Source organism: Caenibacillus caldisaponilyticus (assembly GCF_002003465.1).
In the GTDB taxonomy this organism is placed as follows: domain Bacteria; phylum Bacillota; class Bacilli; order Bacillales; family Sporolactobacillaceae; genus Caenibacillus; species Caenibacillus caldisaponilyticus.
On sequence record NZ_BDDQ01000008.1, the window covers coordinates 1 to 49116 of the forward strand.

General features: G+C 52.8%; 52 protein-coding genes and 3 rRNA genes. 54 read left to right on the top strand and 1 reads right to left on the bottom strand.

The features are described from left to right. The 13 genes from CCB157_RS03445 to rsmI all read left to right on the top strand — a co-directional run. Positions 1-176, top strand: a 23S ribosomal RNA gene (locus CCB157_RS03445); the annotation flags it as partial. Between the two features lie 58 nt (positions 177-234). Beyond that, positions 235-351: ribosomal RNA gene (gene rrf, locus CCB157_RS03450) — 5S ribosomal RNA — on the top strand. Between the two features lie 252 nt (positions 352-603). Next, positions 604-939, top strand: coding sequence for a sigma factor G inhibitor Gin (locus CCB157_RS03455; RefSeq protein ID WP_077614539.1), 336 nt, complete (start codon positions 604-606; stop codon positions 937-939). A 109-nt stretch (positions 940-1048) separates the two neighbouring features. Continuing rightward, positions 1049-2488: an aminotransferase class I/II-fold pyridoxal phosphate-dependent enzyme gene (locus tag CCB157_RS03460; RefSeq protein WP_077614590.1), complete on the top strand. Its 1440-nt coding sequence runs from the start codon at positions 1049-1051 to the stop codon at positions 2486-2488. 42 nt (positions 2489-2530) lie between these two features. Continuing rightward, positions 2531-3181, top strand: coding sequence for a dTMP kinase (gene tmk, locus CCB157_RS03465; RefSeq protein WP_077614540.1), 651 nt, complete (start codon positions 2531-2533; stop codon positions 3179-3181). Between the two features lie 132 nt (positions 3182-3313). After that, positions 3314-3643: a cyclic di-AMP receptor DarA gene (darA, locus tag CCB157_RS03470; protein ID WP_077614541.1), complete on the top strand. Its 330-nt coding sequence runs from the start codon at positions 3314-3316 to the stop codon at positions 3641-3643. An 88-nt stretch (positions 3644-3731) separates the two neighbouring features. Then, positions 3732-4172 (top strand): YaaR family protein, encoded by a 441-nt coding sequence (locus tag CCB157_RS03475; protein WP_077614542.1) that lies wholly within the window; start codon positions 3732-3734, stop codon positions 4170-4172. 18 nt (positions 4173-4190) lie between these two features. Beyond that, on the top strand, positions 4191-5192 hold the full coding sequence (gene holB, locus CCB157_RS03480) for a DNA polymerase III subunit delta' (protein ID WP_077614543.1): 1002 nt from the start codon (positions 4191-4193) through the stop codon (positions 5190-5192). Next, entirely contained in the window at positions 5185-6012 is an 828-nt protein-coding gene (locus tag CCB157_RS03485) for a PSP1 domain-containing protein (RefSeq protein WP_077614544.1), read from the top strand. Before holB ends, CCB157_RS03485 begins: the two co-directional genes overlap by 8 nt. Positions 6013-6027: 15 nt before the next feature. Next, complete coding sequence (yabA, locus tag CCB157_RS03490) at positions 6028-6372, top strand: DNA replication initiation control protein YabA (RefSeq protein ID WP_077614545.1); 345 nt, start codon at positions 6028-6030, stop codon at positions 6370-6372. 46 nt (positions 6373-6418) lie between these two features. Next, positions 6419-7156, top strand: coding sequence for a tRNA1(Val) (adenine(37)-N6)-methyltransferase (locus tag CCB157_RS03495; RefSeq protein ID WP_077614546.1), 738 nt, complete (start codon positions 6419-6421; stop codon positions 7154-7156). Then, positions 7149-7427, top strand: a complete 279-nt coding sequence (locus CCB157_RS03500) for a GIY-YIG nuclease family protein (RefSeq protein ID WP_077614547.1) — start codon at positions 7149-7151, stop codon at positions 7425-7427. Before CCB157_RS03495 ends, CCB157_RS03500 begins: the two co-directional genes overlap by 8 nt. Beyond that, complete coding sequence (gene rsmI / locus CCB157_RS03505; protein ID WP_077614548.1) at positions 7405-8310, top strand: 16S rRNA (cytidine(1402)-2'-O)-methyltransferase; 906 nt, start codon at positions 7405-7407, stop codon at positions 8308-8310. The genes CCB157_RS03500 and rsmI overlap by 23 nt, the downstream gene beginning before the upstream one ends. Positions 8311-8474: 164 nt before the next feature. On the opposite strand, the gene abrB is transcribed toward rsmI, so the two are convergent. Beyond that, a complete protein-coding gene (gene abrB / locus CCB157_RS03510) occupies positions 8475-8759 on the bottom strand; it encodes a transition state genes transcriptional regulator AbrB (protein ID WP_077614549.1) in 285 nt (94 codons plus the stop codon). A gap of 461 nt (positions 8760-9220) precedes the next feature. Here abrB and metG point away from each other — a divergent pair, with 461 nt between their 5' ends. The 41 genes from metG to CCB157_RS03730 all read left to right on the top strand — a co-directional run. Beyond that, entirely contained in the window at positions 9221-11206 is a 1986-nt protein-coding gene (gene metG, locus CCB157_RS03515) for a methionine--tRNA ligase (protein ID WP_077614550.1), read from the top strand. A 287-nt stretch (positions 11207-11493) separates the two neighbouring features. Beyond that, positions 11494-12288 (top strand): TatD family hydrolase, encoded by a 795-nt coding sequence (locus tag CCB157_RS03520; protein ID WP_077614551.1) that lies wholly within the window; start codon positions 11494-11496, stop codon positions 12286-12288. A gap of 96 nt (positions 12289-12384) precedes the next feature. Continuing rightward, entirely contained in the window at positions 12385-13551 is a 1167-nt protein-coding gene (locus CCB157_RS03525; RefSeq protein ID WP_077614552.1) for a resuscitation-promoting factor, read from the top strand. Positions 13552-13659: 108 nt separating this feature from the next. Next, on the top strand, positions 13660-14256 hold the full coding sequence (gene rnmV, locus CCB157_RS03530) for a ribonuclease M5 (RefSeq protein WP_077614553.1): 597 nt from the start codon (positions 13660-13662) through the stop codon (positions 14254-14256). Continuing rightward, entirely contained in the window at positions 14213-15082 is an 870-nt protein-coding gene (rsmA, locus tag CCB157_RS03535; RefSeq protein WP_077614554.1) for a 16S rRNA (adenine(1518)-N(6)/adenine(1519)-N(6))-dimethyltransferase RsmA, read from the top strand. Before rnmV ends, rsmA begins: the two co-directional genes overlap by 44 nt. 111 nt (positions 15083-15193) lie before the next feature. Then, positions 15194-16057 carry a sporulation peptidase YabG gene (gene yabG, locus CCB157_RS03540; RefSeq protein WP_077614555.1) on the top strand — a complete coding sequence of 288 codons (864 nt, stop codon included), beginning with the start codon at positions 15194-15196 and terminating at the stop codon, positions 16055-16057. 173 nt (positions 16058-16230) lie between these two features. Further along, the gene (gene veg / locus CCB157_RS03545) at positions 16231-16488 is read left to right on the top strand and encodes a biofilm formation stimulator Veg (protein WP_077614556.1); all 258 of its coding nucleotides are present in this window, start codon (positions 16231-16233) and stop codon (positions 16486-16488) included. A 187-nt stretch (positions 16489-16675) separates the two neighbouring features. Continuing rightward, positions 16676-16855, top strand: coding sequence for a small, acid-soluble spore protein, alpha/beta type (locus CCB157_RS03550; RefSeq protein ID WP_077614557.1), 180 nt, complete (start codon positions 16676-16678; stop codon positions 16853-16855). Positions 16856-16965: 110 nt separating this feature from the next. Further along, the gene (gene ispE, locus CCB157_RS03555; protein ID WP_077614591.1) at positions 16966-17829 is read left to right on the top strand and encodes a 4-(cytidine 5'-diphospho)-2-C-methyl-D-erythritol kinase; all 864 of its coding nucleotides are present in this window, start codon (positions 16966-16968) and stop codon (positions 17827-17829) included. A gap of 56 nt (positions 17830-17885) precedes the next feature. Beyond that, positions 17886-18722, top strand: a complete 837-nt coding sequence (gene purR / locus CCB157_RS03560) for a pur operon repressor (RefSeq protein ID WP_077614558.1) — start codon at positions 17886-17888, stop codon at positions 18720-18722. Next, a complete protein-coding gene (locus tag CCB157_RS03565; RefSeq protein ID WP_077614559.1) occupies positions 18719-19105 on the top strand; it encodes a RidA family protein in 387 nt (128 codons plus the stop codon). Before purR ends, CCB157_RS03565 begins: the two co-directional genes overlap by 4 nt. A 154-nt stretch (positions 19106-19259) precedes the next feature. Continuing rightward, positions 19260-19553: a septation regulator SpoVG gene (gene spoVG, locus CCB157_RS03570; RefSeq protein ID WP_077614560.1), complete on the top strand. Its 294-nt coding sequence runs from the start codon at positions 19260-19262 to the stop codon at positions 19551-19553. A gap of 154 nt (positions 19554-19707) precedes the next feature. Next, entirely contained in the window at positions 19708-21084 is a 1377-nt protein-coding gene (gene glmU / locus CCB157_RS03575; protein ID WP_077614561.1) for a bifunctional UDP-N-acetylglucosamine diphosphorylase/glucosamine-1-phosphate N-acetyltransferase GlmU, read from the top strand. A gap of 14 nt (positions 21085-21098) precedes the next feature. Continuing rightward, positions 21099-22049, top strand: coding sequence for a ribose-phosphate diphosphokinase (locus tag CCB157_RS03580; protein ID WP_077614562.1), 951 nt, complete (start codon positions 21099-21101; stop codon positions 22047-22049). A 100-nt stretch (positions 22050-22149) separates the two neighbouring features. Continuing rightward, the gene (locus CCB157_RS03585) at positions 22150-22773 is read left to right on the top strand and encodes a 50S ribosomal protein L25/general stress protein Ctc (RefSeq protein WP_077614563.1); all 624 of its coding nucleotides are present in this window, start codon (positions 22150-22152) and stop codon (positions 22771-22773) included. Positions 22774-22851: 78 nt separating this feature from the next. Then, the gene (gene pth / locus CCB157_RS03590; protein ID WP_077614564.1) at positions 22852-23409 is read left to right on the top strand and encodes an aminoacyl-tRNA hydrolase; all 558 of its coding nucleotides are present in this window, start codon (positions 22852-22854) and stop codon (positions 23407-23409) included. Between the two features lie 258 nt (positions 23410-23667). Next, a complete protein-coding gene (gene fin, locus CCB157_RS03595) occupies positions 23668-23898 on the top strand; it encodes an anti-sigma-F factor Fin (protein WP_077614565.1) in 231 nt (76 codons plus the stop codon). Between the two features lie 57 nt (positions 23899-23955). Further along, positions 23956-27492, top strand: coding sequence for a transcription-repair coupling factor (mfd, locus tag CCB157_RS03600; protein ID WP_143286912.1), 3537 nt, complete (start codon positions 23956-23958; stop codon positions 27490-27492). A 113-nt stretch (positions 27493-27605) separates the two neighbouring features. After that, entirely contained in the window at positions 27606-28142 is a 537-nt protein-coding gene (spoVT, locus tag CCB157_RS03605; protein ID WP_077614566.1) for a stage V sporulation protein T, read from the top strand. A 270-nt stretch (positions 28143-28412) separates the two neighbouring features. Then, positions 28413-29894, top strand: coding sequence for a bifunctional methyltransferase/pyrophosphohydrolase YabN (yabN, locus tag CCB157_RS03610; RefSeq protein WP_077614567.1), 1482 nt, complete (start codon positions 28413-28415; stop codon positions 29892-29894). Between the two features lie 78 nt (positions 29895-29972). After that, positions 29973-30245, top strand: coding sequence for a non-specific DNA-binding protein Hbs (gene hbs / locus CCB157_RS03615; RefSeq protein ID WP_077614568.1), 273 nt, complete (start codon positions 29973-29975; stop codon positions 30243-30245). A gap of 2 nt (positions 30246-30247) precedes the next feature. Continuing rightward, positions 30248-30508 (top strand): RNA-binding S4 domain-containing protein, encoded by a 261-nt coding sequence (locus CCB157_RS03620; protein ID WP_077614569.1) that lies wholly within the window; start codon positions 30248-30250, stop codon positions 30506-30508. A 131-nt stretch (positions 30509-30639) separates the two neighbouring features. Next, positions 30640-30951 (top strand): sporulation protein YabP, encoded by a 312-nt coding sequence (gene yabP, locus CCB157_RS03625; protein WP_077614570.1) that lies wholly within the window; start codon positions 30640-30642, stop codon positions 30949-30951. After that, a complete protein-coding gene (gene yabQ, locus CCB157_RS03630; RefSeq protein WP_077614571.1) occupies positions 30948-31517 on the top strand; it encodes a spore cortex biosynthesis protein YabQ in 570 nt (189 codons plus the stop codon). Before yabP ends, yabQ begins: the two co-directional genes overlap by 4 nt. 8 nt (positions 31518-31525) lie before the next feature. Continuing rightward, entirely contained in the window at positions 31526-31903 is a 378-nt protein-coding gene (locus tag CCB157_RS03635) for an FtsB family cell division protein (protein ID WP_158077188.1), read from the top strand. Between the two features lie 68 nt (positions 31904-31971). Next, entirely contained in the window at positions 31972-32361 is a 390-nt protein-coding gene (locus CCB157_RS03640) for a S1 domain-containing RNA-binding protein (RefSeq protein ID WP_077614573.1), read from the top strand. A gap of 564 nt (positions 32362-32925) precedes the next feature. Further along, on the top strand, positions 32926-35406 hold the full coding sequence (spoIIE, locus tag CCB157_RS03650; protein WP_077614575.1) for a stage II sporulation protein E: 2481 nt from the start codon (positions 32926-32928) through the stop codon (positions 35404-35406). Positions 35407-35462: 56 nt separating this feature from the next. Next, positions 35463-36197, top strand: a complete 735-nt coding sequence (locus CCB157_RS03655; protein WP_077614576.1) for a vWA domain-containing protein — start codon at positions 35463-35465, stop codon at positions 36195-36197. Next, positions 36163-37101 (top strand): serine/threonine protein kinase PrkT, encoded by a 939-nt coding sequence (gene prkT, locus CCB157_RS03660; RefSeq protein WP_077614577.1) that lies wholly within the window; start codon positions 36163-36165, stop codon positions 37099-37101. The genes CCB157_RS03655 and prkT overlap by 35 nt, the downstream gene beginning before the upstream one ends. Before the next feature lie 106 nt (positions 37102-37207). Continuing rightward, positions 37208-38680 (top strand): tRNA lysidine(34) synthetase TilS, encoded by a 1473-nt coding sequence (gene tilS, locus CCB157_RS03665; protein WP_077614578.1) that lies wholly within the window; start codon positions 37208-37210, stop codon positions 38678-38680. Next, complete coding sequence (gene hpt / locus CCB157_RS03670) at positions 38622-39161, top strand: hypoxanthine phosphoribosyltransferase (RefSeq protein ID WP_077614579.1); 540 nt, start codon at positions 38622-38624, stop codon at positions 39159-39161. The genes tilS and hpt overlap by 59 nt, the downstream gene beginning before the upstream one ends. A gap of 69 nt (positions 39162-39230) precedes the next feature. Further along, positions 39231-41264 (top strand): ATP-dependent zinc metalloprotease FtsH, encoded by a 2034-nt coding sequence (ftsH, locus tag CCB157_RS03675; RefSeq protein ID WP_077614580.1) that lies wholly within the window; start codon positions 39231-39233, stop codon positions 41262-41264. A 261-nt stretch (positions 41265-41525) separates the two neighbouring features. Next, a complete protein-coding gene (locus CCB157_RS03685; protein ID WP_077614593.1) occupies positions 41526-42302 on the top strand; it encodes a type III pantothenate kinase in 777 nt (258 codons plus the stop codon). Between the two features lie 4 nt (positions 42303-42306). Next, the gene (gene hslO / locus CCB157_RS03690; protein WP_077614582.1) at positions 42307-43182 is read left to right on the top strand and encodes an Hsp33 family molecular chaperone HslO; all 876 of its coding nucleotides are present in this window, start codon (positions 42307-42309) and stop codon (positions 43180-43182) included. Between the two features lie 58 nt (positions 43183-43240). Next, the gene (gene folP, locus CCB157_RS03695; RefSeq protein ID WP_077614583.1) at positions 43241-44092 is read left to right on the top strand and encodes a dihydropteroate synthase; all 852 of its coding nucleotides are present in this window, start codon (positions 43241-43243) and stop codon (positions 44090-44092) included. Then, positions 44093-44461 carry a dihydroneopterin aldolase gene (gene folB, locus CCB157_RS03700; RefSeq protein WP_077614584.1) on the top strand — a complete coding sequence of 123 codons (369 nt, stop codon included), beginning with the start codon at positions 44093-44095 and terminating at the stop codon, positions 44459-44461. Next, complete coding sequence (gene folK / locus CCB157_RS03705; protein WP_077614585.1) at positions 44454-44978, top strand: 2-amino-4-hydroxy-6-hydroxymethyldihydropteridine diphosphokinase; 525 nt, start codon at positions 44454-44456, stop codon at positions 44976-44978. The genes folB and folK overlap by 8 nt, the downstream gene beginning before the upstream one ends. Beyond that, complete coding sequence (locus CCB157_RS03710) at positions 44930-45145, top strand: helix-turn-helix domain-containing protein (protein ID WP_077614586.1); 216 nt, start codon at positions 44930-44932, stop codon at positions 45143-45145. Before folK ends, CCB157_RS03710 begins: the two co-directional genes overlap by 49 nt. A 15-nt stretch (positions 45146-45160) precedes the next feature. Then, on the top strand, positions 45161-46147 hold the full coding sequence (gene dusB, locus CCB157_RS03715; protein WP_077614587.1) for a tRNA dihydrouridine synthase DusB: 987 nt from the start codon (positions 45161-45163) through the stop codon (positions 46145-46147). A 153-nt stretch (positions 46148-46300) separates the two neighbouring features. Beyond that, positions 46301-47797: a lysine--tRNA ligase gene (gene lysS / locus CCB157_RS03720; protein ID WP_077614588.1), complete on the top strand. Its 1497-nt coding sequence runs from the start codon at positions 46301-46303 to the stop codon at positions 47795-47797. A gap of 522 nt (positions 47798-48319) precedes the next feature. After that, positions 48320-49116: ribosomal RNA gene (locus CCB157_RS03730) — 16S ribosomal RNA — on the top strand; the annotation flags it as partial.

Below are 49116 nucleotides of genomic sequence, written 5' to 3' on the forward strand. Positions count from 1 at the left end.
TATGTGTGGACGGGATAAGTGCTGAAAGCATCTAAGCACGAAGCCCCCCTCAAGATGAGATTTCCCATGACGCGAGTCAGTAAGACCCCTCAGAGATGATGAGGTCGATAGGTCCGAGGTGGAAGCGTGGCGACACGTGGAGCTGACGGATACTAATCGGTCGAGGACTTAACCAAGCGATGCAGGACCTTCGTTATCAGTTTTGAAGGTGCAACCTTCACAAGTGAAAAAAGGTCCGGTGACGATGGCGAAGAGGTCACACCCGTTCCCATCCCGAACACGGCCGTTAAGCTCTTCAGCGCCGATGGTAATGGGGGGGCGACCCCCTGTGAGAGTAGGACGTTGCCGGGCAAAAGTTCCAATGCAGCCAATGCGGCTGCATTTTTATTTTTTGTCCGTATTTTGACAAGTTGCTTCGGTGAAAGCCCGGCGTATTATAAAAATAAATCGCAGAGCCGTCCGCCCAGCCGTTGTTTCTGGCATTGTTTGCAATCCCTATGATGGGCATGCCTCGCGGACCGTATGAAACGTCCATCGCTGCGGGTGTGGTTTTTGCTCCGCTCGCATGCGGGTACGGATGACAGGTGCCGGGTGGTGGGGACGATGTCTCTGGTCAAAAATGGCACTATCGCGAGAATCGATTATGAATTTTCATTTTCATTGATTAATTTTTATAAAGTTGGGCAAGGCTGTGTACCGGAGGTGGATGCATTGGAAACGGCGCTTCATTCGAATGGCTGGGATACCTGCATTATATGCGATAAACCTAACGCGAAAGGCATTCGTATTTGCAATCAATTAATTTGCGACACTTGTCAAAAGGAAATGATAGACACCGGTGTCGATGAGGAACGCTACAAGTTTTTTATTAAAAAGCTCGGAAAGATCAGCGTCAGGCTGATCGAGGAAAACGAAAGGCAAGCGACAAAGGGCAAATGATCTCCATTTGCTTCTTTTTTTGTGCCGAGACGGATCGGCCGAGCCGCTCAATCCTTCAACCACTTGTGATAAAATAAAAGTTAAAGTCATGAAAGCTTAAGGGATGAAAATGAATCAGAAGCAGACGCCGTTATATGATGCATTATTGCAATATACCGACAGACAAATCTATTCGCTTCACGTTCCCGGCCATAAAGACGGCCTAACTTTTTTTCACCGCGCACAGCCGCGATTTCAATCGCTTCTTCAAATCGATGCCACTGAGATTGAAGGACTTGATGACTATTATCACGCCACGGGCGTGATTGCGGAAGCCCAAGCGTTGCTCGCCGATTTGTACGGAACGGTCAAAAGTTATTTTTTGGTCAACGGCACGACGGTCGGCAATTTGGCGATGGTCAAAGCCGCTTTGCGCCCGGGAGACCGCGTGCTCGTTCAACGCGATAGCCACAAATCCATTTTTAACGCTTTAAAATTAATGGATTTACGACCGGTTTTTCTCGCTTCGGAAATCGATCCGGATACGGGGCTGGCGCCCGGACCGAGCAAGGAAACGGTCGCGGCGGCCATTCGTCGTTACCCGGATGCGAAAGCGTTGATTTTGACGTATCCGAATTATTACGGCATGGCCAATAAAGACATGGCCGAGATTATAAAGTTCGCGAAACAAAAGGGCTTGATCGTGTTGGTCGATGAGGCGCACGGCGCGCATTTCATTGCCGGCAAACCGTTTCCGGAGAGCACTTTAAAAATGGGAGCCGATCTCGTCGTTCAATCGGCCCATAAAACTCTGCCGGCGATGACCATGGGCTCCTATTTGCATATCAATACGGAACGCGTGTTGCCGGAAGCCGTCGAAGCGGCCTTGGAAATGTTACAGACATCCAGTCCGTCCTATCCCATCATGGCTTCGCTCGATTTGGCACGGGCGTATCTCGCTGCCATGGATGATGAAGCGGTGTCGGCCATCGCGGACCGGATCGCGGCGTTTAAAGAACAGCTTTCAGATATACCGGGAATCGCGATCGCTTCAAGCCGCGTGCACGGCCAAGATCCTTTAAAAATTGTCCTCCGTGGACCGGAGCCGGGCTTTTCGTTGCAGGAGAGGCTGATCAAAGCCGGTTTATATCCGGAAATGGCTGATCCCTTCTATGTCTTGTTCATTCTTCCCCTCGACGACCGCGCCCCGTTTGAACGGATTCTACAAGCGATGCGACAGGCTTTTGCCGGGATGAGCGGAGAGAAAACGGCGGCGTTTAAGGCGAACGGCCTTTCGCTCCGTTCCGATGCGCCGATCGGAGAATTGGCGGTCGGTTTCCGCGAAATGGACGTTCTGGATAAGGAAACGGTTCCGCTTTCCGCGGCACTGGACAGAGTGGCGGCGGAGACGATTATTCCATATCCGCCCGGCGTTCCCGTGTTGTTGAACGGGGAGAGGGTCACCGCGCAGCATTTGGAAGCCATCGCGCGCTGGCGGACGGCCGGAGCGAAATTCCACGGCTTGGATGCGGAAGCCGCCGAAGCGACGCTCACCGTATATAAACTCTAACGGTCTTGAAAAAATAAAGAAATCGGATAAAGGGGTATCGGCGTGAGAGGCATCTTCATTACCTTCGAAGGCCCGGATGGGGCCGGAAAATCGACGCAAATTCGCAATCTTGCTGAATATATAGATAAGAAAGGTCTTCCATACGTGTTGACGCGCGAGCCGGGCGGCACCAAGATCAGCGATGCGGTCCGTTCGATTTTGCTCGATCCCGATCATGGTGAATTGGAAAACGAAACCGAGGTATTGCTTTATGCGGCATCGCGCGCCCAGCACGTGAGAGAGGTGATCCGCCCGGCGCTTGCGGAAGGAAAAATCGTCCTGTGCGACCGATTTGTGGACGCGTCGATCGCCTATCAAGGACATGGGCTCGGCGTGTCGATTGAAGATGTCGTCCGCGTCAACCGGTTTGCCACCGGCGGTCTCGTCCCTGACCGTACGTATCTCATCGACATCCCGCCCGAAGTGGCTCGCGAGCGATTGCTGCAAAGGACGGACGGAACGGGGAAGCCGCTATTGGATCGCATCGAGCGGAAAGGTTTGGACTATCACCGCCGCGTTCGGGCAGGATTTCAAGCGATTTATAGAGAAAATAAACAACGAATTCTTTGGATCGACGGCAACCAGCCGGAAGCCGTTGTTTTTCGCGATATCGTCGCCGATTTTCAAAAACGTTTTGAATCCGTTGAACGTTAAATCGTCGCTTTTAACGGCTTTAGCCATTCGCTTTGAGACTCGGAAGCCGCTGCATCACAGGTGTTTTCCATTCTCATCGGCGGGTGAGGCAGCATCCGCTATCCGCCAAATTTTATGGAAGGGGTGGTAATAATGAAGTTGATTTTGGCGGTTGTTCAGGACAAAGACAGCAATCGTTTGTCGGAGGCGCTCGTCAAGGCAAATTTCAAAGCGACCAAGCTGGCGAGTACCGGAGGATTTTTGCGTTCAGGGAACACGACCTTTTTGATCGGAACGGAAAACAACCGCGTCTTGGAGCTGCTCAATCTCATTAAAGAAAACTGCCAAAGCCGTCAGCAAATGGTCGCGCCGATCTCGCCGATGGGCGGAAACGCCGATTCCTACATCCCGCACCCCGTCGAGGTGGAAGTCGGCGGCGCCACGGTCTTCGTTTTGTCGGTCGATGCGTTCAAGCAATTTTAAGGCGCATGTTCCGTTTCAGCCACATGTCAAGGCCGAAAAGCGATGCGCTTTGATTGATGTGAGTCAATGACGCCAAGGGGATTTGCCCATGAGCATTAAGATTGAACAGGACTGGAAAAGACTTTCGGGTGAAAAACGGACGGGACCGAGCCGGGAAAAGCCGACGGTCGCCTTTAAAAGCTTTGTTCAAAGCCAATGGCATGAAAAAGAATCGGAAAGAATGGAAGGATTGCTTGCGGAGATCGAAGAACAGGGCAAGCGGCTGTCGCGTTCCCGCACCGTTCGGGATTTGCAGCTGTATAAAAAATTGATCCAAGAGTTTTTGCAAAAGGCCGTGTCTTTCGGATTGGCGCTCAGCCAATCCCATTCATGGCACAGCCCCGAACCATCCGTGCAGACGATCGTCAAAAAGATTGACGAACGTTTGATGGCGCTCACCGATCAAGTGTTGCGGGAAGGCGCGGAACCGATACAAATTTTAGGCATGCTCGACGAGATCAAGGGCTTGCTCATCAATTTATACCGATGACGGAAAGCGTGATGACCGGTGAAATGGACGCAATGGTTGGAAGAACAAAAAACGGTGGCCACGATATTAATAAACAGCCTTGAACAAAGCCGCCTTGGACATGCCTATCTGTTCACCGGGCAAAAGGGGACGGGAAAAAGAGAAGTCGCGCGCCATTTAGCCCGCAGTTTTTTTTGCCGCAATAAAAACGGCATCGAACCGTGCGGCACGTGCAGGGATTGCCGACGCATCGATTCGGGCAACCATCCCGATGTCGTCGTCATCCGTCCCGACGGCCGTTCGATCAAAAAGCAACAGATCGCCGATTTGATCAAAGCGTTTTCGTATCGGGGCGTCGAGTCCGAGCGCAAATTTTTCATCGTTGAACAGGTCGATCTGATGACGGCGCAGGCGGCCAACAGCTTGTTAAAGTTTATGGAGGAACCCGACGGGCAAACGGTTTGCGTGTTGATCACGGAAAACGTGCACGCCGTCTTGGAAACGATCGTTTCGCGTTGTCAAGTTCTCACGTTTAAACCGTTGCCTCCGGAAAAAATGAAACGACGTCTCATCGGGGAAGGCGTCGCCCCGGCCATGGCGGCCACGGTGACGGCATTGACCGCCGACTATGAGGAAGCCAAGGCGCTCGCCGGGGATGAGTGGTTTGCGAAAGCTCGTTCCGTCGTGATAAACTATATGGAAGAGCTGTTTGCTCAACCTCAACGCGCAATGATGACGATGTACGAACAATGCGCGACCCATTTCACCGATTCCAATCGTTTACACATCGGATTGGATCTCATGTTGATTTGGTTCAGGGATGTTTTATCGCTTCAAACGGGACGTCCCGAAGCGGTCGTCTTTACGGATCGGCTGGAGCGGTTAAACGCCATTGCGGACATGATTTTCATGGAGCGGACGGCAAGCGGTTTGGCTGCCGTTTTGGCGGCGAAGCGCCGTTTGAACGCCAACGGCCATCCGTTGTCGGTGTTGGAACAGCTCGCACTCAGACTGGAAGAGGGGGCCGTTTCCCATGTATGAAGTCGTTGGTGTCCGCTTTAAAAAAGCGGGTAAAATATATTATTTTGATCCGGGAGATTGGGATCTTTCATATAATGATGCCGTCATCGTGGAAACGACGCGCGGCGTGGAGTACGGGAAAGTCGTCATCGGCAAAAAAACCGTCGATGACAACGACGTCGTGCAGCCGCTGAGGAAGGTGCTGCGCGCGGCGACGCCCGAAGACAAAATTCAGGTGGAAAAAAACCGGGCGGACGCGCGCAAGGCGTTGAAGATATGCGAGAAGAAGGTGGAGGAGCACGGGCTGGAAATGAAGCTCGTCGACGTGGAATACACCTTCGATCGCAACAAGATCATCTTTTATTTTACGGCGGACGGCCGCGTCGATTTCCGCGAGCTGGTTAAAGACTTGGCTGCCGTGTTCAGAACGCGCATCGAGTTGCGGCAGATCGGTGTCCGTGATGAGGCGAAAATGCTCGGCGGCATCGGGCCGTGCGGGCGCATGCTTTGCTGTTCGACTTTTTTGGGTGATTTTGAACCCGTTTCAATAAAAATGGCCAAAGACCAAAATTTGTCGCTTAATCCGGCCAAAATTTCGGGCGTATGCGGGCGTTTGATGTGCTGTTTGAAGTATGAGAATGAAATGTACGAAACGGCGAAACAAAATTTGCCGGATATCGGCGAAATCATCAACGTCCATTACGGCACTGGTCGGGTCGTCGGATTGAACATTCTCGAAAAGCTCGTTCAGATCGAGTTAATTGAAGAAGGAAAAGTCATCGAGTACACCTTGGACGAGCTCATTGAGGAAGGAGCCGTTACTTCGCAAGCCACTAAATAAAAGGTGGTGGATGACTTGAGCAAAAAAGACATTTTATCGCTGGTGACCGGGCTTGAGGAACAACTCGGCGATCTCTACGAGCGGCTCGGCGACCTGAAGTCGCAACTTGCGAAGGTGCTGGAGGAAAATCAACATTTGACGGTGGAAAACCGGCATCTGCGCCGCCGTCTCGAAGGGTTGGACAAAGCGGAAACGGACGGCAAGAAGGAGTCAAGCAAGGCGGCGCCGAAAATCGGGGAAGGTTACGATAATCTCGCCCGCCTGTATCAAGAAGGCTTTCACATCTGCAATCTCCATTACGGGAGCATCCGGAAAGACGGGGATTGTTTGTTTTGCCTATCCTTTTTAAATAAAAAGTAAGCTCTTCTCAAGAGATGTTTTTTTTCAATGAAGACGAGGGATTCGAGTGATTGAAACGAAACCGGGCGAACGCATCGACGATTTGCTGAACACCGGGTTAAAGATCATCCAAAGCAAAGAAGTGTTTTCGTTTTCGCTAGACGCCGTCCTGTTGGCGCATTTTGTTTATGTGCCGATTTTAAAGGGCGGCATCTTGGATTTGTGCACAGGGAACGGGGTCATCCCCCTTTTGTTGTCGAAACGGACGAAGGGCGACATCACGGGGGTCGACATACAGGCGCGGCTGTGCGACATGGCTGAGCGCAGCGTCCGTTTGAATCGTTTAGATGACCGCATCCGCATTCTTTGCGAAGACGTCAAGCGCTTGCCGGAGGTGCTCGGGCACGGCGTTTTCAACGTCGTCACATGCAATCCCCCTTATTTTTCCAGTCGGGAAGCGCACATCAAAAATCCCAATCCTTTTTACGCGATTGCCCGCCACGAGATCTGTTTGACGCTTGACGAGGCCGTTGACGCGGCGTCGCGGCTTGTTCGTCAGAAGGGAAAGGTCGCTTTTATCCACCGGCCAGACCGCCTGGAAGAAATGCTAGCGTCCATGCGGGCTCACCGGCTTGCGCCGAAACGCCTTCAATTCGTTCATCCGCGCAAGGATGGGGCGGCCAATATGGTCTTAGTCGAGGCCATTAAAGATGGCCAGACGGGCATTAAGGTATTGCCGCCGCTGACGGTTTATGACGAGCACGGCGCGTATACGAAGGAGCTCTTGAGTATCATCAATGGATAAACCCTATATCGTTTACATTTTGGAATGCCGGGACGGCACTTATTACACCGGGACAACGAACGACCTGGAGCGACGCCTTATCGAGCACCAAAGCGGGAAGGGCGCCAAGTACACGCGGGGGAGAACGCCGGTGCGCCTCGTTTATCAGGAAGTGTGCGGCACCAAGGGACAAGCGCTCAGCCGGGAATACCGGATCAAAAAGATGTCCAGATTGCATAAAAAGCGGCTCATCGCGGAAGGTGGTCCGGATGCGGGAACAGAGAAGTTTTGAAGGCGGTGGAGACAACGGCGCGTTATATATCGTCCCGACGCCCATCGGCAATTTGGATGACATCACCTTTCGGGCGATCGATACGCTCAAGTCGGCTGATCTCATCGCCGCTGAGGATACGCGCCGGACGCTACAATTATGCCGCCATTTCGGCATTGAGACGCCGGTCGTCAGCTATCATGAACACAATAAAAAGTCGAGCGGCCTCAAGCTGCTCGCCGCGATGCAGCAAGGCAAAGCCGTCGCCTTGGTCACCGATGCCGGGACGCCCGGCATATCGGATCCGGGGGAAGACCTCGTCAAAGCGGCAACCGAACACGACATCCGGGTGATTCCGCTGCCGGGAGCGAACGCCGCACTTACCGCCTTGGTCGCCTCCGGGCTTTCAACCGAACATTTCCTGTTCATGGGGTTTTTGCCGCGAAAACAATCGGACAAGCAAGCCGCGCTGGAAGCGGTCAAAACGTTGCCCTATACGCTTATCTTTTATGAGTCCCCCCATCGCGTCATCGATACGCTGGCCTCGATGGAAACCGTGCTCGGCGATCGCCGCATCGCGCTGGCGCGGGAGCTGACGAAACGATTTGAAACGTTTTTGCGCGGAACGATTGGAGAAATTCGGGCGTTCTTGGAAGGCGAGGACATTAAAGGCGAGTGCTGCATTGTCGTCGAGGGTGGAACCTCCGAAGCGGACGATGGCGGGATAAAAGCGGCCTGGTGGTCGGAACTCGGCATTTCCGAACACGTCGATTATTACGTTCGCGAACAACATCTGACGACAAAAGAAGCGATTAAACGGGTGGCTGCTGACCGACAACGCCCGAAACGCGACATTTATAACGCCTATCACGGCCTTTCGGGCGGTAGGGATGGAGGAGATTAAGACATCGGGGCAAAAGGAGCCGGATCGGGCGGGCGCCGCCGCTTTGCCATTTTCGGTTGGTAAAACCGGGCGGCCCCCGATTTTCCGGCTCGTCGGGTGGAGAGGAAGCGATGCCCGGAATCGAAAAAAAAAACCCATCCGGTCGGTGGGTTTGAAGGAGTTTTTTATTTACTTTCGGCCAGATACTTTTGAATTTCCTGAAGGACGATTTCGGCGCCTTCCCGGCTTAAGATCAGCTTGCCGCCGGCAACGGACAGATTGTCATCCGACACTTCGCCCGTGATTTGACAAGTCATGCTCGGCTTGTACTTCTTTAAGATGATTTTTTCATCATCCACGTAAATCTCTAATGCGTCTTTTTCATTGATTCCGAGCGTCCGGCGCAGCTCAATGGGAATGACGACGCGTCCGAGCTCATCGACTTTTCTCACAATGCCGGTGGATTTCATGTCGCGGATCTCCTCCCCAAATCAAGATTAACAGCCATTATTCGACAATTCTCTCTTTTGCTAATCGTACCAGTGTTTCCCAAACACGTCAATGCTTTTCTTAACCCGTTGGACCGACCGGTACTCCTAGCGGATATCCCTTTGAACATCCCGCAATGCACAGCGAAGAACGGGGGCTATCGGAGCGTTCCGGATCGCGTAAGTTGTCGAATTTTGACGAGCAAAAAATTCGGCGATACCGCGTTTTTCTCCGATATGTCCTGTGCTGGGTTTACCGTATATTTGTCAGAAAATCCTCTGTTATTCTATAATAGCAAAAAAAGACGGATTGGAAAGTGCTTTATGGGTAAATTTAAAAATTTTTATACATTTTATGGAGCAAGGAATTTCTTGACAGCGGGCGCCGCGATGCGTATAGTTTTTTTAATTGGATCAACGCAGCATAAGGAGGTCAATCGGCGATGACCGAGAGCAAAAAGACATTTTATATCACAACGCCGATCTATTATCCGAGCGATCGCCTTCATATCGGGCATGCGTATACGACCGTGGCCGGCGATGCGCTGGCGCGTTATAAACGGTTGCGCGGTTACGATGTCCGCTATTTGACGGGCACCGATGAACATGGGCAAAAGATTGAAAGAAAGGCGAAAGAAGCCGGCGTGACCCCGCAGGAGTACGTCGACGGCATCGTCGCGGGGATCAAAACCCTTTGGGATAAATTAGATATCAGTTATGATGATTTTATCCGGACGACCCAGGAACGCCACAAAAAAGCGGTCCAAAAGATTTTCAAGCGGCTCGTCGATCAAGGCGACATTTATCTCGGGGAATACGAAGGCTGGTATTGTACGCCGTGCGAATCGTTTTATACCGAACACCAGCTCGTTGACGGCAAATGTCCGGACTGCGGACGCCCGGTTGAAAAAGTGAAGGAAGAATCGTATTTCTTCAAGATGAGCAAATACGTCGACCGTTTGCTCGATTTTTATGAAAAAAATCCCGGATTCATTCAGCCGGAATCCCGCAAGAATGAAATGATCAACAACTTCATCAAGCCGGGACTCGAGGATTTGGCGGTGTCGCGCACCGCATTTGAATGGGGGATAAAGGTTCCCGACGATCCCAAACACGTCGTTTACGTATGGATTGACGCTTTGACAAACTATATCACCGCCCTCGGATACGGTTCGGATGACGAATCCCTCTTTAACAAATACTGGCCGGCGGACGTCCATCTGGTCGGCAAAGAAATCGTTCGCTTCCATACCATTTACTGGCCGATCATGTTGATGGCTTTGGGGCTGCCCTTGCCGAAAAAGGTGTTCGGTCACGGCTGGCTGTTGATGAAAGACGGAAAAATGTCCAAGTCGAAAGGGAACGTCGTCGATCCGGAACCGATTATCGACCGGTACGGACTCGATGCGCTTCGTTACTATTTGTTGCGGGAAGTGCCTTTCGGCGCCGACGGGGTGTTCACGCCGGAGGGCTTCGTCGAGCGGATCAATTATGACTTGGCCAACGATTTGGGCAATCTGCTGCACCGAACCGTCGCGATGATCGAAAAATACTTCGACGGCAACGTGCCGGCGTACACCGGTCGGGTGACCGATTATGACGCCGATCTGGAAGAACAAGTTCAGGCCACTGTGCGCGAAGTGGAAGAGCAGATGGAAAACCTCCAGTTTTCGGTGGCGCTGACAGCGATTTGGCAATTAATCGGCAGAACCAATAAATATATCGACGAAACGACGCCATGGGTGTTGGCGAAAGATGAAGGGAAACGCGAAGCCCTCGCCAGCGTCATGGTTCACCTCGCGGAAGCTTTGCGCGCGGTCGCCGTCCTCCTTCGGCCGTTTTTGACGACGACGCCGCAGAAAATATTTGAGCAGCTCGGCATCAAGGATCCCTACGCCCAATCGTGGGACGGCCTCAGCCGGTTCGGGCTGAGCGACGGCAGCTGGCGCGTCAAAAAAGATCAGCCGCTTTTCCCGCGCCTGGACATGGAGAAAGAAATCGAATATATTCTCAGCCAGATGAAAGGCGGAGTGGCGCAACAAGAAAAGAAAGAGGAAAAACAGGCCGAAAAAACGCAAGCGGAGCCAGAAAAAACGGCGCAACCGGATGAAATCACGATCGACGATTTTGATAAGGTCGATCTAAGAGTGGCGGAAGTCGTCCGGGCGGAAAAGGTCAAAAATGCGGATAAACTGCTGAAGCTCGAACTGGATCTCGGCTATGAAAAACGGCAAGTCGTCTCGGGCATCGCCAAATATTACACGCCGGAAGAATTGATCGGCCAAAAGGTGATCGTCGTCAGCAACCTTAAACCGGTCACGCTTCGCGGCGAACGGTCGGAAGGCATGATCTTGGCCGGTGAGTCGGACGGCGTTCTCAAAGTCGCGACCATCGATCGATCGATCCCGAACGGAACCAAAATCAGTTAAATCGCATAAACATACGACGGGCAAACCGCCCGTCTTTTTTTTTGTTCCCTATCCCGGTACTTTCTTTAGAGAAAAAATCGGAGGCGAAAGCGCCGAATCAAAGAGGTGCAATCGCTTGAAGTTCGCCGTTGAGAATCATTCGTTCTTTTTATGTAACATAATCTTAATCTTACTGAAACGGTGTTGTCGTATGTTTAACGTTTTTCCGTGGTAAACTATCAAGAGACTTAAAGTGAAAAAAGGGTAAAAACTTAACAAATAGAATGTTTGGATCGAAGTGATGGATCATGGCAACGAACAAGCGAAACGGCGCGCTTTTTGATACGCATACGCACATCAACGCGGAACAGTTTGATGAGGATCGTGAAGCCGTCATCGAAAGGGCCCGGGAAGCGGGCGTTGAAGAAATGGTCGTCGTCGGTTTCGATCGCGGGACGATCGAGCGGGCTTTGGAAATCGTTGATCGCCATGACGGGATCTATGCCGCCGTCGGTTGGCATCCGGTCGATGCCGTCGACATGACCGAAGAAGATTTGCGCTGGATTGAAGAGGTGGCCGGGCATCCGAAAGTGGTCGCCCTCGGCGAAATGGGGTTGGACTATCACTGGGACAAGTCGCCGGCCGACGTTCAAAAAGACGTTTTCCGGCGGCAAATCGACTTGGCAAAGCGGCTCGGCTTGCCCATCATCATCCATAACCGCGAGGCCACCGAAGATATTTTGCGCATCTTGGAAGAAGAGCGCGCTTCCGAAGTCGGCGGCATCATGCATTGTTTCAGTGCGGATTGGGAGGCGGCCGAGCGCTGTTTGGCCATGAATTTTTACATTTCCATCGGCGGGCCGGTGACGTTTAAAAACGCGCCGCTCCCGAAAGAAGTGGCGAAAAAGGTTCCGTTGGACAAGCTGTTGATCGAGACGGATTGCCCGTATCTCAGCCCGCATCCGTTCAGGGGGAAGCGGAACGAACCGGCCCGGGTGAAGCTCGTCGCCGAACAAATCGCCGAGCTCCGCGGCATGACCTTTGAAGAGCTCGCGGAAGCGACGACGCAAAACGCCCGCAGGCTCTTCGGCATCCGTTCATAAAAGCTGATGGATCCCATTTCAATGGTTTGATAGAGATAGAGAGATCAGAGCCCTACATAAATTTAGGGGGTTATCGGAGATTCAGGGAGGGGTTGGATGATACCCATCGCAAGCAAGCTTCTTTCCGATCGAAGAAGGCGGATGGCCGCCGGATTTTTGGCCGGCGTCATGGCCTTGACGACCTTCTTCGGTTATACGGCTTATGCTTACGGGGAAAAAACGGTAACTGTTGTCATAAACGGGAAAAAACGTACGGTTGACACCAATGAAGACACGGTCAAGGGGTTGTTGGTGAAGGAGCTTCATCTTTCGGTTGATGCACATCATGACAAAATAAGGCCGGGACTTGACGCGAAACTGGACGATCACATGACGGTGGTGTGGGATCCGGCCCATCGGGTGGTCATCGATCACGACGGCACAAAGCGGACCGAGTGGACGACTGCTGATACCGTCGGGGAACTGGTCGGGAAGCAACTCGTCCCGCACGATGTCGTCAAACCCGGCGAATCGGCGGCCATCACCGACGGCATGGTCATCCGGATTCAAGACGGCATTCAAGTGACGGTTACGGACGGGACCCGGCCGGCGAAAACCGTTTGGACGGTGGCGATGAAGCCGGAAGCCTTCTTGAAAAAGCAAGGCATTGCATGGGATGAGAATGACCGCATTGAAACGACCGGCGCCGGATCGATGTTAAAAGACGGCGCAGCGGTGAAGGTCATCCGCGTTGAGCATAAAACCGTCAAAGAAACGGAGCCAATCGCCTACAAGGTGGAAAAACGCAAAGACGCGAGCCTTCCGAAAGGACAAACCCGATTAATCCAAGCCGGCCGTGAGGGTGAAGCGGTCGCAACTTATGACGTAACGATCGAAAACGGAAAAGAAGTAAAAAAAGAGCTCGTCCGCAGGGAGGTCAAACGGCCGAGCCAAAATGAAATTCTTGCCGTCGGAACTCAGCCTTCCGGAACGGCGAAAGTCTTGACCATGCGAAGCAGCGCGTACACCGCCGATTGTAAAGGATGTGGTGGGGTGACGACGACCGGAATTAATTTAAAACGCCATCCCGGCATGAAAGTCATCGCCGTCGACCCGCAAATCATTCCGCTCGGAACAAGGGTCTATGTTGAAGGCTACGGATACGCCATTGCGGCCGATACCGGCGGCGGCATACACGGCCATCGCATCGATGTGTTTTTCCCGTCGGAGTCCCAAGCGGTCGCTTGGGGGCTCCGGACGGTCCAAGTGAAGATTTTGGATTGAAGTGCAGAGGGGAGGTCAGCTGCACTTCTTTTTTTGTTACACTAATAAAACGGATGAACGATGAAAAATGTTTCATCTTTATGATTAATTTTTTTTGGAGGTCACTTCATGAAGGTCAAGGAATTCATCGTCGTGGAGGGGAAAAGCGATACATTGGCCGTGCGGCGGGCGGTCGATTGCGATACGATTGAGACCAACGGTTCGGCCCTTGACGAAGCGACGCTCGAAGCGATCCGCCATGCCGCGGATACGCGCGGCGTCATCATATTCACGGATCCCGACGTCCCCGGCGAAATGATTCGCAAGACGGTGAGCCGGTATGTCCCGGGCTGCAAACATGCATTTTTGACGAAGCGGGAAGCGGAAGGCCGCCCCGATGAAAGCCTTGGGATTGAGCATGCGTCGGTGGAAGCGATCCGGGCCGCGCTCGAAAAAGTCTACACGGTCATGGACGAGCCCGAAGAGCACATTTCCATAACAGAGCTGTTCGAAGCGGGGCTCATCGGCGGTCCTGGATCGAAAAGGCGGAGGGAGAGGCTCGGCGAAAAATTGCGGATCGGTTATGTCAACGGCAAACAGCTTTACCATCGTTTGCGCATGTTTCAGATTTCACGGACAGCCTTTGAAGAAGCGCTGCGCGCCATCGCGGAGGAGGAACAACATGGAAAACCGTTCGACGGCAAAAATGACGAAAGCCATTCTTGAAAAGCACGGGTTTCGTTTGAAAAAAAGTCTCGGCCAAAACTTTTTGTTGGACGATCACATTTTGAAAAAAATTGTCGCGCTCGCCGACATTACCCCGGACGACGGCGTCATCGAAATCGGGCCGGGCGCGGGTGCGCTGACGCAATATCTGGCCGAGGCGGCGGGCAAAGTGGTCGGTCTGGAAATCGACCGGCGGCTCGATCCCGTTCTGAAAGAAGTGCTGGCCGATTGCAATAATGTCGAAATCCTTTTTCAGGATGTTCTGGAAACCGACATTACGGAATTAATCGCTCACCATTTTCACGACGCTTTGCGCGTTATGGTCGTCGCTAATTTGCCTTACTATGCCACGACGCCGATCTTGATGAAACTGCTATCGGCCAACGCACCAATTGACCGCATCGTGGTCATGATTCAAAAAGAAGTGGCCGAGCGGCTTGAGGCCGAACCCGGCAACAAAAGTTACGGCTCGCTATCCGTTGCCGTGCAATATACCGCCGACGTCCGGCTTTTGACGACCGTTCCGGCTTCGGTCTTCATTCCGAAACCGAACGTCGATTCCGCCGTGGTCCGTCTTGATTTGTTGAAGGAAAAACGCGTTTCCGTTCGCGACGAAGCGTTCTTTTTTAAAGTCGTGCGCGCCGCTTTTGCGCAAAGGCGGAAAACGTTGTTGAACAACTTATTGCACAATTTGGTCGGCCGCGATCGAAAGGAGGAGACGATCCGCTGCCTGGAGCGGTTGGGCATCGATCCCGGGCGGCGCGGGGAAACGCTCAGCATCGAAGAGTTTGCCCGGCTGAGCGATGGTCTGCTCGAACTTCTCTGATCCCTCTTTTCTGGCTTGCGAAACCGGTCTCGTCATCACCTTCGCGAACGTCGCATATTCTATAATAAGGCGGTCCAGAGGCTTATCCATGAACGGCTGAGGAGGGAGTCGATGAGACTCAGCATTGGGGATTTGGTCGCGAGAAAATCCCATGATTGCGACGTCATCTTTCGGGTGGTCAAATTGGATGAAGCGAAACAGATTGCGGAACTAGCCGGGGAAGATTTGCGACTCTATGCCGACGCCCCTCTCGATGACCTCGTCATGGTCTCCCCCGAACAGCGCGAGGAAAACGAGAAGAGACAGAGGGACTTAGAAGCCCGTTCGACGCAGTTGTTTCGCCAGGACTATCAGCTTTTGAAAGCGAAGCGGGAATATACGGCGACAAACGGTTATCGCGCACAGCTGTCGTACTTTGAAATGCCGGGCCGCGTCCTGCATATCGACGGCGACCCGCATTATTTAAAGAAATGCTTACGCCTTTACGAAAAACTGGATGTTCCGGTGCTCGGCAAGTACGTGAGGGAAGAGGAAATGCCGGCGGTTGTGCCGGAGTTGGTCAAACATATCCGCCCGGACATCCTCGTTTTAACCGGGCACGACGCGTACATGAAAAGCAAAGGGCCGGAGAACGATTTAAAAGCCTACCGTCACTCCGGCCATTTTATTCGTACGGTGAAAGAAGTGCGCCATAGTTGGCCCCATCTTGATCAATTGGTCATTTTTGCCGGAGCGTGCCAATCGCATTTTGAATTGTTGATCCGAGCGGGCGCCAATTTTGCCAGTTCGCCGACCCGCATCAATATCCATGCGCTCGATCCCGTCTACCTCGTGTCAAAAATCAGCTTTACCCCTTTTACGGAACACGTCAATCTCTGGGATGTCCTCCACAACACGTTGTCGGGAACCGAAGGGCTCGGCGGCGTGGAAACAAGAGGCATTCTCCGCACGGGTATGCCTTATCATCCGCAGTGAGGAAAGTGCGCCGCGTCATTACATAATATCAAGGGAGCCGGTGCACACTAAAAGGGAATGAATGCCAATCGATTGACAAGTATTAAAAAGACCTGTATAATTACCTTTTTATTTTTAGTTTGACAAAATTGATCGAAAGATGTTATAATTTGTTTTAGCGAGGTGGGTTGATTATGGGAAAAACCATTAAGGACATTAAGTCCGCATTGGACAAAAGAGTCGGACAGCGATTGACGCTCAAAGCGAACGGCGGCCGACGCAAAACCATCGAGCGCGTAGGCGTCCTGGAAGAAACCTATCCTTCGGTCTTTATCGTTAAACTCGACCGTGACAGCAACGCCTATGAAAGAGTGTCATACAGCTATACGGATGTCTTGACGGAAACCGTGGAGATCACTTTCCTAAAAGAAGCGGCAGCGAGCGGGCAGTAAGACGAACTTGTCTCACTGCTTTTTCTTTTTGTCTTCGTTATCCGTCCCCCAAACGGATCAGCGGGCCGCGCAGGCCTCCGCCTTTGTCTTCCATTTTCGCCCCGTGTCCCCCTGATTTCGGCAAACATATTAAGGCCTCCATCATCGAATAATAAAGGTGCTCAACAATTAAAGGAGGCTGTTTTCCATGGCGAGACGAGGCATCATGTCGGATCAGCTCAAAGAAGAGATCGCAAAAGAGCTCGGTTTTTACGACACCGTCCAAAAAGAAGGCTGGGGCGGCATTAAAGCGCGAGATGCCGGAAACATGGTGAAGCGAGCGATTGAAATCGCCGAAAGGCACATGGGGGAAAAATCAACCCGATAAATTGTTGAGCGGCCGGAGTCTTGTGCTCCGGTTTTTTCCGTTTTAAACTATAGTTATGGTTTTTAACGGGACGGAACGCGAATGCACAAAAGGCGGTGAACAGCGTGAGCGTGAAGGTGCTGGAAAAAGCGCCGGCGAAAATCAACCTGGCGCTCGATGTTTTGGGCAAGCGGGCGGATGGTTATCATGAAGTGAGAATGATCATGACAACCGTCGATCTGAGCGACCATATTGAAATACAGGAGACCGGCGGCGACCGCATCCGCGTGCGCTCATCAGCCCTGTACGTTCCCGAGGATGAGCGAAACTTGGCCTATAAAGCGGCCGATTTGATTAAAACCCGCTTCGGCATCAAACAAGGCGTCGAGATTTGGATTAAGAAGGAGATACCGGTGGCGGCCGGCTTGGCCGGCGGTTCAAGCGATGCCGCCGCCACCATCCGCGCCCTGAATCGTCTGTGGCGCCTCGGCTTAAGCTATGAAGAAATGGCGGAACTTGCGGCCGCCATCGGATCGGACGTGGCTTTTTGCGTCCGCGGCGGCACGGCTCTGGCCATCGGCAGAGGTGAAAAGATTGAACCGCTTCCTGCTCCGCCGCCATGTTGGGTCATTTTGGCCAAACCGCCCGTTTCCGTGTCCACCGCCGAGATCTATCAGGCGTTGACGCTTGATAACCTTGCCCATCCCGACACCGACGGCATGATCGCAGCGATTGAACGAGGGGATTACGAGGGCATTTGTTCGCGTCTTTCCAATGTTTTGGAATCCGTGACGATCCAAAAGGTAGAGGAAGTCGAGCAGATCAAGCGGGTGATGGCCAGGTTGGGGGCGGACGGCGTCTTGATGAGCGGAAGCGGCCCGACGGTATTCGGTTTGGTGCGCCACAAATCCAAAGCCCAGCGCATTTACAATGGCCTCAGAGGATTTTGCGGCGAAGTCTTTATGGTCCGTCTCCTCGGCGGGGCGTTAATTTAAACCGCCTCTGTGCTGGGCAAAATCGGTGAAAACTTCGTCCATTTGGGGGATTTGTCATGAAAATGAAGCGCAGCGGCCGTTTGGTGGATATGACGCGTTATTTGCTCACACATCCAAACACGATTATCTCTTTAACGCGTTTTACGGAACGGTATGAATCGGCCAAATCCAGCATTAGCGAAGATCTGAACATCATCAACGAATGTTTTGAAAGGCAGGGGGTGGGAAAACTCGTCACGCTGGCCGGGGCCGCCGGCGGGGTGAAGTACCTTCCGTTTGTCAAAAAGGAAGCGGCAGAGGCGTTTTTGCACCGGTTGGGCGAAACGTTATCCGATCCGGGCCGGTTGCTTCCCGGCGGTTATCTTTATATGACGGACGTCCTCGGAGATCCGTCGATTGTCAACGAAATCGGCCGTTTAATCGCCTCCATTTTTATACATAAACCGATTGACGTCGTCATGACGATGGAAACCAAAGGCATTCCGATCGCCTACGCCACCGCTTCGCAGCTGAACGTGCCGGTCGTCATCGTGCGGCGAAGCAGCAAGGTGACCGAAGGCTCGACCGTCAGCATGAATTATGTGTCCGGGTCGTCCAAGCGCATTCAATCGATGGTGCTGCCGCGAAGAAGCCTGAGGCCCGGAGCGAACGTCCTCATCCTGGACGATTTTATGAAGGCCGGGGGAACGATGAAGGGCATGATGAACTTGATAAAGGAGTTCGACGCCCGCCCGGTCGGCGCCGCGGTGTTGATGGAGACGAAGGACGCCGAGCACAAGCTCGTCAATGATTATGTGTCGTTGTTGAGATTGGAAGAGCTCGATGAAAACGGGAGTCTCTCGGTCGAAATCGGCAATTATTTCAACTATTACGGAGAGGATGATGCATCGTGAAAGCGACCTTTACCGACAAAGCGCCGGCCGCCATCGGCCCTTACTCGCAAGGTGTGATCGTGAACAACTTGTTTTTCAGTTCCGGGCAAATTCCGCTGACGGCGAATGGCGAAATGGTGTCGGGCGGCATAGAGGCCCAAGTCCATCAAGTATTTAAGAACATCCAGGCGGTGTTGGAAAGCGCCGGGGCGTCGCTTGACACCGTTGTCAAGACGACGTTGTACATTAAAAATATGGAAGATTTTCCGGTGATTAACGAAATTTACGCCTCTTACTTCAAGGATCACCGCCCCGCCCGCTCGTGCGTGGAAGTGGCGCGCTTGCCGAAGGATGCCCTCATCGAAATGGAAGTCGTCGCCCTCGTCAAAGAACCGGGTCTGTGAATCCGTAGACAGCCGAGAAGGTCGGACGCATCACCTTGATGAAAAAGATAAGAGATTTTTTTAGATTTTTTAATATTCATGAAGGATTTTTTTGTTTTATGTTGAATGAATGTAATAGTCTCTTATCTTTGGAAAAAGGTGGTGCAAAGAAAGCATGGAAGTGACAGACGTCAGATTGCGCAGAGTGAACACGGAAGGCCGGATGCGTGCGATTGCTTCCATCACGATTGACAACGAATTCGTCATTCACGACATTCGGGTCATCGATGGAAACAACGGCATGTTTGTCGCCATGCCGAGCAAGCGGACGCCGGACGGCGAATTCCGTGACATTGCTCATCCGATCACTTCTAGCACGCGCGAAAAAATACAAACGGCGGTTTTGGAAGAATACCACCGTGTAGGCGAAATGGAAGCCGCCGCTTATGAAGAAGCCGGCGCGTCCTGACGCCCGTTGGAACTCGCATGCGTTTTGCGGGTTCCTTTTATTTTGACATGCAGGCGGTGACGAACCGACTTCCCCCGTGATGGCTTTCTTGAAAACCTCCCTATTTTAATATATAGTCTTCTATGGATGAACAGGTACGACAGGAGGTTCCCAATTGTCCAATCGTTTTGCTGTCATTCTTGCCGCAGGCAAAGGGACGAGAATGAAATCTCGTCTATATAAAGTGCTTCACCCGGTCTGTGGCAAGCCGATGATCCGCCATATCGTCGACCAAATCCGCTCTGTCGGTTTTGATAAAATCGTGGTCGTCGTTTCCGCCGAGGCCGAAGCCGTTCGCGCCGAGCTCGGTGACGACGTCGAATACGCGGTCCAAGAAGAGCAACTCGGCACGGCTCATGCGGCGCGCCAAGCGTCCAAACATTTAAAAGACCTGGAAGGGACCACGGTTATTCTGTACGGCGACACGCCGCTCATCACCGGTGAGACGATCGGCCGGCTTCTTGAAAAACATGAGCAGACGGGGGCGGCTTGCACCGTGTTGACGGCGACGGCACCCGATCCGAAAGGGTACGGCCGGGTCATCCGCGACGGAAACGGTGCGCTCAAACGGATCGTCGAGGAGAAGGATGCTTCTCCAGAAGAACGGGCGATCGCCGAAATCAATACCGGCATTTATTGTTTTGATAATAAAAAGCTGTTTACCGCGCTTGAACAAGTAGATAACGACAATGCGCAACAGGAATATTATTTGCCCGATGCGATCACTGTTTTGCAGCACGCGGGCGAATTTGTCGACGCTTACAACGCCGCCGCGTTCGAGGAAACGCTCGGGGTGAACGACCGCGTCGCGCTGGCGAAAGCGGAAGCGCTCATGCGGAAACGGATCAACGAAAAGCTGATGTATTCGGGTGTGACGATCGTCGATCCGGATCATACGTATATCTCCGCCGAAGCAGAAATCGAAGCCGATACCGTGATTTTGCCCGGCACCATCATCTCCGGCCGGACGGTCATCGGTGAAGGCTCCGTTATCGGCCCCCATGCGGAAATCGTGAATGCGCGCATCGGCCGCAGGAGTCGGATTCGCCAATCCGTCGTCTCTGACAGCGTGATCGGCGACGACGTCCAGATCGGCCCGTTCGCGCACATCCGCCCGCAGTCGGAAATCAGGCACGGGGTCAAGGTAGGCAATTTTGTCGAAATCAAAAAATCCGTAATCGGCGAAGACAGCAAGGCTTCCCATCTGAGTTACGTCGGTGATGCCGAGATCGGAAAAGGCGTCAACTTGGGCTGTGGCATGATTACGGTGAATTATGACGGAAAACATAAACATCTGACCAAAATCGAAGACGGTGCCTTCATCGGGTGCAACGTCAACCTCGTCGCTCCGGTGACGGTCGGCAAAGGCGCTTTCGTGGCCGCGGGGTCGACGATCACCGACGACGTACCGGCGAACGCTTTGGCGATAGCCCGCTCCCGGCAAACGAATAAGGAAAACTATGCAGAAAAACTTAATCATAAGAAAAGTTAACGGAGGTAACCGGCATGCCCAGCTATCTTGACCCCAATTTAAAGGTATTTTCGCTGAACTCCAACCCCGAGCTGTCCAAAGAGATCGCTCAGCACATCGGCATCAATCTCGGGAAATGTTCAGTCACCACCTTCAGCGACGGTGAAATCCGAATCAACATCGAGGAGAGCGTCCGGGGCTGCGATGTTTACGTCATCCAATCGACGTCGGCTCCCGTGAACAAACATTTGATGGAGCTTTTGATCATGATCGACGCCTTGAGGCGCGCTTCAGCGCGGACGATCAACGTTGTGCTCCCCTATTACGGTTACGCGCGGCAAGACCGCAAGGCGAACGCCCGCGAGCCGATTACCGCCAAACTGGTCGCCAATCTTTTGGTCACCGCCGGGACGACCCGGGTCGTCACCATCGATTTGCATGCCTCGCAAATTCAAGGATTTTTTGATATACCGGTCGATCCGCTCCTCGGCTATCCGATATTGGCGGACTATTTTAAGTCAAAGAATTTGGAGGACATCGTCGTCGTCAGCCCGGATCACGGCGGAGTCACGCGGGCCCGGAAAATGGCCGACCGGCTGAAGGCGCCGATCGCCATTATCGATAAGCGCCGTCCGAAGCCCAACGTCGCCGAGGTGATGAACATCATCGGCAACATCGAAGGGAAGACGGCCATCATCATCGACGACATCATCGATACCGCGGGAACGATCACGCTTGCCGCTAATGCGCTCATTGAAAACGGCGCAAAGAAGGTGTATGCGTGCTGCACGCACCCGGTGTTGTCAGGGCCGGCCATTGAGCGCATCGAAAATTCCAGCATTTCGGAGTTGGTCGTTACCAACACGATTCCGCTTCCCAAAGAAAAGCGCATCGATAAAATCGTCCAGCTTTCCATCGCGCCGCTTCTGGCGGAAGCGATTATCCGCATCCACGAAAAATTATCCGTCAGCAAATTGTTCGATTGAGTCGAAGAGGCGGGAGGGACGGGTGACACGGGTTCCTTGACAGGTTTCAAACGCGATTATCTCCGGAAATATTGAAAAACAAAAAAAAGAGGTGTCTTGAATGTCTGGTGTATTGAATGCCCAGGAAAGAGATGCTTCGAAAAAATCGCTCGCGAAAAAGCTGAGGAAAAACGGCAAAATTCCTGCCGTTTTCTACGGCAAAAATGTGGGCAATCACCCGATTGCCGTCGATCGCAGCGAATTGTACCGCGTTTTTCAAGAATCCGGAAGGAATGCGATCATCGATCTTCGTTTGAACGGTCAAAGCCATCCCGTCATTGCCCACGAGATACAAGAAGATTCTTTTAAAGGGAACATCATCCACGTCGACTTTTTGGAAGTGGACATGTCTTCCGAAATCGACGCGGAAGTTCCCATCCTCATCGTCGGGGAATCGGTCGGGCAAAAACAAGGCGGCGTAGTCCAGCAAACCTTGGACGAACTGGAAGTTCGCGCCTTGCCTGCTGATATCCCGAATGTGATCAAGGTCGACATCACTCCCTTGGACATCGGCGATGCGTTGAAGGTGAGTGATATTCAGCCGGACGGAAATTATAAGATTATGAATGATGGTGAGGAAGTCATCGTGACCATTACTCCGCCCGTGCTTGGCGGCGAGCAAGATGAAGGAAGCGGTGAAGCGTCGAGCACTGAAAGCGGCGGAGCGAACGAAGCGGCGGAATAAGGGAGATAAAATCTTCCGGACAGGCGTAACCCTGCTGGGTTACGCCTGTCCCGCATTAGAGAAATAGGAGTGAAACCGATGAAATTGATCGCCGGATTGGGCAATCCTGGTTCTGAATACCGGCATACCAGGCATAATATAGGTTTTGAAGTCATTGACGCGTTGTCGGAAAAGCTCGCCATCCCGCTGGACCGGACGAAGTTCAACGCCGTTTACGGCAAAGGAAAAGCGGGCGGTCAAGACGTGTTGCTCGTCAAACCGCTGACGTACATGAATGCGTCCGGCGAAGCGATCGCACCGCTTATGCAGTATTATAAAATCGCGATCGATGACCTTTTGGTTATCTATGACGACCTCGACCTCGCCGTCGGGAAAATGCGGCTGCGTTTAAAAGGGAGCGCCGGCGGGCACAACGGGATGAAATCGATCATTCAGCACCTCGGTTCCCAAGATTTTAAAAGGCTGCGCATCGGCATCGGACGGCCCGATGGCCGGCAATCCGTCATTGATTACGTTCTGGGACGGTTTCCTGAAGAAGATCGCCCGCTCATTGACGAAGCGGTAAAAAGAGCCACGGACGCTTGCGAGGCCTTTCTCAACGAACCCTTTGATAGGGTGATGAACCGTTTTAATTAAAAACCTGATTTGAAATAATAAGCGGCGCAAAACGTTTGATAAGCGGACGCACCGCATCTGATCGATGCCCGCCCGTTGTGCCGTTTTCGGTGAGTGCCTTTATGGCCGGCGGCCGGCGAACGTATCGCCGCATGCGCCATGGCCGCGGGTTTTGAATAAATTAAAGACGGCGGGCAAATAATACTCCTAGCGAAACTCACCCGCGTCATTCGGGCGGAAAGCCCATGGCAGCGCGTGGACAGCTGGGAGGCGACTTCCGTGGACGTATATTATCACTGCCGGCATTGCGGGAAGCAAGTCGGCCACATTCGCAATGACGTGTTCCGCACCGATCAGCTCGGCTTCGACAAATTGGATCCGAAGGAAAGAACCGAGCTTATTCATTACGACGAAAACGGACACATCAACGTCTCGACGATCTGTGAAGATTGCCAGGAGGCTTTGGAGCGCAATCCTGACTTTCATCAATTCGACACTTTCATTCAATAACAAGCTTTGGCAGACGGCCAAGGCGTTTTTCTGCTTGTACAGGAGAGGGGAATCCATTTGTACGGATTAAAACGGTATTTTTCTAACCATCTCATGGATTTGAAAATCGTTATCGACGGCTATCAAAGCGGGATGCGCCACCAGCTCGTGACGGGGCTGGCGGGCGGCGCCAAGTCGTTATGGATTTCTTCGCTCTATGACAGCCGGAAAGAAACGATCGTCGTCGTGACGCACAACCTGTTTCAAGCGCAGAAACTCTTCGATGATTTGGAGTCCCTTCGATCGAAAGATGAGGTTTTTCTTTACCCCGTCAACGATTTGATCGCCTCGGAAATCGCGATCGCCAGCCCGGAATTGCGCGCCGAGCGCATCGCCGCCCTCAACCATCTCGCCCAAAACAAGAAGGGGATCTTCATCGTTCCCGTTGCCGGTTTGAAGCGGCTTTTGCCGCCGAAGCCGGAATGGGAAAAAAGTCTGTTAACCTTTCGGGTTGGCGATGTCGTCAACCTCGACGATTTGCTCGAGCGGCTGACGGCGATCGGTTATGAACGCGAGGCGATGGTCGGCGCTCCAGGGGAGTTCAGCGTCCGCGGCGGCATCGTCGACATTTACCCTTTGACGGAACCTTATCCGATCCGCTTGGAACTTTTTGATGACGAAATCGATTCCATTCGCACGTTCGACAGCGAAACACAGCGGTCTTTGGAAAAGGTCGAGCAAGTCACCGTCGGGCCGGCCCGGGAGCTGCTGATGTACCCGCGCCATTTTGACAGGCTTTACGGCCGGCTCAACGCGGCCCTTGCCGAAACGCTTAAAGCGGTGAAAGAAAAAAAGAAGAAAGAAATGTTGACCGAAAATATTTCCCGGGAATTAACCGCCGTTCAGGAACGACAATATTTTAAGGACATCGTCAAATACATCGCCTTTTGTTATGAAGAACCGGCCACTCTATTAAGCTATATACCGAAAGATGCCTTGATCGTGACCGACGAAATCAATAGAGTTCAAGAAACCGCTGAATCTCTTGATAAAGAAGAAGCGGAGTGGATCACCGATCTTCTCGACAAAGGCGAGATCGTGCATGGCGCGTATTTGTCCAAGGAGTGGGAGGACATCCACCCTTATCCGTTCCAAAGCTTGTACCTCTCGTTGTTTTTGCGCCATCACGCCCACCTTCAGCCGGAAAACGTCATCAACGTCACGTGCCGTTCGATGCAAGATTTTCACGGACAAATCAACGTTTTGAAAAACGAATGCGCCCGCTGGAAAAAGGGCCAATACGCCGTCCTGTTTCTTGCCGAAAACGAGGAGCGCGCGGCGCGCATGGAGCGCGTGCTGCTCGATTACGGGATTGAAGCCGAGCGCGTTCAGCCTGATACGGCGCCCATACCGGGACATTTTTATGTCACCGTCGGCCGCATGGGCGAGGGGTTTGAACTCGCCCAGCAAAAGCTGGCGGTGATCACGGAGAAAGAGGTTTTTGCCCATAAGACGCGGAAACCGCCGAAACGGGCAAAGACGATCGCGAACGCTGAACGCCTGAAAAGTTATAATGAATTGAACGTCGGCGATTATGTCGTTCACGTCGATCACGGGATCGGGAAATACCTCGGCATCGTGACGTTGGAAGTCGGCGGGGTGCACAAAGATTATTTGCATATTCGCTATAAAGGCAACGACAAGCTCTACGTTCCCGTTGAGAAAATCGATCAAATTCAAAAATACGTCGGATCCGAAGGCAAAGAACCGAAGCTTTATTCTTTGGGCGGCAGCGAGTGGAAGCGCGTCAAAAACCGGGCGAAATCGTCCGTCCAGGACATCGCCGATGACTTGATCAAGTTGTATGCGGAACGGGAAGCGAGCGTCGGGCATGCCTTTCAGAAGGACGGCCCGGAGCAACGGGAATTCGAAGCCGCTTTTCCGTATCAGGAAACGGAAGATCAACTGCGGGCGATCGAAGAGATCAAACGGGACATGGAAAAACCGCGCCCGATGGACCGCTTGTTGTGCGGCGATGTCGGCTACGGCAAAACCGAGGTGGCGTTCCGCGCGGCATTTAAAGCGATTGTGGAAGGAAAACAGGTGGCGTTTCTCGTGCCGACGACCATTCTCGCGCAACAGCACTATGAAACGGCTAAGGAACGCTTCAGCAATTTCCCGGTGAACATCGCGGTGTTGAGCCGTTTTCGTTCCCGCAAAGAGCAACAAGAAACGATCAAGGGATTGAAAAAAGGAACGATCGACATGGTCATCGGCACGCACCGGCTTTTGTCCAAGGATGTGGCTTTCAAAGATCTCGGGCTGCTCATCGTCGACGAAGAGCAGCGCTTCGGGGTGACGCATAAAGAAAAGATCAAAAAAATGAAAGCCAACGTCGACGTTCTGACGTTGACCGCGACGCCGATCCCGCGAACGCTGCACATGTCCTTGCTGGGGGTCCGGGATTTGTCGATCATCGAAACCCCCCCGGAAAACCGCTTCCCGGTGCAGACGTACGTGACGGAATACAGCGGTACGCTCGTCCGCGAAGCGATCGAAAGGGAGCTTGCCCGAGGCGGCCAGGTTTACTTCTTGTATAATAAAATTGACAGCATCCATCGCATGGCCGATCAAATCTCAGCGCTCGTCCCCGACGCCCGGGTGGCGGTCGCCCACGGCCAGATGAACGAGAGCGAGCTGGAAGCCGTCATGCTCGACTTTCTCGAGGGCGTCTACGACGTGTTGGTCAGCACGACGATCATTGAGACGGGCGTCGATATCCCCAATGTGAACACCTTGATCGTCTACGACGCCGACCGCATGGGGCTGTCGCAATTGTACCAGCTGCGCGGTCGGGTCGGGCGATCGAATCGCATCGCTTACGCGTATTTCACGTACCAAAAGGATAAAGCGATGAACGAAGTGGCGGAAAAACGGTTGCAGGCTATAAAGGAATTTACGGAACTTGGATCGGGATTCAAGATCGCCATGCGCGACCTCTCCATCCGCGGGGCGGGCAATCTTTTGGGCGCCGAGCAGCACGGCTTCATCGATTCCGTCGGTTTTGACCTTTACACGCAAATGCTGAAAGAGGCCATCCAAGAGCGCAAAGGGGTGCCGGTGGAAAAGCGGCCGCGCACCGTCACGATCGACATTGAAGCCGACGCCTACATTCCGCAAAGCTATATCGCCGATTCCATACAAAAAATTGACATGTACAAAAAGTTTAAAGCCGTCGAGACTTTGGAAGATATCGAGGAGCTGGAGGAGGAGATGATCGACCGCTTCGGCGATTATCCGCGTGAAGTGGCCGATTTGTTCAACATCACCCGGGTGAAGGTGTTGGCGGAATCGCTTGACATGGAAACGGTCAAGCAGGAGCAGGACAAATTCACCATGGTGCTCTCCGAAGAAGGAACGAAAAAGCTCGACCGTTACAAGCTTTTTGAAACCGTCGCGTCGTATGGACGGGATGCGGCTCTGGGCACGATCGATCAGAAAATCAAAATCGTTCGTTATATTAAAAACGGCGATCCAAGCACCCGCCTTCAAGAGCTCGTTCGCACGTTGGAAACGATTCGCCAAAATCAGGAGGCGTTTGCTAAAATCGGGTGATCTGGCCCGATGATGAATAGAACGGCAAGCGGCGCAAATAATAAGACAGGAAACATGGCATCTTCTTACAACACCTCTCTGACAATAAACCATGAAAGCGAGGGCCCAATGACATGAAAGCGACTGGAATCGTGCGTCGTATTGATGATTTAGGCCGTGTGGTCATTCCGAAAGAAATCCGGAGAACCCTCCGAATCCGCGAGGGCGATCCGTTGGAGATTTTCGTCGATCGCGACGGGGAAGTCATATTAAAGAAGTACTCCCCGATCAGTGAGCTTGGAGATTTCGCCCAGGAATATGCCGACTCGCTGGCGGAAAATTCGGGTCGCTTGGTGTTGATCACCGATCGCGATGCCGTAATCGCGGTCTCCGGCGGATCAAAAAAGGAATATATGGACAAGGCGATCGGTCCTGAAGTGGAGAAAGCAATGGAAACCCGATCGACGCTCCGCGACAAGGGCGGCAAAGCGGAACTCATCGAAGGCAGAGCCGGTGAGACCGGAGCGCATGTCATCGCGCCGATTGTCGCCGGAGGCGACCCGATCGGAGCGGTCATCCTCATCTCAAAAGATCAAGACGACATCGGTGAGGTCGATACGAAACTCGCCGAAACGGCCGCCGGTTTTTTGGCGAGACAAATGGAAACGTAAAACAGGAGGCAGTTTCGGCTGTCTCTTTTTCCTTTTGAGCGGTCCGGAATGCGCGGCACGCGGTCGGGACAACCTTTGTGGTATAATCCCCTTAGTTGCGAAGCGTGACAATGCGGCGTCATCGGCGGGCCGGGCGCTGGCGGTGAAACCGCCGGGTCTGGCGTGCAGCCGACAGGCGTTTCGGGCGCGAAAATTGGAAATCGCCGGTTTGGCTTCACCACACTGCTCCGGTTGAAGCATCATTTTGTCCATACATAGCGGGGTGACGGCATGGCAGGGAAAATTACGATTGTCGGCCTAGGTGCCGGAGATCTCGATCAACTGAGCCTCGGCGTGTACAAACGTTTGAAAGAGGCCCCCTTTCTCTTCTTGCGAACGAAAGAGCATCCGGTCGTTCGCGATTTGGAAAGAGAAGGGATCGCCTTTGAAACGTTCGATCCCATTTATAAAGAGTCCGAGCGGTTCGAAGACGTTTATGAAACGATCGCCGGGCGCCTGTTACGCCAGGCGGCGCAAAGCGACATTGTTTATGCCGTTCCCGGCCACCCGATGGTCGCCGAGAAAACGGTGCAATTGCTGCTGGAGAGGGCCGGGGAAAAAGGCATCGAGGTAAAGATCGAGGGCGGACAAAGTTTCCTCGATCCGTTGTTTGCAGCATTAAAAATCGATCCGATCGAAGGCTTTGCGTTTTTTGATGCGCTCGATTTGGATCCCGATCACCTACCTTTGGACCGCCATCTCATTATATGCCAAGTTTACGACGCCTTTGTGGCTTCCGAGGTGAAACTCACGCTTTTGGAGCATTTGCCCCCGGAATACGAAATCGTCATCGCAAAGGCGGTCGGCAGCGTTGATGAAACCATTACGCGCCTGCCTTTGTACGAGCTTGATCGCGCCGTGCATGTCGACAATTTAACGAGCGTTTACGTTCCGCCGGTAAAAGATGAGGCGTTGCTCAATCATACGTTTCCGCGGCTGCGCAAAGTGATCCAGAAGTTGCGGAGCCCCGAAGGCTGTCCGTGGGACCGTGAGCAGACGCATCGCTCGCTGCGCAAATATTTGCTTGAAGAGGCTTTTGAAGTGATCGAAGCGATCGACGATGAAGACGATGACCACTTGATCGAAGAGCTCGGCGACGTTCTCTTGCAGGTCATGCTCCATGCCCAGATCGGGGAAGATGAAGGGTATTTCAATATTTATGACGTGATCCGCTCGCTCACCGACAAGATGATTCGTCGCCATCCCCACGTCTTCGGCGAAGCGGTGGCTGCGGATGCGGAAGACGTCAAACGCCGCTGGTCGGCGATCAAAGAGCGGGAAAAAGGCGCGCGCCCGGACAGCCTGATGGATGAAGTCAACCGCACGCTGCCGCCGCTGATGAAGGCTTTGGAAATACAAAAAAAGGCGGCGAAAGTCGGCTTTGACTGGGACCAAGCGGAGCCGGTGTGGGAAAAAATCGTCGAGGAGCTTGAAGAATGGCGGAAGGAAGCCGATAATGGGAATCGTGAGGGCATGGAAGAAGAATGCGGCGACGTGTTATTCTCGGTTGTCAATTTGGCGAGAAAGTTGGGCATCGATCCGACCTTGGCGTTGGACGGCACCAACCGCAAGTTTTCCCGTCGATTTAAGGCGATGGAGCAAATGGCCAAAAGCGATGGACGGGATTTGACGGCGATGCGCCCGGAGGAAATGGAGCGCTTGTGGGCCCGCGCGAAGGAAATTATTGCGAAAAAAAAGGATTTTGACGTTTAATAGAGAATAAGTTTTGGTAAAATAGCATAAAAACAAGACTTTCAATGAAGTTCCCAATCTGAAAAGGAGGAGTTCCTTGTGAACAAAAATCAAGTCGTTGATAATATCGCGCAGAAAACGGGGTTGACGAAAAAAGACGTCGAAACCGTCGTGAACTCGTTGATCGAGGAAATCACGGAAGCTTTGAAGAAAAACGAAAAGGTTCAATTTGTCGGCTTCGGCACTTTTGAAACGAGAGAGCGCGCGAGCCGCACCGGCCGCAACCCGCAGACCGGGGAAACGATCAACATCCCGGCCTCTACCGTTCCGGCTTTTCGCGCGGGCAACAAGTTGAAAGAAGCCGTAAAATAAAAATGCGGCTTGATAAGTTTCTGAAGGTTTCTCGCCTCATCAAGCGGCGGACGGTAGCGAAAGAGCTGGCGGATCAAGGGCGCATCGCTGTGAACGGGCGGCCGGCCAAGGCTTCGACGGAAGTCCGGCCGAATGATATCCTTGAGATACGATTCGGTCATAAGGTGATGACGGTAAAGGTCAAGGGCTTGCAAGAATCCGTAAAAAAGGATGAAGCGAGCGACCTTTATGAAATCGTGAGCGAAGAACCTTCAGCACTTTGAGAGGAGACGGCGCTGCCGTCTCCTTTTTAGTTGTGGCGATCCATACGACGAAGTGGTTGGCATCCGGTCTTTTATCAAGTTCTAAAAGGTTCTTCCCTCTCATAAGAATAGGACAAGAAAGGGGGAAGACCATGGACCAATTTTATTCTTCCAATTCTTCTTACAATAAAGAACGGCAAGCGCCGGATCACGATATCATCATGAAGGGCCGCAAAAAGATCGAAATCACCGGGGTCAAGCATGTGGAGAGCTTTGACCATGAGGAATTTTTATTGGAAACGGTGATGGGCTTCTTGGCGATCAAAGGCAGTCAATTGAAAATGCAAACGTTAAACGTCGAACAAGGCGTCGTCGTCATTGAGGGAAAAATTTTTGACATCAGTTATCTTGATGATCATGACGGCGCGCAATCCAAAGGTTTTTTAAGCAAGTTGTTTAAATGACGCTGACCGAACAATTTGCGACCATGATCGCCATGACAGCTGTTGGAGGCTGGATCGGCTGTGCTCTGACCATATATCAGCGGTTCTTTCATCCGAAGAAAAGACGTCAAGTCTTTTTGCTTCTGACGGATACGCTTTTTTGGGCGGTTCAAGGCCTCGTCGTATTTCTCGTCTTGTTGTACGTCAATCAGGGCGAGGTGCGATTTTATATATTTTTGGCGTTGGCCTTGGGGTTTTCCGCCTATAAAGCGCTTTTTGAAACCATCTTTAAAAAGGGATTGGAAGGCGTCATTCGCAGCGTCCTCTTCGTCATGCGCTTGATTCGCCAAGCGATCGCCTTCAGTTTCATATATCCCGCTTTGGTCCTATTGAAGCTGCTTTATCGTTTAGGTAAGATGATAGGTAGATTCCTTTTGGCGCTTTTGCTCGTTTTGCTGAAGCTGATTTACGTCCCATTGAGGTGGGGGTTCAAGCGGCTGCTTCCGACCGAATGGATATTGAAAATCAAAGCGTTCGGAAGGGCCTTCAAGGCTTTCTTTGCGAGAGGTTGGATCAAGCGAAAGTAGGTGTAAGTTTGAGAACCGCGAAGGATCGGGTCACGCAGCTTCACTCGGATTACGTCGCTTCACGGGAAGTCTATGAAAAATGGCGGCGTAAGCGGCGCAAAGGGTTGATTCGTCGCCTGGTCGCCTTTTTCGTTCTTTTCGGATTGGTGACCGCCGCCATGGTCAATGTGCTTCAATCCCAATACGCCCGATTGCATGAGATGAACGACCAAAAAGCCGAGGTTGAAAAACGCCTGTCCGATGTCAAAGATGAACAAAAGGCGTTGCGGCGCGAGATCCAGCTGCTCCATAATGACGATTATCTCGGCAAACTGATACGGCGCGATTATTATATGTCCAAAAACGGCGAAATCATATTCGCTTCCCCCGGGTCTGACCAACATTGACATGCTCCTCTTCGCTTCTGTATAATATAATAAATTAAATACAAATTTTTAGGAGGAGCAGTTTTTTTATGTCAATTGAAGCGGGCAGCAAGCTGCAAGGCAAGGTGACAGGGATCACCCATTTCGGCGCGTTTGTCGAGCTGCCGGGAGGCCGCACCGGTCTCGTCCACATCAGCGAAGTGGCGGATCATTATGTAAAGGATATCCACGACGTCCTTTCCGTCGGGGACGAGGTGACCGTTAAAGTCCTCCAAGTCGAAGAAGACGGCAAAATCGGGCTGTCGATTCGCAAAGCCGTCGATCATCCGAAGACGTCGGGGCGCTCCCGCCGTCCAAAAAAGGATCCGTCGTTTGAGGAGAAGATCCTTCGTTTTTTGCGAGACAGCGAGGATCGCTTGACCGCGCTCAAACGCCAAACGGAATCCAAAAGGGGTGGCCGGGGTGCACGAAGGGGATGACGCTTGCTGCCTTTAGCAAATAAATGAGCACGACCGAAAGCGCTCGCGAACGGAAAACCGCGGGCGCTTTTTTCTTATGCCTCCCCATTTCCGGCCGGGTGGAACGGCGGATGCGGCCAAACCGTAGATGGCCGCATGGAGCGTCCTGTTGAGGATCCCTTCAGCGGCCGGGAATCGCCCGCCGGTTGCCCCTTCCTTCATCATGTCGATTTTTCCAACCATTTCCTTCCAATAGCCGGCCGATCATTCGCCAAAAATCTTGAAACGGAAAAAAAAGAAAGCTTGATGTCAGAAGCCATAGTCTTTTTCTCCTATTTCTCCACCGCCTATCGAGAAAATTCCCGGTTATTCCATTCCATTTTGTTCCATTTTAAACAGGCGCCGAAATCGTTTTTCGGTTTGCGCGCGCGGAAAACCCCCGCCTTCCGGTCGTCCGCATATCTTGTATGGCGTCCATGAATGCCGTCGAAGGAAATGTTTCGGTTGCCCGTCCATTTGACAAAAAATGAAGGTATCCTGTGTTTAAATAAACCATACACTATTACTTTATAGGTGGTGTCGTCTATGAATGATGCGGGACGAGGAATCGAGTCGTCTTTGGCCCGTCCTTTGGTTGAACGGAACGGCAGGGAAGGCCGGAGCTCGGAGCGGTGGAGCAAAGTGAAGAGGGCGGCCGTGATTCGGGTGGGGCTGAGCGTGCTCATCGGATTTTTGCTGGGGAGGGCCGTCATTTTATCGGATTTGTCACCTTTTGCCATTCCATTTTTTGCAACGGCCGGCTTTTTCAAACAGAAGATTAAAACGGCGGCCGCGGTGAGCCTTCTCGCCGGGGCGCTGACGATTTCCCCTCGGCACGCGCTTTACGTGCTCATCGGTCTATTGATGTTTAACGCCGTCCGGGCTTTTGTCGTCAAGCTCATAAAAGTCGGAGAAATGCAAGCGTTGCCCTACATGGTGCTGCTGAGTGGCGGCCTCGCCCGCCTGGGTTACGCCCTTGCCGCCACCGGCACTCTCCATTGGACCGATTGGTTTTATGCCGCGGTGGAATGCGGCCTTTCATTTCTGCTGACACTCATCTTTCTGCAAAGCCTCCCGCTTGTCCATTCCAACATCCGCAAGCGGACGCTGAAAAATGAAGAAATCGTCTGCTTGATCATCCTGCTCGCTTCGGTTTTGACCGGCACGCACGCGTGGACGGTTGCAGGGCTTTCCATCGAACACGTCTTATCCCGCTATTTCGTCCTTATTTTTTCCTTGGTCGCCGGCGCCGCGATCGGTTCGACCGTCGGCGTCGTCATCGGTTTGATTTTGGGTCTTTCGAACATCGGCACCCTCTATGAAATGAGTTTGCTCGCGTTTTCCGGTTTGTTGGGCGGCTTGTTAAAAGAAGGGCGGAAAATCGGCGTCGCGCTCGGGTTGATGGTCGGAACGATGCTGATCGGATTATATGGGGAAGGCTACGATCATTTGGTTTATACGGCGCTGGAGTCGGTCGCCGCGATTGCCCTCTTTTTTATGACGCCCAAATCATTGGTCGCGGAAATGGCCCGCTATATTCCGGGCACCCAGGAATACCATAACCGGGAACAACAATATGTGAAAAAGCTGCGCGAGGTCACAGCGAGCCGCGTCGAACAGTTTTCCCGCTTATTCAGGGCGCTGTCCGTCAGCTTTTCGCGCGCGCCCGCCGAAGCGGGCGGCGGATCGGACCGCGAGATCGACCTTTTTTTAAGCAAAGTGGTGGAAAAAACATGCCAACAGTGTTTCTTAAAAGAAACGTGTTGGAAGAAAAATTTTGATACGACGTATTCCCTCATGTCTGAAATCATGCAGGAAACGGTGTCAAGTCCGGAAATACGGACGGCGAAGCTGAAGCGCAATTGGCGTCACCATTGCGTCAAACCGGACAAGGTCGTCAACGCCATCTTCGAGCGCCACCAACAATTTCAAGATGAAATCATGCTCCGGAAACGGGTGGAAGACAGCCGTCGGCTTGTGGCTGATCAATTGATGGGCGTCTCTAAGATTATGGGCGATTTTGCCAAAGAAATACAAAAAGAGCGGGAGATGCATGAAAAGCAGGAAGAGCAAATTTTATACAAATTGCAGGAGATCGGGTTGGATGTCGAGGATGTGGACATCTATAATCTGGAAGAAGGCGACGTCGACATCGACATGACGATTCCGGCCGGTTACCATGCGGAATGCGAAAAGATCATCGCTCCCATATTGTCCGATATTTTGGGCGAGTCGATCATCATCCGCGAACATGTTGAACCGCAGATCACGGGAGGATTCGGCCGGGTGACGTTCGGATCGGCGAAAGCGTATGTCGTGGAAACCGGAGCGAGCCACACCGCTCAAGGGGGCGGATGGATTTCGGGTGATAATTACACCGTGTTTGAGCTCGGCGGGGCGAAGGTGGCGATCGCGATCAGCGACGGGATGGGCGGCGGCGAACGCGCCTACAGGGAAAGCCGGGAAACGCTCAAGCTGTTGTCCAATGTGCTGAAATCCGGGATTGACGAAACGGTCGCCATTAAATCCATCAATTCCGTCCTGGCGTTGCGTTCGACCGACGAAATGTTTTCGACGCTCGATTTGGCGATGATCGATTTGCAAAAAGCGAGTGCGAAGTTTTTAAAAATCGGTTCCAACCCGAGCTACATCAAACGGGGAGATCAGGTCATTAAGGTGGAAGCCGGCAATTTGCCGATGGGTATTATCGAAGAGGTCGACATCGATGTCGTCGATGTCCAATTGAAGGCGGGCGATCTCCTCGTGATGATGAGCGACGGTCTCTTTGACGCCCCGAAAAACGTGGAAAATCCCGACCTTTGGATGAAGCGGAAAATCTCCGAGATTGAAATCGACGATCCGCAAACGGTCGCCGATTTGCTGCTGGAAGAAGTCATACGGACCGCCGGGGGAGTCATAAAAGACGACATGACCGTCGTCGTATCAAAAATTGACCATCATACCCCTAAATGGGCGGCGATTCCGACTTACACCCGTCGCGAAGAAAGAATTCGGAAAGCTCAATAAATATCGGGTATAAAACCTCCGCTTCTTGTCGATGATGGGGACAAGAGGTGACGAAGATGAGCAAAGGTCATTTGAGACAAATCTTGTTGATTACGGACGGTTGTTCCAATAAGGGCGAGGATCCGGTGGCGGTGGCGACGCTCGCCCGAGAACAGGGCATTGTGGTCAACGTCATCGGTGTCGTCGACGACGGCAAATCCGCTTTGGCCGGCATTCAAGAAGTTGAGGACATCGCGATGGCCGGCGGGGGCATCAGTCAAATCGTGAGGGCGAAACAGCTGAAACAAACGGTGCAGATGGTGACGCGGCAAGCGATGACGCAGACGATCAAAAGCGTCATCAATAAAGAATTGCAGCACATTCTCGGCGACGATGAAACGATCGAGGATTTGCCGCCCGAAAAACGCGGACAAGTCATGGAAGTCGTTGATGAGCTCGGAGAAACCGTTGATCTGGAAGTCTGCATTTTGGTCGATACGAGCGCGAGCATGGAGCGGAAACTTCCGACCGTTCAGGAAGCCTTGCTCGATTTGTCGATCAGTTTGAATTCGAGAATGGGCAGCAATCGGTTTTGCCTTTATACATTTCCCGGGAAAAGAAAAGCGGCGGATAAAATTTTGACGTGGACGCCCGACATGTCTTCCATTCACAGCGTATTTTCAAAACTTGCCTCCGGCGGCGTGACGCCGACGGGACCCGCGCTACGGGAAGCGATCATGAGCTTTTCCAAACTCGCAAAAAGGAGCCGTATGGATCATGCCGACACATTTACCGAGGAATCGGGCGTTTGACATCCCTCCAGGAACGATGGTCACCGGCAAGTGGCACGGCAAACAATATCAAATCATCAAACCGCTGGGATCCGGCGGGCAAGGCGCGGTATTTCTTGCCCATTCCGAACGCGGGCGGGTCGCATTAAAATTTTCAACCGACCAGGCGAACATTGCCTCTGAGGTGAATGTGCTGAATAAATTTTCTAAGGTCCGGGGCGATTCCCTTGGGCCTTCTTTGTATGATGTCGACGATTGGACGACCGGGCGGGGCACGTTCGCCTTTTACGCGATGGAATATATTCGAGGGACGCCGCTGCTCGAATGCGTGCGGGTGCGCGGATTTGAATGGGCGCCCATATTTATTCTTCAACTGCTCAAGGATTTGGACAAGCTGCACCGCGAAGGCTGGGTGTTCGGCGACCTCAAGCCGGAAAACCTCATCGTGACGGGGCCGCCGCTAAAGGTCCGCTGGCTCGACGTCGGCGGAACGACGCCGATGGGGCGGGCCATCAAGGAGTATACCGAATTTTTTGACCGCGGGTATTGGGGAATGGGCACGCGCAAAGCCGAACCGTCCTACGATCTTTTCGCGGTGGCGATGATCATGATTAACTTGGCCGATATGAGGCGGTTTGAAAAAGGGGATGATCCGAAAAAGCAATTGTTGACGTACGTCATGCGCCACCGGAAGCTCGCCCCTTTTTATGACGAAATAAAAGGCGCTTTGACCGGTGCGTATCCAAGCGCCGCCGCCATGCGCGCCGATCTTTTGAATAAAACGAATGGAACCATTGGGAGCGACGATCGTATTACAAACCGAAAGACACGCACCAAGAAAAAGAAGGAATGGAAGGGAACCGTCATTTTGGCTTGCGCCGTTCTGTTCGCCTACTTTATGTATGTGGCGATTTTTATGATGTAAGCGACCGCTTCGGGTGTTATGTTTGACACGTACGTGGCGTTTTTCTATCCTATCTAATGGAATTGAAGATAATTATCTATATTATATATAAAGGGTGATCGATGCCATGGAAGCCCTGGTGGATCGATTTGTGGAAAAGCACCGGTTGATTCCGAAAGGAGCGACGATCGTCGTCGGCGTGTCGGGCGGGCCGGATTCCATGGCACTTTTAAATTATTTGTTGAACCGTGCGGATCAATGGGATTTATCAATCATTGCGGCAAGCGTCGATCACCAGCTCAGGGGCGAAGCATCCCGGGCCGATTGGGAGTATGTCGCCGGCTACTGCAAAAGCCGCGGCATCCCCTTTGAAGGCAAAAGGGTCGATGTCCGTGCCTACCAAAAGGCGCATCGGGTCAGCGAAGAAGTCGCCGCCCGCCATTTGCGGTACGATTTTTTTCAAGCGGTGATGGAAAAGCACGGCGCCCACCTCCTCGCTTTGGGCCACCACGGCGACGATCAAATTGAGACGATGCTCATGAGGCAAGTGCGGGGCAGTTTCGGTATCGCCAAAGCTGGCATTCTCGTCAAACGCCGTTTCGGACCGGGGCATATCATCCGGCCGCTGCTTTCGGTATCCAAGGCCGACATCGAAAGCTATTGCCGAAAATGCGGCATCGAGCCGCGCCGGGACGAGACCAACGATTCCGGCACCTATACCCGCAATCGCTTTCGCAAGGTCGTGCTGCCGTTTTTAAAGCGGGAAAACCCGCTCGTCCATATGCATTTTCAGCAGGACAGCGAAAGGATGGCCGATGATTTTCGCTTTTTGGACGCCTTGGCTGAAAAGGAATTGTCCGAAATTTTAAAAGAAAAAACCGACAATTCTGTGACCGTTTTTATTGACCGGCTTCTGCGGACGGCTGTTCCTTTACAACGGCGGGTGATTCATCTAATATTAAACTATCTTTACAGCACAAAACGAATGGTCCCGGCCCATCAGATGATACATATTGAATCGCTCTTGGAATGGCTCGCGCGGGAAAAGGCTTCCGGAGAATGGCATTTTCCCGCCGGTCTCCGCGCCGAGCGTTCTTATAATTATTGCACGTTTTACTTCTGGAGCGGGGAGGCGGTCGAGCCGTACGACGTCCCGCTTACGGTGCCCGGCCCAACGGAGCTGCCGACGGGAACGATTTGGGCCGAGTGGTCCCATACATATGACAAAGAGGCTGTAGGCAAGGAATTTTTTGTCTGCGACATGGACAAAGTGCGCTTTCCCATCCGCGCCCGAACGAGGCGCCCCGGCGATCGCATGCGTCCCGCCGGCGTATCGGGTACCAAAAAGTTGAAATCCCTGTTTATCGATCATAAAATCCCGCAAAAGGTTCGGGACGTATGGCCGGTCATCGTCGACGCCGAGGGCGATATTATGTGGGTGCCGCTCGTTCGGCACGGGGATTATGCGCGATATGAGAACGAAACATCCGTTTATCTTATATTAAAATTCGAACCCACCGCGGATTTCAGGAGGATTTGTAATGAAGGAAGATCTGCAGGAAATACTTTATACGGAGGAAATGATTCAAGAGAAGGTTAGGGAATTGGGCGAGCAATTATCCGTTGAATACGAAGGCCGTTTTCCGCTCGTCGTAGGGGTGCTCAAGGGAGCCATGCCTTTTATGGCCGATTTGATCAAGCGCATCACCGTTCATTTGGAAATCGACTTCATGGATGTATCGAGCTACGGCAATTCGACGGTGTCGTCCGGCGAGGTGAAGATCCTCAAGGACTTGGACACGTCAGTGGAAAACCGCGACATCCTGATCGTAGAAGACATCATTGACAGCGGTTTGACGTTAAGCTACCTCGTCGACCTGTTTAAATATCGACGCGCCAAATCGATTAAAATCGTGACGCTTTTGGATAAACCGAGCGGCCGCAAAGTCGATATCGTCCCCGATCTGACCGGTTTTACCGTGCCGGACGCCTTCCTCGTCGGTTACGGCTTGGACTACGCTGAAAAGTACCGCAATCTCCCCTATATCGGCATCCTGAAGCCCGAAATCTATAAAGGGTAATTGTTGTTCTTGTTTATTCGGGTGTGATAGTATAAAATATGGTTCCCTTGGTGCGGGAGGAGGTAAGGGATGAGTCGTATATTTCGCAATTGGATCATATATTTGCTCATATTCCTGGTTATTATAGGCATCACCAGCTTCTTTACGAGTGCAAATAGAGAAGTTAAACCGATGTCCTATAGCAGGTTTTTATATCACTTGAACCACGGCGATATTAAGAGTTTGACGCTTCAGCCGGAAGGCGGCGTATATATAGGCCGCGGCCAGCTCAAATCTTATCAAAACAATGAGACGTTCAAGACGTATATCCCGCCTAATGATAAGGCGCTTGATCAAATCCAAACAAAAGTTGACCAATCCGAAATCAATTTTAAACCGACGGAACAGACGAGCGGCTGGGTGAGTTTTCTCGTTCAGATCATCCCGTTCGTCATCATCCTCATCCTGTTTTTTATCTTGATCAATCAAGCGCAGGGCGGCGGCAGCCGAGTCATGAATTTCGGCAAGAGCAAAGCCCGGCTTTATTCCGACGATAAGAAAAAGGTGAAGTTTAAAGATGTCGCCGGCGCCGATGAGGAAAAGCAAGAGCTCATCGAAGTCGTCGAATTTTTGAAAGATCCTCGGAAATTTGCCGCTTTGGGCGCGCGCATTCCGAAGGGCATTTTGCTCGTCGGCCCTCCCGGCACCGGTAAAACCCTTTTGGCCCGCGCTGTGGCGGGCGAAGCCGGCGTTCCGTTCTTTTCGATCAGCGGTTCAGACTTCGTCGAAATGTTTGTCGGCGTCGGCGCCTCCCGCGTCCGTGACTTGTTTGAAAACGCGAAAAAGAATGCGCCGTGCATCATTTTTATCGACGAAATCGACGCGGTCGGGCGGCAGCGCGGCGCTGGCTTGGGCGGCGGACACGATGAACGCGAACAGACGCTCAACCAATTGCTCGTCGAAATGGACGGCTTTGGCGTGAATGAAGGCATTATCATCATCGCGGCGACCAACCGTCCGGACATTTTGGATCCGGCGTTGCTCAGGCCCGGCCGTTTTGACCGGCAAATCGCCGTCAACCGTCCGGATGTCAAAGGGCGCGAAGAAGTGCTGCGCGTTCACGCCCGGAATAAACCGCTCGCGAGCGACATCGATTTGGGCGTCGTTGCCCGGTTGACGCCCGGCTTCTCCGGCGCCGATTTGGAAAACCTTTTGAATGAAGCGGCGCTCGTTGCGGCCCGCCAAAACAAAAAGGTTATTGAAATGGAAGATATTGATGAAGCGATTGAACGCGTCATCGCCGGTCCGGCGAAGAAGAGCCGCGTCATTTCCGAAAAAGAGCGCAAAATCGTTGCGTACCATGAATCGGGTCACACCATCATCGGCCTGACGTTGGCAAGTGCGGAAACCGTCCACAAAGTGACCGTCGTCCCGCGCGGCCAGGCCGGCGGGTACGCCGTCCAATTGCCGAAGGAAGACCGCTACTTCTTGACCAAACCGGAATTGCTCGAGAAGATCACCGGGCTTCTCGGCGGCCGCGTCGCCGAAGAAATCGTCTTCGGCGAAGTGAGCACCGGGGCTTCCAATGACTTTGAACGGGCGACCAACATCGCGCGGCGGATGGTTACCGAGTTCGGCATGAGCGAAAAGCTTGGACCGATGCAGTTCGGACAAAGCCACGGACAAGTTTTCCTCGGCCGCGACATTCAAAACGAGCCGAACTACAGCGATCAGATCGCTTATGAGATCGACCGCGAAATCCAGCGCATCATTAAAGAGTGCTACGAGCGATGCAAACAAATCCTCACCGAAAAGCGCGATCAGCTGGAGCTCATCGCCCAGACGCTGCTCAAGGTGGAAACGCTCGAAGCCGATCAGATCAAGGCGCTGATTGAAACGGGCGAACTGATCGAACCGAAATCGGTGCGCAGAAGAAAAGAAAGAGAACAAAAACTGAATGCCGAACAAAATAAAGACGGCCAAAACCATGAAACCGGTGGCGACAAACCGGCCAAAGCGGACGCCGAACCGCCTGTTGAAAATCGCGGCGGCGAACCGGTAGCGAAAGACGATTCCGATCCCGCAAGTAACGATGTGACCACCGACGATAAAAAAGAAGACTGATGTCCATCCCAAAAGCCCCGAATGCCGGGGCTTTTTCCGCATATCGGAACGTTCAGGGCCGGCGGTGTTGACGCAACGGCCGAAACTTTTTTTATGCCGAGCGCGGGCCGTTTCCTTCGGGCCTTGCCGTCTAAGGCCACTTTTTCTGGAAGCGCGGATCCGGCGGCCGGCGGGGTTCGGGAGAAGGGTTCGTCCGTGCCGGGCAGGGTGAATTTGTGATAAGATTAATACGCTTTAATCCAAACGGATCGGGTGATGGTCATGATTTTTGTTTGTGATGTCGGCAATACGAATATCGTTTTGGGTGTTTACGACGGGGACAAGCTGCTTCATCATTGGCGGATCGCCACCAATCGCGAGAAAACCGAAGACGAATTTGCGATGGTGATCAAAAATTTGTTCGACCAGGCGGCGCTTGATTTTGATCGGTTCGACGGCGTCGTCATCTCTTCGGTCGTCCCTTCCATCATGTTTCCGTTGGAGCGCATGTGTGAAAAATACTTTAATATAAAGCCTCTTATCGTCGGACCCGGCATTCGCACCGGCCTGAACCTTAAAGTCGATAACCCGCGGGAAATCGGCGCGGACCGCATCGTCAACGCCGTCGCGGCGATTCATTATTATAAGGCGCCTTTGATCATCGTGGATTTTGGAACGGCGACGACGTTTTGTTACATTGATGAAAACGAAAATTACAACGGCGGGGCGATCGCGCCAGGCATCATGATTTCCACGGAAGCTTTGTATGAACAGGCTTCCATGCTGCCGCGCATTGAATTGACCAAGCCGCCGTCCGTTGTCGGCAAAAACACCATCTCCGCCATGCAATCGGGCATTGTTTACGGTTATGTCGGCTTGGTGGAGGGCATCGTGAAAAGGATGATGCGTTTAAGCGACAAGAAAGCGACGGTGATCGCTACCGGGGGGCTTTCGACGTTTATCGCAAAAGAAACGCAAGTGTTCGATCACATCGATCCGCTTTTGACTCTCAAAGGACTTTATCTCATTTATCAACGCAATACGGCGGATAAGGAGTGACATTATGTCCGATTATCTCATCAAAGCGCTCGCCTATGACGGCCAACTTCGGGCGATGGCGGTGCGCACGACGGAAATGGTGGCAGAAGCTCAGCGCCGCCATGATACGTGGCCGACGGCCTCAGCCGCTTTGGGGCGAACGATGACTGCGGCGACCATGCTCGCCTGCCAACTCAAAGGCGATGACAAGCTCACGGTCACCGTCGAAGGCGGGGGACCGATCGGCGTCATCATTGTCGATGCCAACGCCAAGGGCGAGACGCGCGGTTACGTGACCAATCCCCACGTGGATTTTGAATTAAACGACAAAGGCAAATTGGACGTCGCCCGGGCGGTGGGAACGAAGGGGCAGTTGAGCGTTGTCAAAGATATGGGCTTGAAGGAAAATTTCGTCGGCCGCATCCCGCTCGTTTCCGGCGAAATCGGTGACGACTTTACGTATTACTTGGCAAAGTCCGAACAAATCCCGTCGGCGGTCGGCGTCGGCGTTCTGGTCAATCCCGACAAATCCATCAAGGCTTCGGGCGGTTTCCTGATTCAAGTGATGCCGGGGGCTTCGGACGACATCATCGACAAATTGGAAAAACGGCTGAAAGAAATCCCGCAGGTTTCCAAAATGGTCGACCAAGGGCTTTCGCCGGAAGACATGCTCGAGGTCATTTTCGGCAGCGGCGTGGTGAAAGTGATCGATCGCCAGCCGGTCACGTTCAAGTGCACGTGTTCTCGGGAAAAAATCGAAAACGGTTTAGCTGGGCTCGGCAAAGAAGAATTGAAGGCGATGATCGAGGAAGATAAAGGCGCCGAGGCGACCTGCCGTTTTTGCAATCAAACTTATCGCTTTACGGAAGAGGAATTGCGCGCCTTGTACGAAAGCCTTTAATCCGAATGTATTGAGAATAAGCCGTAGCAGAGGCGGCATGCGAGGGGGAAACCGCAAAATGCTCAAAACGATAGCCAAGCATCGCCATCAAATCGTGCTCAAAAATCGCGTTTTAAATTTTAAAAACCGCACGCTGATCATGGGCATTCTAAACGTGACGCCCGATTCCTTTTCCGACGGGGGACGCTATAACCGTGTGGACAAGGCGGTGCAGCACGCCCTCGAAATGATTGAAGACGGGGCCGACATCATCGACATCGGCGGTGAATCGACCCGGCCGGGCCACGAGCCCGTTCCTGCCGACATTGAGATGGAGCGCGTCATCCCGGTCATCCGGGCGATTCGTGAAGTGAGCGACGTTCCGATCTCGATCGATACCTATAAGGCCGTCACCGCCCGTGCAGCACTGGAAGCGGGCGCCGACATCATCAATGACGTCTGGGGAGCCAAAGCGGACCCCGAGATGGCCAAGACGGCTGCCCTTTACGACGCCCCGATCATTCTCATGCACAATCGCCGCGACGCTCATTACGATGATCTCATCGAAGACATGAAAAAGGATTTGCTCGAGAGCATCGAGATGGTCAAGCGGACGGGAGTCACGGATGACAAAATCATTCTCGATCCCGGGATCGGCTTTGCTAAAACCTACAAGGACAATTTAACTGTAATGAGACATCTCGAGGCGTTCCACGAGCTCGGATACCCGATTTTGCTCGCCACTTCACGAAAATCTTTTATCGGCAAAACCTTGAATGCCGAGGTGGATGAGCGTTTGGAAGGCACGGGGGCGACCGTTTGTCTCGGCATTGCCAAAGGGTGTCACATGGTGCGCGTCCATGATGTGAAGCCGATCGCCAAAATGGTTAAAATGATGGATGCGATGCTCTACGATGGTGGCGAAGAATAAATGGATAAAATTTATGTCAATAAAATGGTATTTTACGGTTACCACGGGGTTTACGGCGAAGAACGAACCCTCGGCCAGCGGTTTTACGTGGACGTCGTTTTGGAATTGGATTTGAAGCCGGCCGGCCGTTCCGACGATCTTAAACAAACGGTGAACTACGCCGAAGTTTACGACATCGTCAAGCAAATCGTCGAGGGGCCGCCGTACCGGCTGATCGAATCGGTTGCCGAGTCCATTGCCCAAGCGCTTTTAAAACGTTTTATCACCGTCGCAAGCTGCCGGGTGAAAGTGACGAAGCCGGATCCGCCGATACCCGGTCATTACGACTCCGTGGCGGTGGACATCGTGAGGTCGCGCGCCGATGTTTAAATGTTATATCGGCCTCGGTTCCAATCTCGGCGACCGGGAAGGCTATCTGACGCAAGCGATCGCGCGTCTCGACGAACATCCCGGAATTCGCGTGCTCCGGTGTTCGTCGATTTATGAAACCGAGCCGTACGGCCCCGTCGAACAAGGCGATTTTTTAAACATGGTCGTTGAAATTGCGACGGCGCTTTCGCCGGAGGCTTTACTCGATGCCTTGCAATCCATAGAAAACGCGTTGCACCGCAAACGCCTCGTCCGGTGGGGACCGCGGACGATCGACCTTGACATTTTGCTATATGGGGATAAAATGATTGAGACAGAAAAATTGGTCGTTCCGCATCCCGAAATCGCCAAACGGTTGTTTGTCCTCATGCCGTTAAACGAATTGGCCCCGGATCTCGCCATTCCCGGCATCGGACAAACGGTCGGCGAGCGGTTGAAAAAGTTTCGATCCGTAAAAGGAGTGCGTTTATGGAAGCGGAATTGTGGGGCAGGAGAATTCGCGCCTTTCGAAAATTAAAGGGCTTTACTCAGGCGGAATTGGCTAAATCGATCGATGTGTCGTTGTCGGTGTTGGGAGAAATCGAGCGGGGTAACCGCATGCCGACCGAGGCGATCATCCAACGCATCTCGGAGACGCTCGGCGTTTCCGTCGACGAGATGTTGGAATTTAATAAAGAAAGCTAAAGGGGGGAATTCATCGTGCTGCAGATCGGCAATATCAAATTGAAAAATCAGGTCGTTTTGGCTCCGATGGCCGGTGTCTGCAATCCGGCTTTTCGGCTTATCGCAAAAGAATTCGGAGCCGGGCTCGTCTGTGCCGAAATGGTTTCGGACCGAGGGATTATCCACAAAAATCAAAAGACGATGCAAATGTTGTACGTGGATGAGCGGGAAAAGCCGATGAGCCTGCAAATTTTCGGCGGAACGCGCGAGACGCTCGTCGAAGCGGCAAAATATGTGGACAAATACACAAACGCCGACATCATTGACATCAACATGGGTTGCCCCGTTCCGAAGGTGACGAAGTGCGACGCCGGGGCGAGATGGCTGCTTGATCCGCAAAAAATCTATGATATGGTCGCTGCCGTCGTCGACGCCGTCGAGAAGCCGGTGACGGTCAAGATGCGCAAAGGCTGGGATGACGAACACGTCTACGCCGTCGAAAACGCCCTGGCGGTGGAAAGGGCCGGCGGGGCCGCGGTCGCCATCCATGGGCGCACCCGCGTGCAAATGTATGAAGGCGTCGCCGATTGGGACATCTTGAGAGAGGTCAAACAAGCCGTCAACATTCCGGTCATCGGCAACGGCGACGTCAAAACGCCGCAAGACGCCAAGCGAATGCTCGAAACGACCGGGGTGGACGGCGTGATGATAGGACGGGCCGCTCTCGGCAACCCGTGGATGCTTTATCGCACCGTTCAATATTTAGAGACCGGCGTATTGTATGATGATCCGGAACCGCGCGAACGCATTGATGTGTGTTGTTTGCATTTAGACCGGTTGGTCAAATTGAAAGGTGAAGAAATCGCCGTTAAAGAGATGCGCAAACATGCCGCGTGGTACCTAAAAGGTTTAAGGGGTGCCAACAGCGTGCGCAAAAAGATTAACCTTTGCGAGCGGGCGGATGAACTAAAGGCGATTCTTTACGAATACGTCGAACAGCTCGAATTGGAAATGGCGTCATAAAGGCGTTGCGAGCCGGTTGTAAAGCTGCTGCCAGCCCGTTGTCACGGGTGCGCGTGCGAATCGTTTATGCTGCTTGGGACATTCAACTGCCGGTGCGGACTGGCAGTTTTTTCTTTCGGAGTCCGGGGAGTGGAGCAAAAGGAGATGATGCATATGACCCATGAAAATGAAATGAACGACTTGCTGTTGGCGCGAAGGGAAAAACTGAAAAAACTGATCGATAAAGGGATCAATCCGTTTGGCGAACGCTTTGAAAGGACGTACACGGCGCAAAAAATGAAAGAGGAATTCGGCGCCATGTCCCGGGGAGAACTTGGAGAAAAAGAATATCCCGTCCGCCTTGCCGGCCGGATCATGACCAAGCGCGGCAAAGGGAAAGCCGGTTTCGCCCACATCCAAGATTTGACGGGCCAAATCCAGATTTACGTTCGGAAAGACGCCGTCGGCGACGAACAATACGAACTGTTCGACAGCATTGACATCGGGGACATCGTCGGTGTCGAAGGCGTCGCTTTTAAAACAAAAGTCGGCGAACTGTCCGTAAAAGTCAAGGATTTCAAATTGCTGACGAAATCCTTGCGCCCGTTGCCTGACAAATTCCACGGATTGAGGGATATCGAACAGCGTTACCGCCAGCGCTACCTCGATTTGATCATGAATCAAGAGGTGCAAGAAACCTTTATCACCCGGAGCAAAATCATCCGCCACATTCGCGAATACTTGGATGGTCTAGGTTTCTTGGAAGTCGAAACGCCGATGATGCACAACATCCCGGGCGGCGCGGCGGCGCGTCCGTTTATCACCCACCACAACGCTTTGGACATTCCGCTTTATATGCGGATCGCCATCGAGCTCCACTTGAAGCGGCTGATCGTCGGCGGCTTGGAAAAAGTGTACGAAATCGGGCGCGTCTTCCGTAATGAGGGCGTCTCCACCCGTCACAATCCAGAGTTTACGATGCTCGAATTATACGAAGCGTATGTCGATTTTCACGACATCATGGAACTGACGGAGAACCTCATCGCATATGTCGCCGGCAAAGTGCTCGGCACGACCAAAATCACTTACGGCGAACATGAAATCGATCTTGAGCCGAAATGGCGGCGCGCCCATATGGTCGATTTGATCAAAGAAACGACGGGCGTGGATTTTTGGCAGCAAATGACCGACGAAGAGGCGCGCCGTCTCGCGAAAGAGCACGGCGTCGCGGTCACGGATAACATGACGTTCGGCCACGTCGTCAACGAATTTTTCGAGCAAAAAGTGGAAGAAACGCTGATCCAGCCGACGTTTGTTTACGGCCATCCCGTAGCGATTTCGCCCTTGGCGAAGAAGAACGAAAAAGATCCGCGGTTTACCGATCGCTTTGAATTGTTCATCGTCGGACGGGAACATGCGAACGCGTTCAGCGAATTAAACGACCCCATCGATCAGCGGAAACGCTTCGAACAACAAGTGAAAGAACGCAACGAGGGGAACGACGAGGCGCACATGATGGATGAAGATTTCCTCGAGGCGCTGGAGTACGGCATGCCGCCGACCGGCGGTTTGGGCATCGGCATCGATCGCCTTGTCATGCTTTTGACGAATTCGCCGTCGATCCGCGATGTTCTCTTGTTCCCGCAAATGAAAAAACGGGAAGATCATTGACACCCCTATAACCGATGGCGGAAGGGCTCGTTTTGAACCGAGTAGGACGACCTTTCCGCTTTTTTTATCTTTTCCGAGAAAACCTATTTTTGTGAGAGTTCAAAGGCGTCTGACGGCCGGATGTGCCTGCACGTTTGGATGATGTTGTGTAATTTCTCCCGGTTCAAGGAGATCAATCCCGAAGCGCTTCCTTTTTCGTGGGTTTTTGTCTCATCCAGGAAAAAGGAAAAATTTACAAGTAAAAAGCCGTTGACGAATGCGGTAAACGGTGATAATATTTATGACGTCGCTCCGGTGAGCGGCTGGATAAAAAGTGATTGACACGAATCGTCAAGATGTGTTAATCTAATAAAGTCGCTTCCGGGAAACCGGGGCGACGGATGGCTCTTTGAAAACTGAACAAAAGCCAAGCGCGAATGAAAAGGGCAACCTTTTCCGGACGCCACGGATGAAACGGATGTAAAGGTTACGATGGACCGATTCGATCGGTCGTCGTTTTCGAGACGCCGGAAGGCGTCGACTTTTACGGAGAGTTTGATCCTGGCTCAGGACGAACGCTGGCGGCGTGCCTAATACATGCAAGTCGAGCGCGGGAAGCGGACGGATCCCTTCGGGGTGACGTCCGTGGAACGAGCGGCGGACGGGTGAGTAACACGTGGGCAACCTGCCCGTAAGACCGGGATAACTCCGGGAAACCGGGGCTAATACCGGATAGGCTTTTGCCCCGTATGGGGCAAAAGGGAAAGATGGTTTCGGCCATCGCTTACGGATGGGCCCGCGGCGCATTAGCTAGTTGGTGAGGTAACGGCTCACCAAGGCGACGATGCGTAGCCGACCTGAGAGGGTGATCGGCCACACTGGGACTGAGACACGGCCCAGACTCCTACGGGAGGCAGCAGTAGGGAATCTTCCGCAATGGACGCAAGTCTGACGGAGCGACGCCGCGTGAGCGAGGAAGGCCTTCGGGTCGTAAAGCTCTGTTGTCGGAGACGAACAAACGCCATAGGAAATGATGGCGTCCTGACGGTATCCGACGAGAAAGCCCCGGCTAACTACGTGCCAGCAGCCGCGGTAATACGTAGGGGGCGAGCGTTGTCCGGAATTATTGGGCGTAAAGCGCGCGCAGGCGGCCCTTTAAGTCTGATGTGAAAGCCCGCGGCTCAACCGCGGATGGGCATTGGAAACTGGAGGGCTTGAGTGCAGGAGAGGAGAGTGGAATTCCACGTGTAGCGGTGAAATGCGTAGAGATGTGGAGGAACACCAGTGGCGAAAGCGGCTCTCTGGCCTGCAACTGACGCTGAGGCGCGAAAGCGTGGGGA

Bases quoted from the DNA above. Each gene is read 5' to 3' on its own strand.
- CCB157_RS03455 (WP_077614539.1), top strand. From the start codon at position 604: ATGTCTCTGGTCAAAAATGGCACTATCGCGAGAATCGATTATGAATTT.
- CCB157_RS03460 (WP_077614590.1), top strand. From the start codon at position 1,049: ATGAATCAGAAGCAGACGCCGTTATATGATGCATTATTGCAATATACC.
- darA (WP_077614541.1), top strand. From the start codon at position 3,314: ATGAAGTTGATTTTGGCGGTTGTTCAGGACAAAGACAGCAATCGTTTG.
- CCB157_RS03475 (WP_077614542.1), top strand. From the start codon at position 3,732: ATGAGCATTAAGATTGAACAGGACTGGAAAAGACTTTCGGGTGAAAAA.
- CCB157_RS03485 (WP_077614544.1), top strand. From the start codon at position 5,185: ATGTATGAAGTCGTTGGTGTCCGCTTTAAAAAAGCGGGTAAAATATAT.
- CCB157_RS03500 (WP_077614547.1), top strand. From the start codon at position 7,149: ATGGATAAACCCTATATCGTTTACATTTTGGAATGCCGGGACGGCACT.
- rsmI (WP_077614548.1), top strand. From the start codon at position 7,405: ATGCGGGAACAGAGAAGTTTTGAAGGCGGTGGAGACAACGGCGCGTTA.
- abrB (WP_077614549.1), bottom strand. From the start codon at position 8,759: ATGAAATCCACCGGCATTGTGAGAAAAGTCGATGAGCTCGGACGCGTC.
- metG (WP_077614550.1), top strand. From the start codon at position 9,221: ATGACCGAGAGCAAAAAGACATTTTATATCACAACGCCGATCTATTAT.
- CCB157_RS03520 (WP_077614551.1), top strand. From the start codon at position 11,494: ATGGCAACGAACAAGCGAAACGGCGCGCTTTTTGATACGCATACGCAC.
- CCB157_RS03525 (WP_077614552.1), top strand. From the start codon at position 12,385: ATGATACCCATCGCAAGCAAGCTTCTTTCCGATCGAAGAAGGCGGATG.
- rnmV (WP_077614553.1), top strand. From the start codon at position 13,660: ATGAAGGTCAAGGAATTCATCGTCGTGGAGGGGAAAAGCGATACATTG.
- rsmA (WP_077614554.1), top strand. From the start codon at position 14,213: ATGGAAAACCGTTCGACGGCAAAAATGACGAAAGCCATTCTTGAAAAG.
- yabG (WP_077614555.1), top strand. From the start codon at position 15,194: ATGAGACTCAGCATTGGGGATTTGGTCGCGAGAAAATCCCATGATTGC.
- veg (WP_077614556.1), top strand. From the start codon at position 16,231: ATGGGAAAAACCATTAAGGACATTAAGTCCGCATTGGACAAAAGAGTC.
- CCB157_RS03550 (WP_077614557.1), top strand. From the start codon at position 16,676: ATGGCGAGACGAGGCATCATGTCGGATCAGCTCAAAGAAGAGATCGCA.
- purR (WP_077614558.1), top strand. From the start codon at position 17,886: ATGAAAATGAAGCGCAGCGGCCGTTTGGTGGATATGACGCGTTATTTG.
- spoVG (WP_077614560.1), top strand. From the start codon at position 19,260: ATGGAAGTGACAGACGTCAGATTGCGCAGAGTGAACACGGAAGGCCGG.
- CCB157_RS03580 (WP_077614562.1), top strand. From the start codon at position 21,099: ATGCCCAGCTATCTTGACCCCAATTTAAAGGTATTTTCGCTGAACTCC.
- CCB157_RS03585 (WP_077614563.1), top strand. From the start codon at position 22,150: ATGTCTGGTGTATTGAATGCCCAGGAAAGAGATGCTTCGAAAAAATCG.
- pth (WP_077614564.1), top strand. From the start codon at position 22,852: ATGAAATTGATCGCCGGATTGGGCAATCCTGGTTCTGAATACCGGCAT.
- spoVT (WP_077614566.1), top strand. From the start codon at position 27,606: ATGAAAGCGACTGGAATCGTGCGTCGTATTGATGATTTAGGCCGTGTG.
- yabN (WP_077614567.1), top strand. From the start codon at position 28,413: ATGGCAGGGAAAATTACGATTGTCGGCCTAGGTGCCGGAGATCTCGAT.
- CCB157_RS03620 (WP_077614569.1), top strand. From the start codon at position 30,248: ATGCGGCTTGATAAGTTTCTGAAGGTTTCTCGCCTCATCAAGCGGCGG.
- yabP (WP_077614570.1), top strand. From the start codon at position 30,640: ATGGACCAATTTTATTCTTCCAATTCTTCTTACAATAAAGAACGGCAA.
- yabQ (WP_077614571.1), top strand. From the start codon at position 30,948: ATGACGCTGACCGAACAATTTGCGACCATGATCGCCATGACAGCTGTT.
- CCB157_RS03640 (WP_077614573.1), top strand. From the start codon at position 31,972: ATGTCAATTGAAGCGGGCAGCAAGCTGCAAGGCAAGGTGACAGGGATC.
- spoIIE (WP_077614575.1), top strand. From the start codon at position 32,926: ATGAATGATGCGGGACGAGGAATCGAGTCGTCTTTGGCCCGTCCTTTG.
- CCB157_RS03655 (WP_077614576.1), top strand. From the start codon at position 35,463: ATGAGCAAAGGTCATTTGAGACAAATCTTGTTGATTACGGACGGTTGT.
- prkT (WP_077614577.1), top strand. From the start codon at position 36,163: ATGCCGACACATTTACCGAGGAATCGGGCGTTTGACATCCCTCCAGGA.
- tilS (WP_077614578.1), top strand. From the start codon at position 37,208: ATGGAAGCCCTGGTGGATCGATTTGTGGAAAAGCACCGGTTGATTCCG.
- hpt (WP_077614579.1), top strand. From the start codon at position 38,622: ATGAAGGAAGATCTGCAGGAAATACTTTATACGGAGGAAATGATTCAA.
- ftsH (WP_077614580.1), top strand. From the start codon at position 39,231: ATGAGTCGTATATTTCGCAATTGGATCATATATTTGCTCATATTCCTG.
- CCB157_RS03685 (WP_077614593.1), top strand. From the start codon at position 41,526: ATGATTTTTGTTTGTGATGTCGGCAATACGAATATCGTTTTGGGTGTT.
- hslO (WP_077614582.1), top strand. From the start codon at position 42,307: ATGTCCGATTATCTCATCAAAGCGCTCGCCTATGACGGCCAACTTCGG.
- folP (WP_077614583.1), top strand. From the start codon at position 43,241: ATGCTCAAAACGATAGCCAAGCATCGCCATCAAATCGTGCTCAAAAAT.
- folB (WP_077614584.1), top strand. From the start codon at position 44,093: ATGGATAAAATTTATGTCAATAAAATGGTATTTTACGGTTACCACGGG.
- folK (WP_077614585.1), top strand. From the start codon at position 44,454: ATGTTTAAATGTTATATCGGCCTCGGTTCCAATCTCGGCGACCGGGAA.
- CCB157_RS03710 (WP_077614586.1), top strand. From the start codon at position 44,930: ATGGAAGCGGAATTGTGGGGCAGGAGAATTCGCGCCTTTCGAAAATTA.
- lysS (WP_077614588.1), top strand. From the start codon at position 46,301: ATGACCCATGAAAATGAAATGAACGACTTGCTGTTGGCGCGAAGGGAA.